At 35.5% G+C, this 57671-nt stretch carries 51 protein-coding genes and 1 pseudogene (2 of these 52 cut by a window edge); 24 read left to right on the top strand and 28 right to left on the bottom strand.

The genetic code is table 11. The annotated features are described in order from the left end of the window. The 8 genes from OZP07_RS00515 to OZP07_RS00480 form a co-directional block, all read right to left on the bottom strand. Nucleotides 1-1031, bottom strand: partial view of a BatD family protein gene (locus OZP07_RS00515; RefSeq protein ID WP_281636893.1) — the 5' portion only. 718 nt of this gene lie to the left of the window's left edge; 1031 of the gene's 1749 nt are visible here — the first part of the coding sequence; its start codon is at nucleotides 1029-1031; its stop codon lies off the left edge, out of view. Nucleotides 1032-1111: 80 nt separating this feature from the next. Continuing rightward, nucleotides 1112-1882 (bottom strand): tetratricopeptide repeat protein, encoded by a 771-nt coding sequence (locus OZP07_RS00510; protein WP_281636892.1) that lies wholly within the window; start codon nucleotides 1880-1882, stop codon nucleotides 1112-1114. Nucleotides 1883-1951: 69 nt separating this feature from the next. Continuing rightward, on the bottom strand, nucleotides 1952-2986 hold the full coding sequence (locus OZP07_RS00505; protein ID WP_281636891.1) for a VWA domain-containing protein: 1035 nt from the start codon (nucleotides 2984-2986) through the stop codon (nucleotides 1952-1954). Between the two features lie 91 nt (nucleotides 2987-3077). Then, a complete protein-coding gene (locus tag OZP07_RS00500) occupies nucleotides 3078-4079 on the bottom strand; it encodes a vWA domain-containing protein (RefSeq protein WP_194641389.1) in 1002 nt (333 codons plus the stop codon). Continuing rightward, nucleotides 4079-5707, bottom strand: coding sequence for a hypothetical protein (locus OZP07_RS00495; RefSeq protein WP_281636890.1), 1629 nt, complete (start codon nucleotides 5705-5707; stop codon nucleotides 4079-4081). The genes OZP07_RS00500 and OZP07_RS00495 overlap by 1 nt, the downstream gene beginning before the upstream one ends. A 95-nt stretch (nucleotides 5708-5802) precedes the next feature. Beyond that, nucleotides 5803-6162 carry a four helix bundle protein gene (locus OZP07_RS00490; protein ID WP_194641391.1) on the bottom strand — a complete coding sequence of 120 codons (360 nt, stop codon included), beginning with the start codon at nucleotides 6160-6162 and terminating at the stop codon, nucleotides 5803-5805. Nucleotides 6163-6268: 106 nt separating this feature from the next. Next, on the bottom strand, nucleotides 6269-7132 hold the full coding sequence (locus OZP07_RS00485) for a DUF58 domain-containing protein (protein ID WP_194641392.1): 864 nt from the start codon (nucleotides 7130-7132) through the stop codon (nucleotides 6269-6271). Nucleotides 7133-7200: 68 nt separating this feature from the next. Then, on the bottom strand, nucleotides 7201-8205 hold the full coding sequence (locus OZP07_RS00480) for an AAA family ATPase (RefSeq protein WP_194641393.1): 1005 nt from the start codon (nucleotides 8203-8205) through the stop codon (nucleotides 7201-7203). A gap of 223 nt (nucleotides 8206-8428) precedes the next feature. On the opposite strand from OZP07_RS00480, the gene OZP07_RS00475 reads away from it, so the two are divergent. From OZP07_RS00475 to OZP07_RS00460, 4 genes are all read left to right on the top strand, one after another. After that, the gene (locus OZP07_RS00475; protein WP_281636889.1) at nucleotides 8429-9301 is read left to right on the top strand and encodes an aldo/keto reductase; all 873 of its coding nucleotides are present in this window, start codon (nucleotides 8429-8431) and stop codon (nucleotides 9299-9301) included. Nucleotides 9302-9396: 95 nt separating this feature from the next. After that, nucleotides 9397-10536, top strand: a complete 1140-nt coding sequence (locus OZP07_RS00470; RefSeq protein ID WP_281636888.1) for an ATP-binding protein — start codon at nucleotides 9397-9399, stop codon at nucleotides 10534-10536. Nucleotides 10537-11001: 465 nt separating this feature from the next. Next, nucleotides 11002-11733, top strand: coding sequence for a metallophosphoesterase (locus OZP07_RS00465; protein ID WP_281636887.1), 732 nt, complete (start codon nucleotides 11002-11004; stop codon nucleotides 11731-11733). Nucleotides 11734-11778: 45 nt separating this feature from the next. Next, nucleotides 11779-12291 carry a DUF6646 family protein gene (locus OZP07_RS00460; RefSeq protein WP_194641398.1) on the top strand — a complete coding sequence of 171 codons (513 nt, stop codon included), beginning with the start codon at nucleotides 11779-11781 and terminating at the stop codon, nucleotides 12289-12291. A 71-nt stretch (nucleotides 12292-12362) separates the two neighbouring features. On the opposite strand, the gene amaB is transcribed toward OZP07_RS00460, so the two are convergent. After that, nucleotides 12363-13916: an L-piperidine-6-carboxylate dehydrogenase gene (gene amaB / locus OZP07_RS00455; protein WP_281636886.1), complete on the bottom strand. Its 1554-nt coding sequence runs from the start codon at nucleotides 13914-13916 to the stop codon at nucleotides 12363-12365. Nucleotides 13917-14177: 261 nt separating this feature from the next. Between amaB and OZP07_RS00450 the strand changes: the two genes are divergently transcribed. Then, on the top strand, nucleotides 14178-15128 hold the full coding sequence (locus OZP07_RS00450; RefSeq protein ID WP_281636885.1) for an MBL fold metallo-hydrolase: 951 nt from the start codon (nucleotides 14178-14180) through the stop codon (nucleotides 15126-15128). 109 nt (nucleotides 15129-15237) lie between these two features. After that, complete coding sequence (locus tag OZP07_RS00445; RefSeq protein ID WP_281636884.1) at nucleotides 15238-15762, top strand: hypothetical protein; 525 nt, start codon at nucleotides 15238-15240, stop codon at nucleotides 15760-15762. A gap of 101 nt (nucleotides 15763-15863) precedes the next feature. On the opposite strand, the gene OZP07_RS00440 is transcribed toward OZP07_RS00445, so the two are convergent. Continuing rightward, on the bottom strand, nucleotides 15864-16973 hold the full coding sequence (locus tag OZP07_RS00440) for an endonuclease/exonuclease/phosphatase family protein (RefSeq protein ID WP_281636883.1): 1110 nt from the start codon (nucleotides 16971-16973) through the stop codon (nucleotides 15864-15866). Nucleotides 16974-17609: 636 nt separating this feature from the next. Between OZP07_RS00440 and OZP07_RS00435 the strand changes: the two genes are divergently transcribed. The 4 genes from OZP07_RS00435 (at nucleotide 17610) to hflX (ending at nucleotide 21410) form a co-directional block, all read left to right on the top strand. Next, entirely contained in the window at nucleotides 17610-18611 is a 1002-nt protein-coding gene (locus OZP07_RS00435; RefSeq protein ID WP_281636882.1) for a S66 peptidase family protein, read from the top strand. Nucleotides 18612-18741: 130 nt separating this feature from the next. Continuing rightward, a complete protein-coding gene (locus tag OZP07_RS00430) occupies nucleotides 18742-19101 on the top strand; it encodes a YraN family protein (RefSeq protein ID WP_281636881.1) in 360 nt (119 codons plus the stop codon). A gap of 122 nt (nucleotides 19102-19223) precedes the next feature. Beyond that, nucleotides 19224-19880 (top strand): aspartate kinase, encoded by a 657-nt coding sequence (locus tag OZP07_RS00425; RefSeq protein WP_194641403.1) that lies wholly within the window; start codon nucleotides 19224-19226, stop codon nucleotides 19878-19880. A gap of 288 nt (nucleotides 19881-20168) precedes the next feature. Beyond that, a complete protein-coding gene (gene hflX / locus OZP07_RS00420; protein WP_194641441.1) occupies nucleotides 20169-21410 on the top strand; it encodes a GTPase HflX in 1242 nt (413 codons plus the stop codon). Between the two features lie 70 nt (nucleotides 21411-21480). On the opposite strand, the gene OZP07_RS00415 is transcribed toward hflX, so the two are convergent. The 5 genes from OZP07_RS00415 to OZP07_RS00395 all read right to left on the bottom strand — a co-directional run bounded on the left by OZP07_RS00415 (nucleotide 21481) and on the right by OZP07_RS00395 (nucleotide 24592). Then, on the bottom strand, nucleotides 21481-21990 hold the full coding sequence (locus OZP07_RS00415; protein ID WP_194641440.1) for a DUF2480 family protein: 510 nt from the start codon (nucleotides 21988-21990) through the stop codon (nucleotides 21481-21483). A gap of 77 nt (nucleotides 21991-22067) precedes the next feature. Beyond that, entirely contained in the window at nucleotides 22068-22391 is a 324-nt protein-coding gene (locus OZP07_RS00410; protein WP_281636880.1) for an SUF system Fe-S cluster assembly protein, read from the bottom strand. A gap of 126 nt (nucleotides 22392-22517) precedes the next feature. Further along, entirely contained in the window at nucleotides 22518-22937 is a 420-nt protein-coding gene (locus OZP07_RS00405) for a SufE family protein (protein WP_281636879.1), read from the bottom strand. Then, nucleotides 22934-23365: a hypothetical protein gene (locus tag OZP07_RS00400; RefSeq protein WP_281636878.1), complete on the bottom strand. Its 432-nt coding sequence runs from the start codon at nucleotides 23363-23365 to the stop codon at nucleotides 22934-22936. The genes OZP07_RS00405 and OZP07_RS00400 overlap by 4 nt, the downstream gene beginning before the upstream one ends. Nucleotides 23366-23377: 12 nt before the next feature. Beyond that, nucleotides 23378-24592 (bottom strand): aminotransferase class V-fold PLP-dependent enzyme, encoded by a 1215-nt coding sequence (locus OZP07_RS00395; RefSeq protein WP_281636877.1) that lies wholly within the window; start codon nucleotides 24590-24592, stop codon nucleotides 23378-23380. Between the two features lie 186 nt (nucleotides 24593-24778). Here OZP07_RS00395 and OZP07_RS00390 point away from each other — a divergent pair, with 186 nt between their 5' ends. Then, nucleotides 24779-26125, top strand: coding sequence for a serine hydrolase domain-containing protein (locus tag OZP07_RS00390; protein WP_281636876.1), 1347 nt, complete (start codon nucleotides 24779-24781; stop codon nucleotides 26123-26125). 2 nt (nucleotides 26126-26127) lie between these two features. Further along, nucleotides 26128-26310 carry a hypothetical protein gene (locus OZP07_RS00385; RefSeq protein WP_281636875.1) on the top strand — a complete coding sequence of 61 codons (183 nt, stop codon included), beginning with the start codon at nucleotides 26128-26130 and terminating at the stop codon, nucleotides 26308-26310. A 93-nt stretch (nucleotides 26311-26403) separates the two neighbouring features. On the opposite strand, the gene OZP07_RS00380 is transcribed toward OZP07_RS00385, so the two are convergent. The 7 genes from OZP07_RS00380 to OZP07_RS00350 form a co-directional block, all read right to left on the bottom strand. After that, nucleotides 26404-27003 carry a Uma2 family endonuclease gene (locus OZP07_RS00380; RefSeq protein WP_281636874.1) on the bottom strand — a complete coding sequence of 200 codons (600 nt, stop codon included), beginning with the start codon at nucleotides 27001-27003 and terminating at the stop codon, nucleotides 26404-26406. 209 nt (nucleotides 27004-27212) lie between these two features. After that, nucleotides 27213-28529, bottom strand: coding sequence for a Fe-S cluster assembly protein SufD (gene sufD / locus OZP07_RS00375; protein ID WP_281636873.1), 1317 nt, complete (start codon nucleotides 28527-28529; stop codon nucleotides 27213-27215). Between the two features lie 70 nt (nucleotides 28530-28599). Beyond that, entirely contained in the window at nucleotides 28600-29352 is a 753-nt protein-coding gene (gene sufC / locus OZP07_RS00370) for a Fe-S cluster assembly ATPase SufC (protein ID WP_194641428.1), read from the bottom strand. 9 nt (nucleotides 29353-29361) lie between these two features. Then, nucleotides 29362-29634, bottom strand: a complete 273-nt coding sequence (locus tag OZP07_RS00365) for a Txe/YoeB family addiction module toxin (RefSeq protein WP_281636872.1) — start codon at nucleotides 29632-29634, stop codon at nucleotides 29362-29364. After that, complete coding sequence (locus tag OZP07_RS00360; RefSeq protein WP_281636871.1) at nucleotides 29625-29831, bottom strand: DUF2683 family protein; 207 nt, start codon at nucleotides 29829-29831, stop codon at nucleotides 29625-29627. The genes OZP07_RS00365 and OZP07_RS00360 overlap by 10 nt, the downstream gene beginning before the upstream one ends. Before the next feature lie 15 nt (nucleotides 29832-29846). Continuing rightward, nucleotides 29847-31295 (bottom strand): Fe-S cluster assembly protein SufB, encoded by a 1449-nt coding sequence (gene sufB, locus OZP07_RS00355; RefSeq protein ID WP_194641426.1) that lies wholly within the window; start codon nucleotides 31293-31295, stop codon nucleotides 29847-29849. 79 nt (nucleotides 31296-31374) lie between these two features. After that, the gene (locus tag OZP07_RS00350) at nucleotides 31375-31704 is read right to left on the bottom strand and encodes a HesB/IscA family protein (RefSeq protein WP_115813073.1); all 330 of its coding nucleotides are present in this window, start codon (nucleotides 31702-31704) and stop codon (nucleotides 31375-31377) included. A 256-nt stretch (nucleotides 31705-31960) separates the two neighbouring features. On the opposite strand from OZP07_RS00350, the gene OZP07_RS00345 reads away from it, so the two are divergent. The 5 genes from OZP07_RS00345 (at nucleotide 31961) to OZP07_RS00325 (ending at nucleotide 39476) form a co-directional block, all read left to right on the top strand. Beyond that, nucleotides 31961-32818, top strand: coding sequence for an MBL fold metallo-hydrolase (locus OZP07_RS00345; protein ID WP_281636870.1), 858 nt, complete (start codon nucleotides 31961-31963; stop codon nucleotides 32816-32818). A 396-nt stretch (nucleotides 32819-33214) separates the two neighbouring features. Then, on the top strand, nucleotides 33215-34795 hold the full coding sequence (locus OZP07_RS00340) for a S8 family peptidase (RefSeq protein ID WP_281636869.1): 1581 nt from the start codon (nucleotides 33215-33217) through the stop codon (nucleotides 34793-34795). Nucleotides 34796-34859: 64 nt separating this feature from the next. Then, complete coding sequence (locus OZP07_RS00335) at nucleotides 34860-36734, top strand: M1 family metallopeptidase (protein WP_281636868.1); 1875 nt, start codon at nucleotides 34860-34862, stop codon at nucleotides 36732-36734. A gap of 181 nt (nucleotides 36735-36915) precedes the next feature. Next, nucleotides 36916-37062: a hypothetical protein gene (locus tag OZP07_RS00330; protein ID WP_281636867.1), complete on the top strand. Its 147-nt coding sequence runs from the start codon at nucleotides 36916-36918 to the stop codon at nucleotides 37060-37062. A 758-nt stretch (nucleotides 37063-37820) separates the two neighbouring features. Further along, complete coding sequence (locus OZP07_RS00325; protein WP_281636866.1) at nucleotides 37821-39476, top strand: SNIPE associated domain-containing protein; 1656 nt, start codon at nucleotides 37821-37823, stop codon at nucleotides 39474-39476. A gap of 215 nt (nucleotides 39477-39691) precedes the next feature. On the opposite strand, the gene OZP07_RS00320 is transcribed toward OZP07_RS00325, so the two are convergent. Both OZP07_RS00320 and OZP07_RS00315 read right to left on the bottom strand, forming a co-directional pair. Beyond that, a complete protein-coding gene (locus tag OZP07_RS00320) occupies nucleotides 39692-42358 on the bottom strand; it encodes an MGH1-like glycoside hydrolase domain-containing protein (RefSeq protein ID WP_281636865.1) in 2667 nt (888 codons plus the stop codon). A gap of 689 nt (nucleotides 42359-43047) precedes the next feature. Beyond that, nucleotides 43048-44007 (bottom strand): L-threonine 3-dehydrogenase, encoded by a 960-nt coding sequence (locus OZP07_RS00315; RefSeq protein WP_281636864.1) that lies wholly within the window; start codon nucleotides 44005-44007, stop codon nucleotides 43048-43050. A 284-nt stretch (nucleotides 44008-44291) separates the two neighbouring features. Between OZP07_RS00315 and OZP07_RS00310 the strand changes: the two genes are divergently transcribed. The 7 genes and pseudogenes from OZP07_RS00310 to OZP07_RS00280 all read left to right on the top strand — a co-directional run bounded on the left by OZP07_RS00310 (nucleotide 44292) and on the right by OZP07_RS00280 (nucleotide 53510). Beyond that, nucleotides 44292-44981 carry a hypothetical protein gene (locus OZP07_RS00310; protein ID WP_281636863.1) on the top strand — a complete coding sequence of 230 codons (690 nt, stop codon included), beginning with the start codon at nucleotides 44292-44294 and terminating at the stop codon, nucleotides 44979-44981. An 89-nt stretch (nucleotides 44982-45070) separates the two neighbouring features. Further along, on the top strand, nucleotides 45071-48349 hold the full coding sequence (gene mfd / locus OZP07_RS00305) for a transcription-repair coupling factor (protein WP_432419570.1): 3279 nt from the start codon (nucleotides 45071-45073) through the stop codon (nucleotides 48347-48349). Nucleotides 48350-48491: 142 nt separating this feature from the next. Then, complete coding sequence (locus OZP07_RS00300; RefSeq protein ID WP_281636861.1) at nucleotides 48492-48755, top strand: hypothetical protein; 264 nt, start codon at nucleotides 48492-48494, stop codon at nucleotides 48753-48755. A gap of 1 nt (nucleotide 48756) precedes the next feature. Further along, nucleotides 48757-49767: a type II toxin-antitoxin system antitoxin SocA domain-containing protein gene (locus OZP07_RS00295; protein WP_281636860.1), complete on the top strand. Its 1011-nt coding sequence runs from the start codon at nucleotides 48757-48759 to the stop codon at nucleotides 49765-49767. Between the two features lie 169 nt (nucleotides 49768-49936). Then, nucleotides 49937-50869, top strand: coding sequence for a helix-turn-helix domain-containing protein (locus OZP07_RS00290; RefSeq protein WP_281636859.1), 933 nt, complete (start codon nucleotides 49937-49939; stop codon nucleotides 50867-50869). A gap of 102 nt (nucleotides 50870-50971) precedes the next feature. Then, on the top strand, nucleotides 50972-51730 hold the full coding sequence (locus OZP07_RS00285) for an SDR family NAD(P)-dependent oxidoreductase (protein ID WP_281636858.1): 759 nt from the start codon (nucleotides 50972-50974) through the stop codon (nucleotides 51728-51730). Between the two features lie 108 nt (nucleotides 51731-51838). Continuing rightward, nucleotides 51839-53510, top strand: a pseudogene (locus OZP07_RS00280) (IS1182 family transposase). 142 nt (nucleotides 53511-53652) lie between these two features. On the opposite strand, the gene OZP07_RS00275 reads toward OZP07_RS00280, so the two are convergent. From OZP07_RS00275 to OZP07_RS00260, 4 genes are all read right to left on the bottom strand, one after another. After that, on the bottom strand, nucleotides 53653-55812 hold the full coding sequence (locus OZP07_RS00275) for a glycoside hydrolase family 97 protein (RefSeq protein WP_281636857.1): 2160 nt from the start codon (nucleotides 55810-55812) through the stop codon (nucleotides 53653-53655). A 242-nt stretch (nucleotides 55813-56054) separates the two neighbouring features. Next, entirely contained in the window at nucleotides 56055-56600 is a 546-nt protein-coding gene (locus tag OZP07_RS00270) for a hypothetical protein (protein ID WP_281636856.1), read from the bottom strand. A gap of 117 nt (nucleotides 56601-56717) precedes the next feature. Further along, nucleotides 56718-57215 (bottom strand): hypothetical protein, encoded by a 498-nt coding sequence (locus OZP07_RS00265; RefSeq protein WP_281636855.1) that lies wholly within the window; start codon nucleotides 57213-57215, stop codon nucleotides 56718-56720. A gap of 94 nt (nucleotides 57216-57309) precedes the next feature. Next, nucleotides 57310-57671, bottom strand: partial view of a heterodisulfide reductase-related iron-sulfur binding cluster gene (locus OZP07_RS00260; RefSeq protein ID WP_281636854.1) — the 3' portion only. The gene runs 355 nt beyond the window's last position; the window shows 362 of its 717 coding nt (coding positions 356-717); its start codon lies beyond the right edge, outside the window; it ends in the stop codon at nucleotides 57310-57312.

Raw genomic sequence — 57671 nt, 5'->3', positions numbered from 1 at the left:
CCAGATAATGGTGTGTTTACTTTTTCATCATGTACTGCATCATACATTTCTAATGCATTTGGCACTTCTGGTTTTGGCAGCGTAAATAATTTAAGGTTTCCTGTCCCTGTTACACTCAAAACAAGATCTAAGCTTTCGCCATTTTTTAAAGTGGTTTTAGAAGGAATAGCTTTGAAATCAAATTTACCTACAGCTCCTGTAAAGTCAATTGGTTTTCCTGTTTCTGGCAAAGGTTTTACGTTAATGGTTTTTGCTCCAGCCGACACCCGTTTATCTACAATATTTTCAATTACACTACCAAACATATCTCTACGATTAGTAGGCAATTTAACCTCTATATTCATTGCCAAAGGTTCAATCACCAGCTTACCTGATTTTTGAGGATATAGAATTACTTTCTTTAATACCACATAACGATACCTCTCCCCTTTGAACATGCCTTCTTCGAGAATCAAATCTTTGATTTCAATATTTTGACTCCAAAAATCATTGTATTTGGGTTTACTAAGTTCATCCCATTTATTAATTCCGATGTTGTAACTGAAATACAATTTATAAACCACCGTAATCGGCTGGTTGATGTAAGGATTGGTATTCGTAATATCAGCAACCAGATAAAGATTGTCGTCTGCCGAAATTTGAGAATCATTTGGATCTCTCGGCTGTTCTGTAGCTGCAGTTACATTTATTTTTATAGGCTGTGTTTTATAAATCTGACCGTTAAATTCGATCACTGCCGGCCTGATCGTCAAAATACCTTTTTGAGCAGGTAATAAAAAATAAGAATAGCTTTTTTCAAAAGATGTTCTTCCATTGATCCAAGACTGGCTCACCTGCTGGCTTGGTCCGGCAATAATTCTAAAACCTTCGAAAGAAGGCTGCACAAAATTATCGCCATCAATATTCATTACAAAATCGATACGAAGCCTCTCGTTGAGCCCCAGCGTCGTTTTGCTTACTCTTGCCTCAAATTGAACCTGAGCCAAAAGTCCTTGAAAACATAATAGGAATAAAATTAAATATCTTTTCATTACTTTTTTAATCGTTTAACTATTTAACGGTTTAATCGTTTAAATGCCCCAATAAACAAATAAACGAATCAACTTAAATTTTACCAGTCTTTCTCTGTTTTTACAGGTGCTCCTTTTACCTTATTGGCATTTACTTTATCCTGAATTTTCTTTTCTTCGTTGTTTACGGCATCCAAAAGATTTTCCATCCGCTGTTTTGGAATCCCGCCAGGTTTTGGTTTTGGCTGCCCTTGGTCATCTTTAGGCTTGCCGTTATCCTTTTTATCTTTATCTCCGTCTTTCTTATCGTCCTTTTTATCCTGATCTTTCTTGTCCTGATCTTTTTTATCGTCCTTCTTATCTTTGTTTTTATCCTTGTCTTTGTCCTTATCTTTATTCTTGTCCTTATCTTTATCTTTATTTTTATCGTCTTTTGGAGGAGGATTATCTTTTAACATTTTCTTGGCCAAGGCATAATTATAACGGGTTTCTTCATCTTCAGGATTATTTCTCAAAGCATTTTTATACGCTTCAACCGCTTGAGTATAATTTTTCTCTTTCATGAAAACATTCCCTATATTATGGAAAGCTTTGTGTTTTTGCGATCTCAATTTTAGATTTTTCAACGCATTCGCATAAGCATATTTGGATTCAGAAAACTGATTCTGCCTATAAATTGCATTTCCTAAATTATAAGATGCTACCGTTCTATTTGGAAATTTAGAGTGTGATATCCTATAATTAGCTTCGGCATCAACAAAATTTTTGGCTGCATATTCCTCATTTGCTTCAGGCAGAACTTTGTCTTTCTCTTGGGCATTGGCCACAAAAGTCAGAAGCATTAGCAGTACATATATAATTCTATTTTTCATTATCATTAAATGTTCCTTACAAAGTATTGAATAACGATTAACGCATTAATTCGTCCTGATTCTAATACTCTATTTATTTTCGTTAAATAAATTCAATTTGTTTACCCAGCTGGTTTTTCTTTCTAATAAGAAAACATCCATAAATAAAAGCACAAAACTAATTCCTAAAAACCATTGGAACTGCGATTGAAAATCGGCCATTTGTGTCGCTTCAAATTCGGTTTTTTGAATTTTATCCAATCTTGCTTTTATGTAATCCAGTACCTCATGAGTATTGTTTCCATTTACATATCCGCCATCGGTAATTTTTGCAATGGTGGCTAAACTGTTTGGATTTAATTTGGTAATGACCACTTCGCCGTTATTATCTCTTTGATAACTTTCTACGACTCCATTTCTTTTTAATGGAATAGTTCCGCCTTTCTCTGTACCAACACCAATAGTTACAATTTTCATTCCTAATTTCTTAGCTTCTTCAGCTGCAGCTTCAGCTCCTTCTGAATGATCTTCTCCATCAGAAATCATGATTAGTAATTTGCTGGTTTTGCTTTTATCATCAAAATAAGTCCCTGCCAATTTTATTGCCTCATCAAGCGATGTTCCTTGTGAAGAAACCATTCCAGGTCCCATACTCTGCAAGAACATTTTGGCAACACTGTAATCAGTAGTTATAGGCAGTACTGGAAAAGCACTTCCTGCGTAAGCAACAATCCCGATTCTATCGCTTCCCAATTGATTGATAATCTGCGACACAATCTGTTTGCTTTTTTCCAAACGGCTTGGTGCTACATCCTCACAAAGCATACTTTTGGAAACGTCCATTGCAAAAACAATATCTATTCCTTCTCTCTTTACTGTTTCTACTTTTGTTCCGATTTTTGGATTAACCAAACCAATAATCAAAGAAGCTAATCCCAAAAGGATTACTCCTAATTTTAAAAATGGTTTGAAAACAGAACGCTCCGGGCTTAGTCTTTTTATTATCTCCAAGTCACCAAATTCACGCTGTTTTTTTCTTTTCCAATACAAATTAATCAGAAAAAGTACCGCTGCAATTGGCAGTATAAAAAGTAAGTATAAATATTTTTGTTCGTCTAATTCCATAATAATTTTTGATTTTGGATTAACTATTTTTGATTGCAGACAGCAATAAATCAGAAATCACAAATCGTTAATCTTCACTCATCAATCTTTTTTATATAAAACTCCTATAAACTGTATTCCGTAAACCTATTTCTATCAATAATAAAAGCCCTGACAGTAAAGCAAAAAGTCTGAATTTTTCATCATAATCATAGAATTTCAGTTCTTCGATTTCAGTAGTTTCAAGTTTATTGATTTCGTTATATATTTCAGCTAACTTATCATTGCTGGTTGCTCTAAAATATTTACCGCCTGTTTTCTTAGCAATATTTTTCATTAACTGCTCATCGATTTCTACTTTCATCATTTGGAAAAGAAGCTGTCCGTTTGGACCGATTGCATAAGGTGATTCAGCCATTCCATTGGTACCAATACCAATAGTATATACTTTTATACCGTACTGCTGTGCAATATCCGAAGCTGTTTCGGGTTCAATAAATCCCGCATTGTTAACTCCGTCTGTCAATAAAATAACCACTTTACTTTTGGCTTTGCTGTCTTTAAGACGATTTACGGCTGTAGCCAATCCCATCCCGATACCTGTACCGTCCTGCAGGACATTATCATATTTAATACTTTGAATTGCCTGCTGAATAACCGCTTTATCACTTGTTACAGGCGATTTTGTATAGGCTTCAGAAGCATAAACTACCAATCCGATTCTGTCATTAGGTCTTTCGTCAACAAAAACCGAAGCAACTCTTTTCAGCGCTTCCATTCTGTTTGGCTTAAAATCTTTGGCAAGCATACTTCCTGATACGTCAACAGCCACCACAATATCAATTCCTTTTGTGGTTTTGGTCCTATTACTAATGTCAACCGTTCTTGGTCTGGCCAGTGCAACGATTAATAATGACAATGCCAATATTCTTAAAATATCCAGCCCTGGTTTTAATTTCGCTAATAAAGATTCTGATCCATTGAATCCTTGAAGCGAACTCATTTTCAAGGTCGCTGTCTGCTGGTTTCTTTTCCAAAATAGCCAGGCAATTGCAACTGGCATTAGAAGAAACAACCAAAAAAATTCTGGATTTAAAAAGGTTATTTTTTCCATTAGTTACCTGCTGATTTAAGTTCAACCGAATTCATTATACGGTCTGTCAATTCCGTTGCATATTTATCTCCTTCTTCATGAAGAATAAGCAGCTGCTGTAATCCTCCTTCTTGTCCAAAAAGCACTATTTCATAATATATTTTGGAACTTGATTGATTTTCGCCGTCGATTCTAGAAAAAGTTCCGTATCCTTTTTTCCCTGTTATTCCTTTATTTGTCTGAAAATCTTCTTCTTTAACAATCATATTTTGTGCTCCTTGAGTTTCCAATACTTTCAATGAACTTTCAATAGCTTTTGACAAATCCAATGCTCCTTCTTTTTTATATTTCATAGTGGATACCATAATATAAAAATTATCTGACAGACTTCCGTATCCAAATGACTGCATTTCTTTAATGAGTGCCATACCGTCTTTTGGCAATGATTTTGTCAAATCTATTCGTTTCAAAACTTTTGGAGTTTCTACAATGACTCCTGGATTTCCATACTCACTTTTAACCCATTCTCCTTCCAGCAGCTCTTTGGTTGGATGTCCAAGAATATTGTCTTTTACATAATCAAATCCCTTGGTGGCAATAAAGTAAGCTGTAGTTGCAAAAAGCAAGAAAACAACCGATCCAATTGATATTGCAATACGCTGGTTTCTCTTTTTTCTAAGCAAAATTTGAATCTGTTTCTGCTTTTGAGCTTCATTCAAAATAGTATCTTCCTCGATTGGTACCTCAACCGGAATCGCTTCATCCAGTGTCAAAATCGCTTTTTGAATTTTATTTCTATCATCCGTAATTTCAAATTCCAAAGGCGTTGACTTAGCAAATTTTACTAAATCGGCTTGTTTTAAAACAGCAAATAAATTTTCTATAGTTTCCTGCGAAAGCTTCATTTTCTTTTTTAAAGAAGCTTTTTTCAATCCTTCAATCAACTCAGAAGTAGTGCTTTCCATTGCCGGAATTTCTATAGCTTCTTCAATATAATTTCTGGCAATATCAGTCAGTTCACTATAGTATTCTTTGACTTCACCATGCTGCCAAAGTTCTTTCTTTTCTAATATATTTAGTAAACTTGTTGCTTTTTCAATCGGCGTTTTATAAACTTTTTCTTCAATTTTCTTCTTCTGGCGGATTTTGGTGTACCAATAAACAAAAGCTCCAATTCCTAAGATTAATATAATTCCCAAAAGATATTTCCACCAGTCACCTATCGAATCTTCGGCTTTTACAATCTCCTTAATGTCATACATTTTTTGTCTTAATGTATCGACCTGCACATTGGCAACCTCAACTTTGAGGGAGTCGCTCAAAAATTCTTTATTATTAATTAAGATTTTAATGCTCGGAATGGTGTAGCGCCCCGAATCAAATTGAGTCAGACCGTATTTTTTAATTAGTTCATAACGGTCGTCTTTTTTGATAGTATCAATTGGATAAGACTGAATTACTTCCAGCGCTCCAATGTTTTTCAGTTTTGGAAAAACAACTTTAGACAAAGTGTCCACAGAAGTTTTTAAAGTCAATTTAAACTCTGCTCCAATTTTATTTTTTGTGGTATCGATACTTGTTTCTACTTTTTTTTGTTGGGCAAAAATAGAAGTTGAAATGAGTAAGAATAATAATAGTTTTTTAAACATTGATTTTGGAAATTTGATTTTTGATTAAAGATTAACGATTCTTGATTTAAGATTTATTCTCTGAACTAAAATTGTTATTCAATCAAAAAAATATATTATTTCAAATTTGTTTTTGCGGTTTTTATACTTGATACGAAAATAGAAATCAATTCATTTACTTCTGTCTTTGCCATCATTAAATTATTTAAATCTGAACTTAACTTTGCTTTTTCAACTATTTTTAAACACACAAACGTTTCTCTTAATTCTTTTAAGCAAATACCCATTTTATGAATAAAATCCTTAGTACTTTCTGCACTTTGGGCTTCACCATAATTTAATGCCGGTGAAGTCCCAGATCTAATTATTTGTCCCCCTAAATGATTTCCTGCGTAACTTGTTTTAAAAGTACTTGCCGAAATTATTATAGCAGCTGCAAAATCTATTAATCTGTTTTCAAGTTCTTGTTTATTCATTACATATATTTAGTTTACCTAATATATCATTTTTCATGATTCAAAAATCTTTATCTCATTTCAGAAAATCAGCAATCAAAAATCGTTAATCTTCAATCTGAAATCCCTACCTCGATTTAAAATAGCCTAATAATTTGGTAACATAGCTTTCATCAACTCTAGTATTTACAACACCCGAACCTGATTTGCTAAAAGTCTCCTTGAAATAATTCACATTATCATGGTAATGTTTCTCATAATTCATCCTCACCGATTTCGAACCTGTATCAATCAGTCTTGTCTCGCCTGTTTCTGCGTCCAGCATAGGAACAATACCTAAATTTGGTATTTTTTCTTCTCGGATGTCATACACTCTAATACCCGTAATATCGTGTTTCTTTGAAGCTATTTTCAAAGTATGTTCATATTCACCCGACATGAAATCGGAAATGACAAACACGATGGCTTTCTTTTTTTGGGTACCCGATAAAAACTTCAAAGCCTGGGCAATATCTGTTTTATAACTTTTTGGCTCAAATTCTATCAGCTCACGAATGATACGCAGCACGTGCGATCTTCCTTTTTTTGGCGGAATGTACAATTCGATCTGATCTGAAAATAAAATCAATCCAATTTTATCATTGTTCTGAGTAGCCGAAAATGCCATTGTAGCAGCAATCTCGGTAACAATTTCTTTTTTAAACTGATTTTTAGAGCCAAAACTTTCAGAACCAGAAATATCAACCATTAACATCATGGTCAATTCTCTTTCTTCTTCAAAAACTTTAACGTGAGCTTCATTATAACGGGCAGTTACATTCCAATCGATAGCACGGATGTCGTCGCCAAACTGATATTGTCGAACTTCACTAAATGTCATTCCCCGGCCCTTAAACGATGTATGGTACTCGCCCGAAAAGATATGATCGCTCAGTCTTCTGGTTTTGATTTCTATTTTACGTACTTTTTTTAAAAGCTCTTTTGTATCCATTTTTTTGGGCATTAGGCATTAGGCATTAGGCATTAGGCGTACAGCTTAACGCTTATAGCTTAATGCTACTAAGGAACTTCAATTTCGTTTATGATTTTATTGATGATGTCAACCGATGTAATATTTTCGGCTTCAGCTTCATAAGTAACTCCAATTCTGTGGCGTAAAATATCATGTACAACAGCACGAACATCTTCAGGAATTACATACCCGCGTCGTTTGATAAAAGCATAACATTTTGCCGCTGTAGCAAGATTAATACTTCCACGAGGCGATGCTCCAAAACTGATTAAAGGTTTTAAATCAGCTAATTTATATTTCTCCGGATAACGAGTAGCAAAAATAATATCCAGAATGTACTTCTCTATTTTTTCGTCCATATAAACCTCACGGACAGCTTCCTGAGCTCTTAAAATCTGTTCAACAGAAACTACAGGATTTACTTTTTCATAACTTCCTTTAAGATTCTGGCGGATTACCAAACGCTCATCTTCCATTTTTGGATAATCAATAACAGTTTTCAGCATAAAACGATCCACCTGCGCTTCAGGCAATTGGTATGTTCCTTCCTGCTCAATAGGGTTTTGAGTTGCCAAAACTAAAAACGGCTTATCTAATTTGAAAGTAGTATCGCCAATAGTAACCTGTTTTTCCTGCATCGCCTCCAGTAAAGCAGACTGTACTTTGGCAGGAGCACGGTTAATCTCATCAGCAAGAACGAAATTTGCAAAAATTGGTCCTTTTTTTATAGAAAACTCATTAGCTTTAATATTGTAAATCATGGTTCCTATAACATCGGCAGGTAATAAATCCGGCGTAAACTGGATTCTGCTGAAAGAACCTTGAATAGCTTGTGAAAGTGTATTTATGGCTAATGTTTTCGCCAATCCAGGAACCCCTTCCAATAAAATATGCCCTTGTCCCAAAAGTCCGATTAACAATCTTTCGACCATATGTTTCTGGCCCACAATAACTTTGTTCATTTCCATTGTGAGAAGGTCTATAAAAGCACTTTCTCTTTCGATTTTTTCATTGATTGCTCTAATGTCTAAAGTCGCTGAATTTTGTTCCATATTATTATATTTAAGCCTCTTGTTTTTGGCATCTTTTATTTGATGGTGCAAATTGAATTTTTTTTTAGAAGTAAGATGTTAAAAAATGGTTAAAACTTCGGCGAATCCCCTAATTTTAAGGACGAATTATGATTGCTTTTATCTATTTTTAAGAACAATAAAAAATAAAACTCAATTTCATAGAACCAGCCCCATAATCATTAGGGGATATTAAAAGTAAGCCATGAGTAAAATTCCATTTTCAAAAATTATTGCCGGTACCATGACATGGGGAATCTGGGGCAGAAACTGCAGCACGGAACAAATGATAGGTCTTATGAACTCATGCCTCGAAAATGGTATTTCGACCTTCGATCATGCTGATATTTATGGAGGATATACAACCGAAAAAGATTTTGGAAAAGCTTTCAGCGAAAGCAGGATAAAGCGTAAAGACATTCAGTTAATTTCGAAGTGCGGTATCCAGATGATTTCTGAAAACAGAAATAACACAATTAAGCATTATTCCTATTCTAAAGACTATATCATCGCCTCGGCAGAGCAGTCTCTTAAAAATCTGCAGACTGATTATTTAGACCTGCTTCTGTTACATAGACCGAGTCCGTTAATGCAGGCTGACGAAATTGCCGAAGCTGTCGAAAAGTTAAAAACAACCGGAAAGATTCTGGATTTCGGCGTATCTAATTTTACGCCAAGCCAATGCAATTTGATTGAAACAAAAACCAAAATAAATTACAATCAGATTGAATTTTCAATCACCAATTTAGAACCAATGCTCGACGGAAGTCTTGATCACATGCAGACCAATCGGATTACTCCCATGTGCTGGTCGCCTTTGGGAACTGTTTTTAGAAAAGACGATGAGCAGTCACAGCGTATTCAAAAAACTGCAGATGAATTAGCTTCGAAATATGAGGTGGCCAATGATATTATTTTATTGTCCTGGATATTGAAACACCCTGCCGGAATTTTGCCTGTCTGTGGTACTTCCGACAAAAACAGGCTAACCAATTTAATGCAGGCCGCCTCTATTGAAATGGAACTGGAAGACTGGTTCTCTCTTTGGAAAGCGAGTACCGGAAAAGATGTAAATTAACGTTTTTAGGTTTAATATTAGGATTACAATTCAAAACACTTTGCCAGTTTACTATATATCAAGCCATTAGCAACTAATCGGTAATTATAAATCAAATGATTAACAAAAGGCTTCTTATCAAAAATCTTCTTGCTCACAATGATGAAAGCAGTTTTTATGATAAAAAGAGACAGTTAAATTTACACACCAGGGAAGGCAAAGCAAAATTCTTGAAACACATCTGTGCTTTATCCAATTCTAATCCTACAAACAATTCTTATATAGTGGTTGGTGTCGAAGATGAAAATAATCAGATTGTAGGAGATGATTTTTTTGACGACAGCCGGATTCAGAATCTAGTAAATGCTTTTCTTGAAAATCCGCCCAGAATTCAATATGAAAATGTGCCTTTCCCTAATTTGCCAAAAGACAAAGTAATTGGTTTGGTTACCATAAAACCCAATAGTAAAACTTCTTTTTTCAAAAAAGGCATACATACAATTACAGCCAACACTGTTTTTATCCGAAAGGGAAGCAATACAATGCCCGTTGAGGGTGAAGTAGAGAAAAACTTCCAGAATACCGAAACCGTTATCGGTATTGAAAACAATTCTAGAAACAGCATCAAATATACACTCGACGGCGTGATTGATTTTATGAATTACCGCCATAAGGACATGGCTCCAAAATACTATGTTTTCAAAGAATTATTCGTTATCTGCTGGGCAGGAATTATCAAAAAATCCAAAAATAAAACGTACTTGTCCCGAGTTGATATCGAGCTGATTAACGAACAGATTAAATTATTTTATTCAGCTCAGGATGTAGTTGAAATTACTTATGATGAGGACAGTTTTACGATTATTGAATACGTTCCTTTGGATTTGAATGACAAGACAAGTTATTATCCTCTCGAAGAGCAGACAATTCATTTTCAGGATAACGGATATTATAAAATTGACCGAAAAATACTTTTTGAACCGCCGCAATATGATAAGAAAATGTTATTCCATGTTTATAATTCGAACATTGCTTTACTAAATAAACTCGAAAAAAACATTAAACTGACAGAGCGGGAAAAAAAGGATTTAAATCATCTGCCTTCCACCTTTATGATCTGCTATCTCAATGATTTTGAAGATGCTAAACAAAAGCTTATAGATTCCAAAGAATTACTGAAACCTTTTACACAAATATATCTTTCGTTTAAAGAGGCTTTACGAATTTTAAGAAAAATGAAGTATGATGTCCAATAACTGTATTACTGCATCATCGGATAGTTTTAATCAGCTGAACAGCTCCGCTGCCCAAGTAACTAAATCAACAATGACTTGGCAGATAAAATTAGTCATCAAAAGCAAGAAAGTGAGAAGTGCATTCATTTTGAAAAATTTTAAGTAAAATTACAATGATTCCTAATACAAAACAATCCCTAAAAATAATGATATTTTGGACTTCAAAAATACTGAAAATTACTATACCTAGTTCATTATCATATTGAAATTCAACGGTTATAAATGACCTTTCGACCGATTTATTCTTAATAAAAACTTAAATTTATTTACTGCTTATTTCTTACATTGTTTTTAAAATCACTTTGTGCCTGAAACTCAAGCTCTTTACATTCTATTTTCATTTTTACTGATAAACTGCTTTATCTCCTTAAAAAAAACCATCGATTCTACTTTTCTGCTATTTTTGTAAAAGAACAAATTGAGAATATGAGAACATTAGTAATAGGAGATATACATGGCGGTTTGAGAGCCCTGCATCAAATTCTGGAAAGAGCAAATGTAAGCACAGAAGACAAACTCATTTTTTTGGGTGATTATGTAGACGGATGGAGCCAGTCACCGCAAGTAATCAATTTTTTGATTGAATTACAAAAAACTCATGATGTTATCTGTATCCGCGGCAATCATGATGAGCTCTTAAGAGAATGGCTTAAGGATAATAAAGACAACGAACAATGGTATCAGCATGGCGGAGAAGCTACCGTTATGGCTTATGAAAATGTAGATGGAGAAACCAAAAAAAAGCATGTCCTTTTTTTAGAATCGCTAAAAGATTATTACTTAGATGAACAAAACCGAATGTTCATACACGCAGGCTTTACGAACATGAATGGTGTAAATTACGAATATTTTCCAAAGCTGTTTTATTGGGACAGAACGCTTTGGGAAACAGCTTTGGCATTAGATCCTAAAATGAAACCCGACCATCCTTATTATCCCAAACGATTTACATTATACAGCGAAATCTACATCGGTCATACACCTGTTTCCCGCATTGGAGAAACAATTCCTGTGCAAAAAGCAAATATCTGGAATATCGATACCAGTGCTGCTTTCAAAGGACCGCTGACAATTCTGGATGTCGATACAAAAGAGTTTTGGCAAAGCGAACTTTTACCTGCTTTATATCCTACAGAAAAAGGGCGAAATAGAATCTAAATCTTATATTTGTAAAAAATAATTATCTAATTATATTTTCAACAAATGAAAAAAATTATTACACTGTTATTCGCAGCATCTTTTGGTTTAGTCAATGCACAACAGGCTTTTAAGGGAAAAGGAGATGCAAAAATTAATATTGGAGCCAATATACAGGATGGCGGCACAGGAATTCAGGGGTCTGCAGATTTTGGTCTTGGCGAAAATTTCTCTTATGGATTTGTGGCTTCTTATTTATTAGGAGTAGATGAGTTCTCCGGTATCAATGGTGAAAACATAAAACCAGAATTTCAAGATCGTTTTGATGCAAAATTCCGATTCAACGCCAATTTAAGCAGCGTAATTGGAACAGAACAATTGGATATTTATCCTGGTCTGAACTTAGGATTACGCAATTTTGGAGGTCACATTGGAGGCCGTTACTTTTTTACTGATGGTTTTGGTGTTTTTACTGAATTTAGTTTTCCTATTGCAAAATACAATGATAATAAAGATGTATTTGATCATTTAAACAATCAGGCTGCCTTTAGTATAGGCGCTTCGTTTAATTTAGATTAATTTTCACATACCAATAAAAAAAGTGGCTTGTTTTTTGATAAACAAGCCACTTTTTTTATTGGTAAAATTAACTACAAATCAAATTTTATTCCCTGTGCCAATGGCAGGCTCGTAGTATAATTGATTGTATTGGTCTGACGGCGCATATAGATTTTCCATGCATCGGAACCAGATTCTCTTCCGCCGCCGGTTTCTTTTTCCCCGCCAAAAGCACCGCCGATTTCAGCTCCCGAAGTTCCTATGTTCACATTGGCTATTCCGCAGTCTGATCCAACAGCCGACAGAAATTGTTCCGCTTCACGCAGATTGTTTGTCATAATCGCCGACGACAATCCTTGAGCAACTCCGTTTTGAATATCGATTGCATTTTCGACAGTTCCCGAATATTTAATCAGATATAAAACAGGTGCAAAAGTTTCGTGCTGTACAATTTCAAATGAATTTTGTGCTTCGGCAATTGCTGGTTTTACATAACAGCCGCTTTCGTAACCTTCGCCCGAAAGTACACCTCCTTCAACCAGAATTTTTCCTCCTTCGGCAACAACTTTAATCAATGCATTATTATACATTTCAACTGCTTGTGTATCAATCAACGGTCCAACATGATTTTTTTCATCCAATGGATTTCCAATGCGAAGCTGTCCGTAAGCAGAAACAACAGCGTCTTTCACTTTTTCATAAATACTTTCATGAATGATTAAACGACGGGTTGAAGTACAGCGCTGTCCAGCCGTTCCCACAGCTCCAAAAACAGCACCGATAACCGTCATTTTGATATCAGCATCCGGTGTAACGATAATAGCATTGTTTCCTCCTAATTCCAATAATGATTTACCAAGACGTCCTGCAACAGTTTGTGCTACAATTTTCCCCATTCGGGTAGAACCTGTCGCCGAAACCAAAGGCACACGTTTATCTGCAGTCAATAATTGTCCTATTGTATAATCTCCATTAATCAAACATGAAATTCCCTCGGGAAGATTATTTTCACGGATTACCTCAGCAATAATATTCTGGCAGGCAATCCCGCACAAAGGTGTTTTTTCGGATGGTTTCCAAACGCAGACATCCCCGCAGATCCACGCCAAAGCCGTATTCCAAGACCAAACAGCAACCGGAAAATTGAAAGCCGAAATGATTCCGACAATTCCCAGCGGATGATACTGCTCATACATTCGGTGTCCAGGACGTTCCGAGTGCATTGTCAATCCGTGCAGCTGGCGCGAAAGTCCAACAGCAAAATCACAAATGTCTATCATTTCCTGAACTTCTCCGTAACCTTCCTGCAAAGATTTACCCATTTCATAGGAAACTAATTTACCGAGAGCTTCTTTATTCTGACGCAGTTTCTCTCCAAACTGACGTACAATTTCTCCGCGCTGCGGTGCTGGCATTAATCGAAATGTTTTGAAAGCTTCGGTAGCAGTCTGCATTACTTTTTCGTAATCGGATGGAGATGTCATTTTTACGGAAGCAATTAATTTTCCATCCACAGGAGAAAAACTTTCTAGAATTTCTCCGCTTGAAAAATGACTATTTCCCGTTGAAGTTCCTTCATTTATGGCTTTAACACCCAATTTCGCTAATGCCTCTTTCATCCCAAACTGATCTGCTATTGTTGTCATTGTAACTTTTTTGGTTAAAATTGTTGTATTTTTATGTAAAGATATTCTTTTACAATGAATTTCAAAACTTCTGAATTATTAAACAATTATTCAAAAAAACTATTCCTATAATTTAGATCTTATACTTGTATTTTAAAAACCTGCTTAGTCATTGTCTAAAAACAAAATTAAGGCATTTTTTAGGGCTCCTTGCCGATTTATCCAAAAAAACACATTCATTAAAAAAGAAGAAACTAATTTTGTTACATAAAACTTTTGACAATGGCTTCAATAAATAAATACAGTATTTTTTTCTTTTTGATAGCGACACAGCTATTTGCCCAAAAATCAGCATTTAACATTGTTCCCTTAGGGGTTAAAGGCGGTCTTGATGAAACCAATCTTTCGGCCTATTTAGTTGCCCCTAAAAACACCAATGCTTTTATCTGCCTCGATGCAGGAACTATAAACGCTGGGATTGAAAAAGCAATTTCAAACAATGCATTCACGGTTTCGGCTGATGAAGTTTTACGAAAATATATCAAAGGTTATTTAATTTCTCATGCACATCTTGACCATGTTTCAGGTTTGATTATCAACTCCCCAGCTGATTCTTCCAAGACAGTTTATGCAGCCAAAAAATGCATGGAAATGATGAAAGACCATTATTTTAATGGAGAAACCTGGGCTAATTTTGGTGATGACGGTGTGGGTTTTCAAATAAAAAAATATCATTTCCAAACGCTTCCTCTTGGAGAAGAAATACAATTAACCAATACTGAAATGACTGTAAAAACGTTTCCTTTGAGTCATGTAAATCCCTTTGAGAGTAATGCTTTTTTAATCAAATATCAAGAAAATTATGTTCTGTATTTAGGCGACACTGGTCCAGATGAAATTGAAAAAAGCAATGATTTACGGATATTATGGCAGGCCGTTGCTCCTTTGATTAAAGAAAAACAGTTAAAAGGAATTTTTGTTGAAGTTTCATTTCCTAATGAACAGCCGGACACGGCATTGTTTGGTCATTTAACTCCCAACCATTTAATGAAAGAACTTAGCAAATTGGAGGAATTTGCCGGAAAAGGAAGTCTGCAGGATTTAAAAATCATCATCACGCATAGAAAACCGCCCACAAAAAATATTCAGAAGATTAAGGAACAATTGAAGAAAGAAAACGCTCTAGGCGTTGATTTGGTTTTTCCGGAACAGGGGAGAAAATTTGATTTATAGATTTTCAATCAAGCAATCTATTTAACCGCAAGGTTCGCAAAGGATTTTTTTTGAGGTAAATTGAGTAACGGAAAAGTTAAAACTGTTGAATTAAAATAAAAACTAAAACATGAAACTAACTCGCATTATTTTTTGTTTACTTGTTTTTTGCACTTTCATTATTTTAAATTCTTGTAATAATTTTATTCCGACTGCATTTTGGAAAAATTATAAGAGTAATTATATTATTGAAAATATAAGTGACCAAGGACCTTACGGAGGACATGCAGCAATGTATTGGAAAACAAAGACAAAAAAAACATTCACATCTGATACTATAATTGCTTTTGCAGTAAAAAATGGATGGACTTTAACGGGAATAGAGAAATTCAATTTAAAAAATATTAAAGAATGGAAAGAAAATGGCAAAGCTATTTTTCCTTTAACTTCTAATGGCTTTACTCCAAAATTAATTGAAGATAATATTTCCGAAGATTTTCCCAGATGGATAAATTCGGATATTACAATTTATAAATTCAAAACAAATTTTGTAATTATTAAGCCAGAAAGTGATGACTCAATCGAGGAAAATGGCTTTGTAATAATAAACAAAGAAGGAAATGAAATGAGTATCTATAATTTATGGGGAGAATAAAAAAACTAACGCTAAAAAGCTTAATGACCGCAAAGCTTTGCGAACCTTGCGATTTTAAAAAAAACAATTTTCCCTTGCGTTCCTTGCGGTTAGAACAAACATTACTTTTTCTCCCGTATCAAATAAATATAAACTGGAAAATGATCACTAAAACCAATTTCGGTGAGGGAATGCCGTAACGGATAACCTTTGTATTTGCCGTTTTTTTGGATTAAAAAAGGTTTATTGTAAATTCCGGCTTTCCAATATTGGAAGGTTTTATAATCTTTTTGAAGCAGCGATTGGGAAACCATCACTTGGTCAAAAATATCCCAGGCATCCCGAAAAGCAATTGTTCCTAATCCTTTGTTCGCCATTTCTTCAAAAGGATTGTAAATACCAAATGGCTGGACTTCCTGTATTTTTCCTTTGGCTCCAAGTCCTTTTTTAACGCTGTTATTAAACGGGCTGTCATTTAAGTCGCCCATGGTTATCACTTTTGCATCGGGATTAATCTGTTGCAGCGAATCTATAATTTTTCGATTCAAAGCTCCAGCCATTTCCCGATAGGGACTTGATTTCTTCTCTCCTCCAGCCCGCGACGGCCAATGATTGACAATAATGTGAATCTCCTCTCCGTTCAGAAAACCAGTTACTAATAATTGATCTCTGGTGTAAATCCGGTGATTCTTGGTGCTGACCTGAATTACATCTTCGGTTTCAGAATCTTCTGGAGTTTCTTCTTTTTGAGCCTCTTTATGTGGCTGTTCATTTTTGTACATATACAGCGGAATATTGACATAACTCGTTGGCTGAAACTGTTTCTTTTGGTAGAGTAAAGCAACGTCTATTCCTCTTTTGTCGGGGGAATCAAAATGGATGATTCCGTAGTCTTTGTCAATGAGTTTGGGCTGTTTGATCAAATCTTCAAGGACGGTTTGATTTTCGATTTCGGCTCCGCCAATGAATGTGGGAGAATTTAGGTTTTCAGAAGTTCCTATTTCGGATAAAACTCTGGCTAAGTTTTCAAGTTTTTGACGGTATTTTTTGGTGTCCCAATGCTGGGTTCCTGCAGGCGTCCAATCCTCGTCATTGATGATTGGATCGTTGATGGTATCATAACAGTTTTCAAAATTATAAAATGCCACGGTATGTATCACAAAAGCTTTGGTTTGTGCGCTGTTTTTTGAAAAAAGAAGAAACAAAATGAGACAAAAAAAGTTTTTTTGCATTGCTATTGATTTTTGTAAATATAGTAATTTGATTACAAATAAAAACAATGGATCTATTTTTACTATTTGTTCTCGAAAGGTCTTTAAGTTAAGCCATATTTCACACACAAATAGACACGAAGACGCAAAGATTAAATCGGATTTCTTTGTATCATTGCGACAAACTCTAGTGAAAAATCCTTAAATGTCTATTCTCTATTGCTTGAGTGGAAAATTTTTGCCACAAATTAGCACAAATTGCTTATTCGTTAAAATTTGAATTCCTGTTTTTATTTTGATGAATTAACAAATTCAACAATGTTTTAAAAAAAGCAGTCCAAACATATCAAACTATAATTTGTGTTAATTTATGAAATTTGTGGCCTAATTTCAGAAATGCCTATATTTGCTTTGGTCAATATTACTTTGGGGCGGATTTTACTTTTTCGGATAATGGCTAAAAAGCACACCCGAGCAATAGCGAACAGGCGAAGCAAATGCTGTCATTTAGCCCCGATTAGAGTGGAAATCCTTGTGTGCCGGGGTTCGGCACGCAAGATTGTAACGGAAAGCGGGAGGATACTTCCTGAAAATGCACAATATTTCTGCTCCAAAAAAAAAATGTCCTTAATTTATAAATTTTTCAAAAAGAACAGTATGTATACAAATCCATTTTCTTTTATTCAAAAACAAAGTGTTTTGTATCTGATGTTATTGCTTATTTTTACTTTACAATCTATGAACAGTCAAGCGCAAACTACTATGATTACACCGCCTTATTTGCAAAAAGGAGATACCGTTGCCATTGTGGCGACTGCCCGAAAAAATGTTGATGATAACCTAAAACCTACGATTGATTTATTGCATTCATGGGGTTTGGAAGTCGTTATTGGAAGTACCATCGGACTGGATTTGAATCAATTGGCGGGTACTGACGAACAGCGTGCGGCCGATTTTCAGCAACAGATGGACAATCCGAATATTAAGGCGATTTGGTGTGCCCGTGGCGGTTACGGTACGGTGCGTATGATTGATTTGTTGGATTTTACCAAGTTTAAACAACACCCAAAATGGATTGTGGGTTTTAGCGATGTGACGGTACTGCACAACCACCTCAACACAATGGGTTACAAATCAATACACGGAACGATGCCCGTGAGTGTAGAAAGAACGGCTCCTGAATCGATAGCGACTTTGAAAACGGCTTTGTTTGGCGAAAAATTATCCTATCAGATCGATCCGTTCCCAATGAACCGTTTTGGGAAAGCCACCGGAGAATTAGTGGGCGGAAATTTGTCTATTTTATATAGTTTATTTGGATCGAAATCGGCTATTGACTGCACTGACAAAATTTTGTTCATAGAAGATCTTGATGAATACCTATATCATATTGACCGAATGATGATGAACCTGAAACGCAACGGCTGTCTGGAAAGCATCAAAGGGATTATCGTGGGCGGCATGACCAAAATGAAAGACAACGATATTCCGTGGGGGAAAAATGCCAACGAAATTGTTCAGGACGTGACACAAAAATACAATATTCCAATACTCTATAATTTTCCGGCAGGGCACGTTCATGACAACAGAGCCTTGATTATGGGAAATATCATTACCATGGATGTGAACGAAAACTGCAATACGGTGGTTTTTGAGTAAAAAGAAGTATAGAGTAAAGAACATAGAATATAGAAAAAAAATGTTTTAGACTCCTTTTTAAATCTATTTTCTATGTTCTATTTTCTATTCTCTCAAATCAGAAATCTGCATTCTAAAATCTAAAATCTCAATGGCTGCACACAACGAACTTGGAAAACTGGGAGAAGACTTGGCGGTAGATTATCTTCGGAAAAATGGATACGCCATTCTTGATACCAACTGGACATTCCAAAAAGCCGAAATTGACATTATTGCTAGAATTGAAAACACGCTGGCCATTGTAGAAGTAAAAACGCGTTCGTCAATCGATTTTGGCCTGCCACAGGATTTTGTGAAACCAAAAAAAATTCAGCTTTTGGTAAAAGCAGTTGATTCCTACGTAAATCAAAAAAACTTAGATATTGATGTCCGTTTTGACATTATTGCCATTCATAAAGAAGGCAAATCCTTTGCTATTGAACATCTTATAGATGCTTTTTTTCATTTTTAAAGAAATTTAACAATGTTATATTTGTAACAAATTGTTTTTTTATATATATTTGCACCGATATTAGAAACTGAACCTTTTCGATATCTGTATAACTACAAAAAAAAAATAACCAACTTGAAATTATGAAAACTGTATCGTCTATTGTAGAAAACTACATTAAAACAAAACCTTTTTTATTGAATGCTTTATCGCTGGGCATTATCAACTTGACTTCTTTGTCAAGAAATATTATGACCGAATTGGAAAGCGAATTTGGTAAAGAAGTAAAACAAGGTGCCGTAGTAATGGCTCTGAAAAGACTGACTGAAGAATTAGACTTTCGATTGAACCATAAAATCAATAAAGTAATAAAAAACATAGGAGAAATCACGGTACGATCTGCTTTGACAGATTATACGTTTGCTGTTTCCGATACGGTTTTGAACAAACAGGCCGACTTAATTACAGACATCAATTCGTTACCAGATATTTTTTATACCTCATCCAAAGGTGTGAACGAAACAAACATCGTTGTAAGCAACAGCGTTAACCATTTGGTAGAAAAGCATTTTTCATCCGAAAAACTGATTCAAAAACTGGAAAATCTGGCTTCGATTACAGTAAAATTACCAAAAGAGAATATTGTAGTTCCAGGGATTTATTATTTCATTTTCCAGCGTTTGGCCTGGGAAGGAATTATTATCAATGAGGTAATTTCTACATCAAATGAATTTACAATCATGGTAAGCGAAAACGAAGTGGATGTAGCTTTCAAAGTGATTAAAGATTTGAAAAACTAGATAAAGGAATCTTTTATATTCAAAAAACGAGGCTGATTGGCTTCGTTTTTTTTTGGAGCAGAAAGATTAGGCATTTTTAGCAGGCATTGGTCCCGCTTTTCGTTACAATCTTATAAGCCGAACCCCGGCTTATAACGATTTCCACTGCAATCGGGGCTGAAGAGAGAGATTTTGCATTTTTGCAATGATATCAAAAAAAGAGAAGCCTTCATCACAAGTTATTATTTTGTAAAGCTATAAAAGGATTGTAGCAGTCAAATCATTAAATTTGCAGTCTTATTTAAAGACATGCTAGAAAAAGAAACAATAAATTTCGAAAAAACAGCCATAGTTGGTATTGTAACCCAAAATCAAAGTGAAGAAAAACTCAACGAATATCTTGATGAATTGGAGTTTTTGACGTTTACCGCTGGAGGAGAAGTAGTCAAACGTTTTACGCAAAAAATGGAGCGTCCCAATCCTAAAACTTTTGTAGGGACAGGAAAATTAGAGGAAATATGTCTTTTTGTAAAAGAGAATGATATTTCGACTTTGATATTTGACGATGAGTTATCACCTTCGCAGCAAAAGAATATTTCCAAAATTATAGATTGCAAAATATTAGACAGAACCAATTTAATCCTCGATATTTTTGCTCAAAGGGCCGAAACCTCTTATGCTAGAACTCAAGTAGAATTGGCACAATGCCAATATTTACTGCCAAGACTTTCCGGTATGTGGACGCACTTGGAACGACAAAAAGGAGGTATCGGAATGCGTGGTCCTGGTGAAACCGAGATCGAGACCGACAGACGTATCGTTCGTGACCGTATAGCATTATTGAGAGAAAAAATTAAAACCATTGATAAGCAGATGGGAGTGCAGCGAAGCAACCGCGGAGCAATGGTGCGTGTTGCTTTAGTAGGTTATACCAACGTTGGAAAATCGACTTTGATGAACGCTATTGGAAAAAGCGATGTATTTGTCGAAAACAAACTTTTTGCAACATTGGATACAACTGTTCGAAAAGTAGTGATTAAGAACCTGCCTTTCCTGCTTTCTGATACAGTTGGGTTCATAAGAAAACTGCCAACCCAATTGGTTGATTCTTTCAAAAGTACCTTGGACGAAGTTCGCGAAGCCGATTTGTTATTGCATATCGTCGATATTTCACACCCCGAATTTGAAGACCATATCGAGTCGGTAAATCAAACTTTGCTGGATATCAAAGCACATGATAAACCAACGATTATGGTTTTCAATAAAATTGATGCCTACAAACATTTGACAATTGACGAAGATGATTTAATGACAGAGAAAACTCCAAGACACTTCACATTGGAAGAGTGGAAACAAACCTGGATGCACCGTTTAGGAGAGCAGAATGCTTTGTTTATTTCGGCAACACAAAAAGAAAATTTTGAAGATTTTAGAGAACGTGTATATGAAGCCGTTCGGCAAATACACATTACCCGCTTTCCATACAACAAATTTTTATATCCGGATTATAAAGATGCAGTGGAGAAAGAAGAGAAAGAAAATGATGAATAAACAAAAAGACCTTTTAGCAAAAAATTGTTAAAAGGTCTTTTCATTTTGTTTAAAGCAGTTTCAAAAAATGTTATTTTTTTGCCGATTTGTACAATGGCACCGCCGAACAGGCTTCTCCATACATAATACTTCTGGCGTAGGGCTGCAGGTATTGCGCTGCCAAAACATAAGCTCTCATAGGAACAGGTTTTCTGGAACAGCCCTTTATAATAACAGGTTTATCTTTATAAACAGAATAATCAATTTTAGAAAGCAATTCATCGTACAAAGCCGAGTCTAAATCTTCTGTATAACCATTCACAATTTTTTTAGCATAAGGAGCCAGATGCATCGTAACTAAAATGATTGCCCATTGCGGAATAATCGCATCCGTTCCACAGGAAACGGCAACATACTGGTCTTGGTATTTTGACCAATCCTGATTATTAAGCTGTTCTCTAAAGTCTTTTTCCTTTAACAAAAAACCATCAATAAGCCATTGTGAAATATCGATCTGCACACGGTTTCCTGCAGGATAATAGTCTTCAAGATCAAAAACTTCCAGTACGCTATTGGCTACTTTATTGATTATTTCTTCCATAATTATTTCGAAAGTCTTAAGTCAAAAGTCGTAAAGTTAAATTTTTAGACTTTAAGACTTTTGACTTTATGACTAATTTAAAGCATTCCCAATTCTAATTTTGCTTCTTCGCTCATCAGATCTTTACTCCAAGGCGGATCAAAAGTGATTTCTACTTCGGCATCTTTTATATGCTCGATTGATTTTATTTTTTCCTCAACTTCTCTTGGCAGACTCTCCGCTACAGGACAGTTTGGGGAAGTAAGCGTCATTAATATTTTTACTTCATAATCGGTATTGACCATAACGTCGTATATCAATCCCAATTCGTAAATATCTACTGGAATCTCCGGATCGTAAATGGTTTTCAGTTTTTTTACGATTGATTCTCCTAAGTCTTCGGTGTTAATTTCTTGTTCCATTTTTGTATTTGTTTTTCACCTTTGAGGTGATATTTAAACAGCAGTTTTTTTATTATTTTACCATTAAGATATTAAGTTCATAAAAATGTAAACTTAATTTTTCTTAATATCTTAATGGTTTAAAGTTTATTTTTTAGCATCAAATGCCAAAGCATACATTTTAATATTTTTTATCATCGAAACCAATCCATTGGCGCGTGTTGGCGAAAGATGTTCTTTCAAACCTATTTCATCAATGAAATCGGTATCGGCGTTTAATATGTCAATTGCTTTTTGATTTGAAAAAGCGCGAATCAAAATTGCGATTATTCCTTTGGTCAAAATAGCATCGCTGTCGGCAGTAAAGACAATTTTGTCCTCTTTTTGCTCACCTTGAAGCCAAACTTTGGATTGACACCCTTTAATCAGATTTTCGTCTGTTTTTAATTCCTCCTTAATTAGCGGAAGATTCTTTCCCAATTCAATGATGTATTCATAGCGCTGCATCCAGTCATCAAACATTGAAAATTCATCTATGATATCGTTTTGTATTTCTTTTATTGTCATTCTTCTTTTTTTGAAAAGGATAGTATTGTATTTACTAAGTTCTTTATTTTTTCGGGAGGAAAACCATTGTCGAAAGTCTGGCTTTCATATGTTTTTCCTTTGTATGTCACCTTTAAATTTGCCATTGCTGCGCCGTCATGAAATCGTTTCTGTGTGGGCGCTTTCAAATTCGGAATTTCTTCCAGATTCACCTTTTGAAATTCATTTATCAAAGTATTCCATTGTGTTTCTGTCAGAGAATTTGAAACTGGTTTTCCGTCTCTTGTTTTCGTCACAGAAACTGTTTTGTTTTCCACAGCAATGTTATTATACAAACCTCTTGAATTGGCCGTGTATTCGACTTTGGCGGAAGCCAAATCTACATTTTTTTGACTCTGGCAGTTGTTACCAAGGATTATCGTCAAAAACAAGAGTGCTATAAATTTCATAATTTTCTAAATTTATGACAGCATCATTTGCGCTTTTTTCACAGCTTCGACTAATGCGTCGATTTCTTCTTTGGTATTGTAAAAAGAAAACGAAGCTCTTATCGTTCCTGGAATACAAAAGAAATTCATAATGGGCTGGGCACAATGGTGGCCGGTTCTTACGGCGATACCCAATTTGTCAATTATCGTTCCAATATCATACGGATGAATACCATCAATATTAAACGAGATTACCGAAGTTTTGTTTTCTGATGTACCATAAATTCTAATACCGTCAATTTCTGATAATCGTTTTGTGGCATATTCCAGCAATTCCAATTCCTGCTTCTGAATGTTTTCAAAACCAATTTCATTCATATAATCAATAGCAGTTCCTAGAACGATTCCGCCTGCAATATGAGGAGTTCCTGCTTCGAACTTATGAGGCAGATCGGCATAGGTTGTTTTTTCGAAAGTCACCTCTTTGATCATTTCACCACCGCCTTGGTAAGGAGGTAATTTATTCAGCCAACCTTCTTTTCCGTATAAAATTCCTGTTCCCGTTGGACCGCACATTTTATGTCCCGAAAAAGCATAGAAATCACAATCTAAAGCCTGAACATCTGGTTTTAAATGCGGAACAGCCTGAGCTCCATCAATCAAAACAGCTGAACCAACTTCATGTGCTTTGTCAATCATATATTTGATAGGATTGATAATTCCCAATGCATTTGAAATATGATTTACGGTAACGATTTTAGTTTTTGGCGAAAGTAATTTATCGTATTCGGCCATTATCAATTCGCCGTTTTCATCCATCGGAATTACTTTGAGCGTTGCTCCGGTTTTTTCACAGAGCATCTGCCAAGGCACAATATTGCTGTGATGTTCCAATGAAGAAACAATCACTTCATCACCCGGTTTTAGAATTGAAGCAAATCCATTAGCGACCAAGTTGATGCCAAAAGTAGTTCCCGAAGTGAAAAGCACTTCGTGGGTATATTTGGCATTAATATGATTTTTCACTTTTCCGCGTGAAACTTCATAAGCATCTGTTGCCAATTGGCTCAATGTATGAACGCCTCTATGAATGTTGGCATTTATTTCCTGATAATACTTTGCAATCGCATCGATAACCACCTGCGGTTTTTGCGAAGTGGCTCCGTTATCGAAATATACTAGTGGTTTTCCATTTACTTTCTGAGAAAGAATAGGAAAGTCGGCTCTTATTTTTTGAATATCTAACATGCGTTTATTTAGATTTTTTCTAAATACAAAAGTAACACAATTGATTTAGTTTTCTAGGAACAATAAGGAATAATTGTGAAATCGCTTTGGAAGAAAATATTGTTATTGATGAAAAATCGAACAGAATGTATCAGTCTTTATTTTTGTGTTCCTTTTTTTATTAAATTAGGATAAATATCTCCAGTTATGAAAAAATATTTGAAAATAATCGTCTCTTTGGTTCTTTTGTTTTTGATTTATTTTGGCATTACAACTTACCGAAGATTGGAATTAATTTCAGGATTTTCGGCCAAAAGCGTTGCAAGCTGTCATTTCATAGCCAATCGGTCATTGGAAAACATCGAGAAAAGTGATAATGATTTTGACGTTATCCGTTGGGCTTCCAATGAAATAAATGAATCAGGAAAATTTGCAACGGCTACCGTTTTTGGATTTAAAAAGCGAAAAGCAATTTTTAGAAATGGCTTGGGTGCAACATTAATCAATGATAATTTTGATATTACCAAGCCATACGAAATTCCAAAAAGAGCGAAATCTAAAAACAATTTTCCTTTTCCGTATGGAGATGCAGAACCCAAAGACAAGATTTTTGCCAATGTGGATTATGCCAAATTGAATCAGGCTGTCGCTAATGCCTTTGATGCCGAGGGAGAAGATGCTAAAAGAACTCGTTCCGTTCTAGTTATTTATAAAGACAGAATAATTGCCGAGAAATATGCAGAAGGCTTGACTAAAAACAGTATTCTTTTGGGCTGGTCCATGACAAAGAGTATTACGGGAACACTTTTTGGAATACTTCAAAAACAGGGTCGGTTTGATATTTACAAACCGGCTCCAATTCCTGAATGGCAAAATGACAATAGAAAGAACATTACAACCAATGATTTACTCCACATGAATTCAGGTTTGGAATGGGAGGAGCATTATGACAGAATTTGTGATGCTACAGAAATGCTTTTTGACGATGAAGATATGTCTCGCTCACAATTGTTGAAACCGGCCGTTTTTAAACCCAACACGCATTGGAATTATTCTTCGGGAACTACGAATCTGCTGTCGGGTATTTTGCGGAAGCAGTTCAAAACGCATCAGGAATATCTGGATTTTTGGTACTCAGCATTGATTGATAAAATCGGAATGCATTCGATGGTGATTGAAACCGATATGACCGGTAATTATGTGGGTTCGTCCTATGCGTGGGCGACGACGCGAGATTGGTCTAAGTTGGGTTTGCTTTATTTGCACAAAGGCAATTGGAACGGCGAACAGCTATTTGATGCCAGTTGGGCAAAGTATGTTTCGACTCCTACAAACACTTCAAATGGTAAATACGGAGCGCACTTTTGGCTCAACGCCGATGGATTTTATCCAGATGCTCCAAGGGATATGTATTCTTGTAATGGTTTTAACGGACAAAAGGTATTTATTATTCCGTCACGCAATTTGGTAATTGTGAGATTGGGGTTGACGGGTGATGCCAAGTTTGATTTTAATGAATTGTTAAAGGGGATTGTGGGGAGTTTAAAAAAGTAAGTATGGATAAAATTTTAAAATCGTTTGTTATCTCTATAGTTGGTATTTTAATCACATTAATTTCAGGTACTTTGCTGATCAGAATTATTCCTTATTTTGGAAAATTCGTTTTGTTTATTGGATTAGGAATGATTTTATTAGGATTCTTTTCTTTCATATTTGCAATATTTGATAGGCGAAAATAAAAACCCTTTTAAAGTTTAAAACTATAAAAGGGTTTGTTTTTGTTTGCAAAATAATATTATTTGAAAATCAAAATGCATTTTAATCTTTAATACTTAATCCCTAAAAATTTCTTCCACATTGAAAGTCAGTTCAGGAAATAGAGGACTGTGAACTAATCCTTCCTCGGCGATAGGTTTTAGTCCAATGTATTTATCGTTTTTAAGGGTGTAGATTAATATTGATTTTTGAAAAGGCTCTACTATCCAATATTCTTTGACTTCATTTTCTTCGTATAAGTCAAATTTGATGTCCATTTCTTTTTTTGAATTTCCAGGCGAAAGAATTTCAATAATTAAATCAGGAGCTCCAATACATCCTCTGTCGTCTAATTTTTCTTTATCGCAAATCACACAAATGTCAGGCTGGACAACAGTTGTAATTTCTTTGTCGGAAGTGCTTTTTTTGAAATTTTTTAAACGGACATCAAAGGGAGCATAATAAATATTACATAATTTGTTTTCGAAATAACGGTCAAATTTTCGGAAAATTTTTGCTGAAATTTCCTGATGTTTTCTGCTTGGTGCAGGACTCATCTTGAAAATTTTACCTTTCAGAATTTCCAGTCTTTCTTGAAAATTCCAAGTAAGATAATCGGCGTAAGTGTATGATTTACTTAGGTCTAAATCATTTATGTCGGTTATGATAGTTGCCATCGTCGATTGAATTTAATATTCAAAGATACTCATTTTTTTAATCGATGTGTGTTTTGCCCCTGATGGAAATGGAAAGCCTTTTGCAGTAATGGTGCAATTTTTCTAAACAAAAAAGAGCGACCAGCGGAAGCTCCTTTTTTGTTTTTAGAAAAATGCAACAGTGCCAAAAAGCTTGTAATGAACAGCAGGATTAGGCACATTATAAATTGTTACAAATCAAATCCAATTTTTACGCCCAATTTATTAGCGATAATTTTGGTGATTCGTTGTTTTAATTCCGGTATTTTGATGTTTTCAATTACTGAGTTTGAGAAAGCATACATCAATAATGCTTTGGCTTCTTTCTTTGGAATTCCGCGTTGTTGCATATAGAACATAGCAGTTTCGTCCAATTGTCCAACAGTACAGCCGTGAGAACATTTTACATCATCAGCAAAAATTTCTAATTGCGGTTTAGCGTTGATAGTAGCTTTGTCGCTCAAAAGGATGTTGTTGCTTTTTTGGAATGCATTTGTTTTTTGAGCTTCTTTTTCAACATATACTTTACCGTTGAAAACTCCAGTGGAACGGTCGGTGAAAATTCCTTTGTAATCCTGAAAGCTTTCGCAATTTGGCGAAGCATGGTTTACCAAGGTGTAATGATCAACGTGCTGTTTATCTCCAATAATTGTGATTCCGTTTAAAGTGCTTGTCAGTCTTTCTCCAAAATGATAGAAATTCAGATTGTTTCTGGTTAGGTTTCCTCCAAAAGAGAAAGTGTGTACCGAAACGTGACTTTCCTGTTTTTGAGAAACATATGTATTGTCAATTAAATTAGCTTCCAGATTATCATTTTGGATTTTGTAATAATCGACAATGGCTCTTTTTTGAGCAAAAATCTCGGTAACCGAATTGGTCAAAACCGGATTGTTGTTCAAACTTTGGTGACGCTCAATGATTTGTACGTGTGAGTTTTCGCCAACAATAACCAAGTTTCTAGGCTGTACCAAAAGAGCAGTTTCGTTTCCTGTAGAGAAATACATTATCTCGATAGGTTTGTCGGCAACTTTGCTTTTTGGGATATTGATATAAGCTCCTTCATTGGCGAAAGCCGTATTCAAGGAAGTCAAACTTTCGTCTTTACTGGCGATTTTATTGAAATAGGTATCAATCACCATTTTGTATTTGGGTTTGTTCAATGCCGATGACATTAGACAAACGTCAATTCCGTCGTGGGTTGTTGAAGATAAATGCGAACTAAAAACACCATCAATAAACACTACTTTGTAGGTGTCTATTTCGTGTAAAAAATATTTTTTTACGTCGCTGTATTGAATGCTGCTTTCTGTTTTTGGGAAAACGCTGAAGTCATTTTTTAGGATGGCGCTTAGCGAAGTGTATTTCCAGCTTTCTTCCTTTTTGGTTGGGAAACCTTTATTTTCGAAGTTTTTTATGGCGATAGTTCGAACATCATGAAGTTCAGAGTGAACATCAACACGTTCTTCAAAAGCCATAAAAGACGATAGTAATTTTTCTTTTAAATCCATAATTTAGTTGATGGTTGATAGTTGGTTGTTTGTTGGTTACCAATAACTGACAACCAACAACAGACAACTCTTATGCCTCTTGTTCTTGTTTGATCCAGTCGTATCCTTTGTCTTCTAATTCGTGTGCAAGCGACGCATCACCAGATTTCACGATTTTTCCGTTGTAAAGAACGTGAACAAAATCTGGAACGATATAATCCAATAATCTTTGGTAGTGCGTAATTACAACTACTGCGTTTTTCTCGCTTTTCAATTTGTTTACACCATTGGCAACGATACGAAGTGCATCAATATCCAATCCAGAATCGGTTTCGTCAAGGATAGCTAATTTGGGTTCCAGCATTGCCATTTGGAAAATCTCGTTACGTTTTTTTTCTCCTCCAGAAAATCCTTCGTTTAAGGAACGGGAAAGAAATTTTCTGTCGATTTCCAATAATTCTGATTTCTCACGAATCAATTTCAGCATTTCATTTGCTGGCATTTCTTCCTGACCTTTAGCTTTACGGGTTTCGTTGATTGCCGATCTCATAAAATTGGTTACCGAAACACCTGGGATTTCTACAGGATATTGGAACGAAAGGAAAACTCCTTTGTGTGCTCTTTCTTCCGGAGCTAATTCGGCAAGATCTTCTCCGTCCAAAATTACTTCTCCATCGGTTACTTCGTAATTTTCGTTTCCGGCAATTACTGCTGATAAAGTACTTTTTCCAGCACCATTAGGTCCCATAATAGCGTGTACTTCTCCCGCTTTTATTTCAAGGTTAATTCCCTTTAAGATTTCTTTGTCACCTATTGAGGCGTGTAAATTTTTTATTGATAACATATCTTTGTTTTATTCGTAATGTCCTTTTAAAGACAGGATATTTAAAATTTCAATTGTTTCTTCTTCAGTAACTCTATAAATTATTCTATGTTCCTGATTTATTCTTCTTGACCATCTTCCTGTCAATTGGTGCTTTAATTGCTCTGGTTTTCCTAATCCTTCAAATGGATGAAGTTGAATATCTTCAATCAAAGAATATATTTTATTAATTATTCTTTTGTTACCTGATTTTATCCAAAACTCTAAATCTTTTTTTGCTTTATCAGAAAAATCTATTTGCATAATTCTTTCAATTCTTCCATTGTCATTCGAATTCCTTTTCCATCTTTTATGCTTTGTTCTGCTTCCAAAATTTCTTTTACAAATTCAGGATTATATGGTTTTTCTTTTTTTTCAACAATTTCAAAACCAAGTGATTTTGCCAATGATTTCAACACTGGAAAATCCTTTTTCTTTACGTTTTTTAAAATTATGTCCATATCTTTTAGTTTTGATTATCCAACAGAACCTTCCAATGAAATTTCCAATAATTTTTGTGCTTCCACAGCAAACTCCATTGGCAATTTGTTCAACACATCTTTACTGAAACCATTTACGATAAGTGCAATTGCTTTTTCAGTTGGGATTCCGCGTTGGTTGCAATAGAAAACCTGATCTTCACCAATTTTACTTGTTGTTGCTTCGTGTTCTATTTTGGCCGATGGATTTTTACTTTCGATGTAAGGAAAAGTATGTGCACCACAATTGTTACCCATTAATAAAGAGTCACATTGTGAAAAGTTTCTGGCGTTTTCTGCTCTTGCACTAATTTGCACTAAACCTCTATAACTGTTTTGAGATTTTCCTGCTGAAATTCCTTTAGAGATAATAGTAGATTTACTGTTTTTACCCAAGTGAATCATTTTGGTTCCGGTATCTGCCTGCTGGAAATTATTGGTAACAGCAATCGAATAAAATTCTCCAATTGAGTTATCTCCTTTTAAAACAACAGATGGATATTTCCAAGTAATTGCAGATCCTGTTTCTACTTGTGTCCAGGAGATTTTTGCATTATTCTCACACAATCCTCTTTTGGTTACAAAATTGAAAACTCCTCCTTTACCTTCTTTATTTCCTGGATACCAGTTTTGTACGGTAGAATATTTTATTTCAGCACCTTCCAAAGCGATTAATTCTACAACTGCAGCATGCAATTGGTTTTCATCACGGGTTGGAGCAGTACATCCTTCTAAGTAAGAGACATAACTTCCTTCGTCAGCAACTAATAAAGTTCTTTCGAATTGTCCGGTTCCTGCTTGATTGATTCTAAAATAAGTAGAGAGTTCCATTGGACAGCGAACGCCTTTTGGAATATAACAGAAAGATCCGTCTGAGAAAACAGCCGAATTCAAGGCCGCATAAAAGTTGTCTTTTTGAGGAACAACAGTACCGAGATGTTTACGGACTAATTCTGGATGTTCTTTGATCGCTTCAGAAATACTCATGAAGATTATTCCTTTCTCGGCCAATGTCGCTTTGAATGTAGTTGCAACCGAAACGGAGTCAACCACAATATCCATAGCGATGTTGTTCATCTTTTTTTGCTCATCGATTGAGATTCCTAACTTTTTGTACATTTCCAAAAGTTCTGGATCTACATCGTCAAGAGTCTTGTTTGGATCCGCTTTTTTAGGAGCTGAATAATAGGAAATTGCCTGAAAATCGGGTTTTATATAATTAACATTTGCCCATTCCGGCTCAATCATTTCCTGCCAGGCGCGAAAAGCTTCTATGCGCCAGTCGGTCATCCATTGCGGCTCGTCTTTCTTTTGGGAGATCGCTCGAACAATATCTTCGTTTAAACCAATAGGAAAAGTTTCAGATTCTAATTCAGTATAAAATCCGTACTCATATTCTTTGGTCTCTAATTCGATTTTTAAATCGTCTTCGGTGTATTTATTCATTTTTAAGTCTTAAAGTTTGAAAGTCTAAAGTTAGAAAGTCATTATATGGTCTTTCGACTTTATGACTTTCGACATTTGACTAAAGTGAGAAAGATTCCCCACAACCGCAGGTCCTATTAGCATTTGGATTATTAAAGACAAATCCTTTGCCATTTAATCCTCCAGAAAATTCTAAAATTGTTCCTGCTAAATAAAGGAACGATTTTTTTTCGACTGCAATTTTTATTTCGTTGTCTTCAAATATTTTATCATCTTCGCCTTTGTTTTTGTCAAATTTCAAATCATATGACAAACCAGAGCAACCACCGCTTTTTACACCTACTCTTACGTAGTCTATAGCAGCATCATAACCATCATCTTTCATCAAATCGATGATTTTCTTTTTGGCAGTATCAGAAACTTGTATCATCTTAGTTTTTTTTTAAATTTTTTTAGAATTAAATAACTTATTGTGAGTTCTGTAGTCAGCACAATTTCTGTAAGCTTCTCTAAATCCTAATCTTTATTTCGTCTAAATTAACTGCAAAGATACTATATAAAATGCTTTTTTTCATAACTGATAACATTTATATAACTAATATCCAGATAGAAATTTGTTATATGAGGAGGATTTAAGCCATAAGATTTTGGTAAATTGCATTGTTTTTTAACTTTAAAATATATTGATGAAACTTTATCCCATAGAAACCGGTAATTTTAAACTTGATGGAGGCGCAATGTTTGGCGTTGTGCCAAAAACTATCTGGAACAAAACCAATCCTGCCGACGAAAATAATCTGATTGATATTGCAGCACGCTGTCTGCTGATTGAAGACGGAAATCGATTGATTTTGATTGATACGGGAATGGGGAATAAACAGTCAGAGAAATTTTTTGGATATTACTCGCTTTGGGGAACGCATTCTATGGACAAATCATTGGCTAAATATGGTTTTCACCGCGACGATATTACCGATATTTTTATGACGCATCTGCATTTTGACCATTGTGGTGGCAGTATCCAATGGAACAAAGACAAAACGGGTTATGAACCCGCTTTTAAAAATGCTAAATTCTGGACTAATGAAAATCATTGGGAATGGGCAACAAAGCCAAATGCCAGAGAAAAAGCATCGTTTTTAGCTGAAAATATTTTACCGATGAAGGAAAGCGGACAGCTCAATTTTATTCTGAAATCCGAAAGTGATTTTGCAGTTTCAGACGAATTGGGATTTGGAATTTTTTATGTTGATGGGCATACCGAGAAAATGATGATTCCGCATATACAATATCAGGACAAAACCATAGTTTTTTGTGCAGACTTGATTCCTACAGCAGGACATTTGCCTTTACCTTATGTAATGGGATATGATACAAGACCTTTGTTAACAATGCCTGAGAAGTCAAAATTCCTGAATGCCGCCACTGATAATAATTACTATCTGTTTTTGGAACACGATGCGCATAACGAAATTATTACTGTTGAGCATACCGAAAAGGGGGTAAGGCTGGCAGGTGTTTTTACATGTGAGGAAGTTTTGTAGCAATTTTTTCAGAATATTTATTAATTCTTTTGAGATAATAAGGCCGTTATTTCTCAAGGATACTATTCCAAAAATAAGTACAGAGCCTGTTTAAGTTTTATTTATTGGCTCTCTTATGATGATTTTTGGTTACAACTTCGTTAAATTTTCATACAATAGCTCTGCTATTTTATAAAAATTTGCCTTGTTTCACTCAAAAATCCTCTAATAATAAATCTCAAAAATAAAATTTAAACAGGCTCTAGTTTTTTTAGTAATAATTTCTCTTTAATATTTTTATAACAAAATCTGCTTTCAAACGCATTTTTTCATAAAAAACCGTTAATGATTGCGTAATTTTTAATTTACTTCTACTATTTTTGGAGTTCATTACTAAAACCGAAAAATTACGTACAGATGAAAAGAATAAACTTAACTTCATTAACATTATTGGCAGCTTTGTCTGTATGCCTTTCTGCAAATGCACAAACAGCTTCACCTTATGTTGGTAAAAAAGGAAAACTAACCGAATCCGAACTGCAGCGATGGTCACATCTGGATTTAGCCAAAGACAGTGTCCCTGGAATGAGTGTTGACAAAGCTTATGCCGAATTATTAAAAGGCAAAAAAGGGGTTAAAGTAATTGTTGGAATTGTAGATTCTGGAGTAGATATTGATCATGAAGATTTGAAATCAGTTGTTTGGACTAATAAAAAAGAAATCGCCGGAAACGGAAAAGATGATGATAAAAACGGTTTTATTGATGATATTCATGGCTGGAACTTTTTGGGAGATGCAGTGCATGAGACTCTTGAAATGACCCGAATCGTAAAAAAAGGTGATGACGGATCAGCAACATACAAAAGCGCTTTGGCAGCTTATGATGAAAAATGTGGCAAAGCTTTGAAAGACAAAAAGCAGGTTGATTTTCTCGTGGGTGCTGATAATGCGGTTCAAAAACATTTAGGTAAAGAAAATTATACTATAGAAGATTTAAACGGAATTGTTACTACAGATCCTGATCTGACTAAATCTAAAGCGGTTATGACTCGTATTTTAACTAATGCGGGACCTGCTTTCAGGGATGAAATTAAAGAGTACAGCGATTATGTTGACGGACAGCTGAAATATAATCTTAACAAAGACTTTGATGGCCGAAAAGCAGTAGGAGACAATGTTGAGGATATTAAAAATACCAAATACGGGAATAATATTGTTTATGGACCAGACAAAGAAGAGGCACTTCACGGAACTCACGTTGCCGGAATTATTGCACAGGTAAGAGGCAATGGCATTGGCGGTGACGGAGTTGCTGATAACGTTGAAATTATGGCCGTAAGAGCAGTTCCAGATGGAGATGAGTATGACAAAGATATTGCTTTGGCTATTCGTTATGCTGTCGATAACGGAGCCAAAGTAATTAACGGAAGTTTCGGAAAAAGTTATTCCCCTCACAAGCAATGGGTTTTTGATGCTATAAAATATGCCGAAAAGAAAGACGTACTTTTTGTTCATGCTGCCGGAAATGACGGAAATAATATCGATCTGCCGGAAAATGCAAATTTCCCTAATGATTCTGCAGACAATACAAAAGAGTTTGCATCCAATGTGCTTACTGTAGGTGCTTTGAACAATCAATATGGAGATAGTGTAATTGCACCGTTTTCAAATTACGGAACTTTTAATGTAGATGTTTTTGCGCCAGGTGACGAAATCTACGCTACGATTCCAAACAATAAATACAAATATTTGCAGGGGACTTCAATGGCTTCGCCAAATGCTGCCGGAGTTGCTGCCTTAATTCGTTCATATTATCCAAAATTATCTGCCAAACAAGTAAAACAAATCTTGATGGATTCCGGTACACCGCTGCCGGCTGATGTTGTTGTGGGTGAAAAGCAAGATGTAAATGTTAAGTCTGATCGAACATCAAAATCGGCCAAAATGGTCAATGCCTATAACGCACTTTTGATGGCAGAAAAAATGTCAAAAAAATAATTCTTAATTACTATTAATTCAATGGAAGGGCTTTTGGTTCTTCCATTTTTTCATTTTAAATACCATGCGCAAACTCTTTTTATTCATCCTGCTTTCTGTGAGTGTAAGTAATCTGTCCGCTCAGAAACAAGGTTATTGGCAACAGCATGCTGATTACAAAATGGATGTCACTATGGATGTCAAAAGTTATCAGTACAAAGGAAAACAAGAACTGGTTTACACCAATAATTCTTCGGATACCTTAAAGAAAGTGTATTACCATTTGTATAATAATGCTTTCCAGCCGGGAAGTGAAATGGATATCAGAATTCAGACAATCAAAGATCCAGATTCCCGAATGGTCTCCAAAATTAAAGTGGATGATAAGGAAATAAAAGAAAGCCGAATCAAAAACCTGAAACCAAATGAAATTGGGTATTTGAAAATTTCCAATTTTAAACAGGACGGCATTGCAGCAACTATTAAGGAAGTAAGCACTATTCTTGAAGTGACTTTGGCGAAACCAATTTTACCCAATTCAAAAACAACTTTTACTCTTGATTTTGATGGTCAGGTGCCAGTGCAGATCCGCCGTTCGGGACGAAATAATTCCGAAGGCATCGAATTGTCAATGGCGCAGTGGTACCCGAAAATTGCCGAATTCGATTTTGAAGGCTGGCATGCCGATCCTTATATTGCCAGAGAATTTCATGGTGTATGGGGAAATTTTGATGTAAATATTACCATTGATAAGGAGTATACATTAGGCGGTTCCGGTTATCTGCAAAACCCGAACGAAATAGGTCATGGTTATCAGGATGCAGGAGTGAATGTGGTTTATCCTAAAAAAGCAAAAACGCTGACCTGGCATTTTGTGGCTCCAATGGTACATGATTTTACTTGGGCAGCCGATAAGAATTACCAGCACGATGTTGTAAAAGGGCCAAATAATGTCGATTTGCATTTCCTTTTCAAAAACACGCCCTCAGTAGTCGAGAACTGGCGAAAAGTAGAGCCATTATTGGTAAAAGTGATGGATTATTATAACAAAGAGGTAGGCAGTTATCCTTACAAGCAGTACTCCTTTATTCAGGGAGGTGATGGCGGTATGGAGTATGCTATGTGTACCCTTATGCTGGGCAACGGAACTCCCGACGGAATTCTAGGTACGGCTGCTCACGAACTCGGACACTCCTGGTTTCAGCATATTTTAGCTTCCAATGAGTCCAAGCACCCTTGGATGGACGAGGGATTTACTACGTATATAGAAGATTTGGCGCTGAATGAGCTAAAAGATAAAAAAGAAGAAAACCCATTCAGAGGGAATTATGGGGCTTATTATAAACTGGTTGAATCCGGCAAGGAGCAGCCACAGACTACTCATGGAGACCGTTATGACGAAAACCGTCCATATAGTATTTCTTCTTATGTAAAAGGAAGCATTTTCCTGTCACAGCTCATTTATGTAATCGGACGGGACAATCTGGACAAAACGGTAAAAAAATATTACCAGGATTTCAAATTCAAGCATCCGTCGCCAAATGATATAAAGAGAACAGCCGAGCGCGTTTCGGGAGCAAACCTTGACTGGTATCTGGTGGATTGGACGGAAACTTTAAACACTATTGATTACGGAATCAAAGACGTTAAGGAAAATGCAGATAAAACGTCAGTAACCCTTGAGAGAATCGGCCGTATGCCAATGCCTATAGATCTTCTGGTAGAATATACAGATGGCAGCAGAGAAACGTTCTACATACCATTGCGCATGATGAGTTTCGAAAAACCAAATCCCACACCCGCTATCACCAGAACTATTCTCAGCGACTGGGCTTGGGCATTTCCAGCATATGAGTTTAGCATTTCAAGACCCAAAAGTGCGATCAAGAAAATCACCATTGACCCAAGCGGTTTAATGGCCGATGTTAAACAAAACAACAACGTTTACGAAAACAGATAAATAGTTTATCAGGGCGTGCCGTCATAAAGAAAAGGGGCTTAATCATCATTATTGTGATTAGGCCCTTTTCCTTTATGCTGTCGGGCTATTCATGCTGCGCTGGCAGCTTATTCCTATCCCTCACGCGTCATGTCCATAAGCCATCTAGACCAGCCTTCTTTCAGGGTGAGTCGAACGGCTTATGGCTGGAGTTCCTGGCGCAGACAGCATTGCAGACCAGTTCAAAAAACGCTTTGCCAGCAGTACTGGCAATAGTGCGACAGCACCAGCAGTACCCATCTGCTATAACCGGATTTCTATTTACAAAATCATCCTTTTAGATTCATAAAGGGCAATTTTTTTTGCAGTTTTTTACGCATTAACAGCAAAAATATGCAGGACGTACCAATAGTATTAGTAGGACAAGCCAATGCTATTACTGTGTCGAACCAATAAACCCTCTAGGTCGTATTAATAGTATTAGTAGCTCGAACCAATACTATTACTGTGTCGAACCAATAAACCATCTAGGTCGTACTAATACTATTACTAGTACAAGCCAATACTATTAGTAGCTCGAACCAATAAACCATCTAGGTCGTACTAATACTATTACTAGTACAAGCCAATATTATTAGTAGCTCGAACCAATAAATGATCTAGCTCGTACTAATAAAATATGTAGGACATACTAATGCTATTACTACGAGCTACCACTTTTGCACCATCAAACACATAAAAAATAATATGACTATCCTTAAACTAATATCAAACAGATTGAGTTAGTTACAGATTAAAAAAAATAGTAAAGAAATCTGTGAGAATCTTTGTAATCAGTGGCAAGAAAAACACATGGTGTTATTTGCGGACATAAAAAATGATACGCAACAGCACTAAAAAGCAGTTTGCCGAGAAAGAGGCAATCATCCTTAAACTGTAAGTGCAGCACGAAATCCTGCGGGAATTTACAATAAAATAAAGCGGACGAAATGTGAGACAAATCATTATATTTGAAGAATAAACTACGCTTTGTAGCGCATATGAAGTAGTTAGCTGTTATAGTACAGCAGAATCGTAGAAAAACAACACTTTAAAACAAAAATATTTATGACATTTATTCTCTTTATTGCTGTTATAATTTTAATCTTCGCATTAATCTCTAACAAAAAGAAATTAAAAAAAACTATTAATGATTTACAAAATATCATAAATAGTTTAAACTCTAAAATAAAAAATCTTGAACAAGAGAGAGAAAATCTTAATCAGAAAATTGAATTTTTAGAAGACAATAATAATTCTTTAAAAAAGTATCAAGGCATTGTTGATACCGAACAAAAAGCAAAAGACATTCTATTCAAAGCAAATCTAGAAGCTACAGAACTATTAGAAAACGCAAAAACAGAATTAGAAAATGCTATTTTAGAATCAAAAGCAGTGAAATCAAAAGCTAATATTGATGCTACAAATTTTAAACAAAATGCTATTAATCTTTTAAATAACGCAACAACAGAAGCTAAATCAATAATTGAAAAAGCTGAAATAAAAGCAACAGAAATTGCAGGCGATGCTTATAAAGCAATGCAGAACTCAAAAGAACTTGAAAAAACTGCTAAAGCGATGAAAAATATAATTGAAGGCTATGGAAATAAATATTTAGTACCAACTTTTAGTTTACTTGATGATTTAGCAGAAGAATTTGGTCATACAGATGCGGGACAAAAACTTAAATTTTCTAGAGAAAAAACTAATTTGATGATTAACAATGGGACATCCGCAAAATGTGATTATGTTGAAGCAAACAGAAAAGAGATAGCAATAAATTTTATTTTAGATGCATTTAATGGAAAAGTAGATAGTGTTTTATCAAAAGTAAAAAAAGACAATTATGGAACTTTAGAACAAAAAATAAAAGATGCATATCAAGTTGTAAATAATAATGGTAAAGCATTTAGAAATGCAATTATTACAGAAGAATATCTAAATTCCAGAATTGACGAATTGAAGTGGGCAGTAATTACGCAAGAATTGAAATGGCAAGAACAAGAAGAACAAAGAAGAATTAAAGAACAAATTCGTGAAGAGGAGAAAGCTAGAAGAGAATTTGAAAAAGCAATTCGTGAAGCTCAAAAAGAAGAAGAAACTCTAAAGAAATTAATCGATAAAGCACAAAAAGAAGTTTCACAAGCTAATAATGAGCAGAAATTTAAATTTGAAGAAAAATTAAGAGAATTAGAAGAAAAATTAAAAATTGCCGAAGATAAAAATCAAAGAGCAATTTCAATGGCACAACAAACTAAATCAGGGAATGTTTATGTTATTTCAAACATTGGCTCGTTCGGAGAAAATGTGTTTAAAATTGGTATGACTAGACGATTAGAACCTTTAGATAGAATTAAAGAATTAGGAGATGCAAGTGTTCCATTTGAGTTTGATGTTCACTCAATGATTTTTAGCAATGACGCACCAAAATTAGAAAGAGAATTGCACAAAAAATTTATGCGCCTACAAATGAATAAAGTAAATCCACGAAAAGAATTTTTTAAAGTTACACTTTCAGATATTAAAGATGAAGTTGAAAAAATGGAAATAAATGCAAAATGGACAATGACAGCAGATGCATTACAGTATAGAGAAAGTTTAGCAATTGAAGAAGAAATCTCAAAAGACAAGCAAAAAGAACTTGAATGGCAAAAATTCCAATTGAAAGCTGAAGAAATTATAGCCGAAACTGAAGAGGAAATTAGAGAAGAAATAGAGGGGTAACAAAAACTACAACAGCTAACAGCTAGAGTTTCGTTGCGTGCGTAGCACGAACAATGAAATCTGTGTTGAACGGATTTGGTCAATTGGCTTAATGGTCAATTGGTCTTGTATTTGGAATGATGTAATAAAAATGCTTTAAATTCATATACATTCATAAACAAAAACCACCACATAAGATACTTACAGCTTATGTGGTGGTTTTTTTTATAAAGTATTTAAAAGCTATTTTCTTCCTCATTCAGATGCCGGATAATTTCGGCAATAAGTCCAGTCCATCCCGTCTGATGATTAGCTCCTAGGCCTTTGCCGGTGTCTCCGTCAAAGTATTCAAAAAACAAATGATTTTTATTGAAAAGCGGATCTTCCTGAAACTTTATGTATTCGCCGTACATTGGAATTTTTGTATTGGCATTGGATACAAACAGTTTTAGTAAACGTTCGGCTACACCTTTGGAGGCTTCCTGTAAATTTACTAATTCACCAGATCCGGCAGGGAATTCAACTTTGAAATCTTTTCCGTAATAGCTGTGGAATTTTTCCAATGAGTCCAAAATCAGATAGTTCATCGGGAACCAAATCGGGCCTCTCCAATTAGAATTACCGCCAAACATATCTCCAGTGGCTTCAGCCGGAGTGTAATCTACCTGAATAATACCGCCGTCATACTTGAATTTGTATGGATGCTCTTTATGGTATTTGGACAAGGAACGAACACCATAATCCGATAAAAATTCTTTTTCGTCAAACATGCGCTTGAGGATCATTTTCATACGATGTCCTCGGAGCGTAGAAAGCAGACGGGTTTCGCCTTTTCCGGGATTGTACCAGCTGGAAACCAGACTGGCCAAGTCGGGGCGGTTTTTTAAAATCCATTCAACACGGCGTTTAAATATAGGGAGTTTTTCAAGCAATTCAGGTGTTAAAACCTCGACAGCAAACAGCGGAATCAATCCAACCATCGAACGGATTTTGAGCAGCTGGGCATCACCGTTTTCTTTGTGAAGCATGTCATAATAAAACTGATCCTCTTCGTCCCAAAGGTTTACTTTATTGTCACCCAAAGCCTGCATCGCCCCCGAAATTTGAAGGAAATGTTCAAAAAATTTGGATGCCATGTCTTGATAAACAGGATTTTTTAGGGCTATTTCACAGGCTATCCGCAGCATGTTCAGGCAGTACATTGCCATCCATCCAGTACCATCGGCTTGTTCCAGATGTCCTCCTGTAGGCAAATCGGCAGAGCGGTCAAACACTCCAATATTATCCATTCCGAGGAATCCGCCTCCAAAAATGTTGTTTCCGTTTTTATCTTTTAAATTGACCCACCAAGTAAAATTGAGCAGCAGTTTATGAAAAATGCGTTCCAGGAAAACAGTATCTCCTGTGCCTCCATTGGCTTCTTTGTCAATTTCATAAACTTTCCAGGTTGCCCACGCGTGTACCGGAGGATTAACATCTGAGAAGGACCATTCATAAGCAGGAATCTGCCCATTAGGATGCATGTAATATTCCCGAAGAATAACCGATAACTGTCTTTTAGCAAAATCCGGATCCAGTCTGGCCAAAGGTAAGGTATGAAAAGCCAGATCCCAGGCTGCAAACCATGGATATTCCCATTTGTCCGGCATCGAGAGAATGTTGGACGTATACATGTGTTTCCATGAACTGTTGCGGCCTTCTTTTCGGTTGGCATCAGGTCTTGGAGTAGAAGGATCGCCTTTTAACCATTCAAAAACATTATAGTAATACCATTGTTTCGTCCAGAGCATACCTGCATAAGCTTGCCGCTGAATGGATTTTAATGTTTCGTCTTTTACTCCTTTTTGCAGCGGTGCATAAAATTCATCTGCTTCTTCGATTCTTTTTCTGAAAACGGCATCAAAATCTTCAAAAGGATCATTTGGAGCTGTATTTGTAAAACGAATGCGGTATTCTTTTTTGCCAAGCGGCGGAATAAAATCATCAAAATGTACTGCCGCTTTAGTTCCAACAGCTTCGGGATTTATACCGGATTTTTCTTGGCTGATAATATAATCGTTAATACCGTCTTTGGCATAGGGTGACTGAGCAGGGGATTTGTATAGTTTTTCAAAATTGGTTTTATTGTCGCAAAACAGAAGTTCTTTTGCATTTTCGGCATACAGATTGAAACTTCCCACAAGGCGGTGCTGTACTTCAATATGTGATTTTCCTACTCCGGTCAATGTAGGTTTGTGCTTGTAATTGTCATATCCCCAGCTCCAGGTATTTCTAAACCAAATGGTAGGTAATACCGAAATAGGAGCTGCCAGCTTAGAACGGTTTTCCACCGTTACTTTAATTAAAATATCCTGTTCTTCGGCTTTGGCATATTCTATTGTGATGTCAAAATATTCGTCTTTGTCAAAAACGCCAGTGTCAAGCAGTTCATATTCGGGTTCCTGACGGCTGCGTTTTTTACTTTCTTCAATTAACTTTTCATAAGGGAAAGCTGCATGCGGATATTTATACAGCATTTTTTGATAGGAATGCGTAGGAGTTGCATCAAGGTAATAATAAATTTCTTTTACGTCTTCACCATGATTAGATTCGGCAGGCGTTAATCCAAATAGACGTTCTTTTAGGATGCGGTCTTTGTGATTCCAAAAGGCAAAAGCAATACAGATATGCTGTTTATTGTCTGAAATTCCTCCAATGCCTTCTTCTCCCCAGCGGTAGGCTTTGGAGCGGGCCATGTCGTGTGTGGTGCTTCCCCAGGCATAACCGCTTTGCGAATAATCTTCTCTAACAGTTCCCCATTGTCTTTCGGATAAATAGGGACCCCATTTTTTCCAGCCTTTGTTGTCGGTTCTTAGGTGCAAACGCGTTCTTTCGGCGTTGTTTTCCGGATCTTTTTCTGGCATACCAATCTAAATTTGTTTCTAAATGCAATTTAGTCAAAACACGTATAAAAACGGGTAAATAATTGGCAAAAATCTTTGGGAATAATTAATGATAAAAAAAATATAAATTGTTTTTTTATTGTATTTACAGAATTGGAATAAACGTAGAAAATGCAGAAGCAAAAAAGTATGGATTATGTTTCTACAACAGATTTAATAGATCAAGCTAATTAAAAAAATTATAACCTCTATCTTGTTTAAGAGATTCGGCAGGGGATTCGCTTTTAAAACTTTTAAATTCAATATACCCAAAGTATAAAAAAACGGCACACAGATGACACGGATTTAACGGATTTTGCACAGACTCCAACTAAATTCTTAACCAATTTATTGGTCTCAAATAGAGTTTAAAACTATGCACTTTCAGTGCATCTCGCTTTAGTTGCTAAAAAAGTTTTTGCCACAGATTCATAGATTTTAAAATCATTTTTTATCTGTGAATCTGTGGCAAAATTTCATCAATTTTCACAATCCAACTTTGCAGATTCAGTCTGCCTAACCCAATCTATGGCATAGTGGTTTAGTAAAAAAATCCGTTCTAATCTGTTTTATTCGTGGCTAATTTAACTGTTTTACAAAAAGGACCAAATCACCAGTATAGTGAGTTTGGTCCCTTTTTTATAGAGATACGCTCAAAATTGTGTGTTTTATTACAAATCAATACTGTATTGCGGAGCAAGGTTTTTCAGCATTTCGGCAGTCATAGTTTCGAGATCAAATTTGTGATTCCAGCCCCAGTCTTCTCTGGCTTGGGAGTCGTCAATGCTTGCAGGCCAGCTGTCGGCAATTTTTTGACGAAAATCGGGTCCATAAGTGACTTCGAGTTCAGGGATGTGTTTTTTGATCTCTGCAGTAATTTCGGCTGGGGTAAAACTGATAGCTGCAAGATTGTAAGAAGAGCGGATTTTGATTTGCTCAGCCGGTGCTTTCATGATGTTAATCGTTGCGGCAATGGCATCGTCCATATACATCATCGGCATTTTGGTTTCGGAACTCAGAAAGCATTCGTATTTTTTTTCAGAAAGAGCTTTGTGGTAAATATCCACAGCATAATCGGTGGTTCCTCCGCCGGGCAGCGTAGTCCAGCTGATTAGCCCTGGATAGCGTATGCTTCGGACATCGACACCAAAAAGAGTATGATAATATTCGCACCATCTTTCGCCAGCCTGTTTGCTGATGCCGTATACCGTAGAAGGTTCCATAATGGTGTATTGTGGCGTATTTTCTTTTGGAGTTGTGGGTCCAAAAACTGCAATGCTCGAAGGCCAGAATATCTTTTTTATTTTTTTGGCTTTCGCCAAATTTAAGACATGAAACAGCGAATTCATGTTTAGATCCCAAGCAAAAGCAGGATTTTTTTCAGCTGTTGCCGATAGCAGGGCAGCCATCAGATAGACATCGGTAATCTGGTGAATTTCGACTAAATGTTCGATTTGGTTAAAATCCAAAGCATTAATTACTTCAAAAGGACCAGAATTGACCACATCATTATTCAGTTTTCGAATATCGGAAGCAATCACATTATCGGTTCCGTAAATTGCCCGGAGCTGATGCGTTAATTCGGTGCCAATCTGTCCGCAGGCACCTATAATTAATATTTTTGGATTCATATCAAAAAGATTTGTTTTGCAAATATAACGATTTCGCAAATTATAAGATGTAAATACTTTATTTTTTGTGAATTTTTTAAAAAAATAATATAAAAACTTTAATATCGTAATTTTGACTCAATTAAGATACAGCCTGTTTACTGCAGATTTTAATATAAATATAATTATTTCCATTGATTTTGGAATTGGTTTTTATTATTGAAATTGTGATTGATTTTTGTCATTGATATTACTATTGTCATTGCCATTGATATTTGTAACTTTGCGGTTCAAAAATTTTGGAGATGAATAATAAATTAGCGCTGTTTTTTTTGGTGATTTTAATGCAGTTTTCGTGTAATAATAATAACGATAAGCGTCTTGCTGATCAATTAAGAGATGCAAAAAAGAAAGAGCTGATTTTTACCAATATAAAGAAAGGCTGGACTTTTTTTGACACTCCAATTAATGAAACTTCAGAAGCTTCAATTCTAACGTGGCCGCAATGGCGTGAGTTTATGGAGGAATTAGCAAAAAAACCAAGAAAAACAATTACTGATTATCAGAAGAAATCCAAAATACTGTCAACTAAAGTGATGGCTTTGAACAGCAGTATTCCTGCGCAGTTTGACACACCGCAGATACGAAGCAGGATTGCAGCTTTGATTACGCAGGTAAGAATGCTGGATTTGTATATAAACCTTACTGATATCTCCGATAAAAAAGTAGTAAAAATTGTTGCAGAAATTAATATTGAACTGGTTTCCCTGCAGCGACAAATGGATAAAATTGTAGAGAAAAGCAAAATCCCGATGGAAGCAGGAGAATCCGAATTGTTACAGATGATTATCGATACGACTCGGGCAATTCCGTCAGGAAATCCGATGATACCTGGAAATCCTGGAAATAACGGAGCACCTGAAAAATATCATACAATGCCTGGTAATCCAGGAGGAACAGCCAGTCCAAAAAATCCAAATCCATCACAGCCTTGAGTAAAGCCACTTTTATATATTCGGTTTATGATTCTTCTCCAAAAACGGCTCAGATTGTAGCCGGTTTACAGGAAAATAATCAGGTAAAAATGCAATTGGACGGTCTGCTGGGATCAGCAGTTTCTTTTGTCATTCAGTCGGTTTTCAAGAAATCGGAACTTCCTTTTTTGGTGGTTTTGAACAATAAGGAGGAAGCTGCTTATTATTTGAATGATTTGGAACAAATGATTGGCGAACAGGATGTGCTGTTTTATCCGGGTTCTTTCCGTCGTCCGTATCAGATTGAGGAAACCGATAATGCGAATGTTTTACTTCGTTCCGAAGTCCTTAACAGAATCAATTCCCGCAAAAAACCTGCAGTAATTGTTACCTATCCTGAGGCACTTTTTGAAAAAGTGGTGACCCGTCAGAATCTGGATAAAAATACTTTGAAAGTTGCGGTTGGTGATAAAATTTCGATTGATTTCCTGAATGAAGTTTTGTTTGAATATGAATTCAAACGAGTTGACTTTATCACGGAACCTGGTGAATTTTCGGTTCGTGGAGGAATTGTCGATGTATTTTCCTTTTCGAATGACAATCCATACCGAATAGAATTTTTTGGTAATGAGGTAGAAAGCATCCGGACTTTTGATGTTGCAAGCCAATTGTCATTGGAACAAAAGAAAAAAATTACCATTATCCCGAATGTTGAGAATAAGGTTTTTCAGGAAAACAGAGAAAGTTTTTTGGATTATATAGCCGAAAGAACGGTATTGTTTTTTCAAAATACGGAGAATCTTTTATACGAACTGGACAAGCAATTTGGAAGAGCCGAAGAAGCTTTTGAGAAATTGTCCAAAGACATAAAACACGCCACGCCGGAACAATTGTTTTTGAATCAAAAAGCATTTGTAAAAAGGGCGCTGGATTTTTCGGTAGTCGAATTTAATTCGAAACCAGTTTTTAAAACGACCAAAAAGTTTGAATTTCACATTCAGCCACAGCCGTCGTTCAACAAACAGTTTGATTTACTGTTGAATAATTTGAGCGACAACCATTTTAACGGTTATCAAAATTATCTGTTTTGTTCCAATGAAGCGCAGACAAAGCGTTTTCATGATATTTTCGAATCTTTGGATGAAGCCAATTCCGAGAATATCCGCAAGCAGTACAAGACAATTGTTTTGCCATTGTACCAAGGTTTCATCGACCAGGAAAATCAGATTTGCTGTTATACCGATCATCAGATTTTTGAGCGTTATCATAAATTCAGCATCAAAAACGGTTATTCTAAAAAGCAGAATCTAACCTTAAAAGAACTGACTACTTTATCCGTTGGCGATTATGTAACGCATATCGACCATGGTATCGGGAAGTTTGGAGGACTGCAAAAAATACAGGTCGAGGGAAAAACGCAGGAAGCGATAAAACTCGTTTATGCCGATAATGACATTGTGTACGTGAGTATTCACTCGCTGCATAAGATTTCGAAATACAACGGAAAAGACGGAACGCCTCCTAAAATTTACAAATTGGGTTCAAGCGCGTGGAAGACTTTAAAACAAAAAACCAAAGCGAGGGTCAAACATATTGCATTCAATTTGATTCAGCTGTATGCGAAACGAAGACTGGAAAAAGGATTCCAATTTGCGCCAGACAGTTATCTTCAAAATGAATTGGAGAGTTCATTTATTTACGAAGATACTCCGGATCAAATTAAATCGACACAGGAAGTCAAAGCTGATATGGAGAGCGAACGCCCTATGGACCGTTTGGTCTGTGGTGACGTAGGTTTTGGTAAAACCGAAGTGGCGATTCGCGCGGCTTTCAAAGCTGTTGATAATTCTAAACAAGTAGCAGTTTTGGTTCCTACGACTATTTTGGCATACCAGCATTATAGAACTTTTAGCGAAAGACTGAAAGACATGCCGGTTTCTATTGGTTACTTGAACCGTTTTAGAACTGCCAAACAAAAAGCGCAAACTTTAAAAGATTTAGCTGAAGGGAAATTGGATATTGTCATTGGAACACACCAATTGGTGAATAAAAATGTAGTTTTCAAAGACCTTGGTTTATTGATTGTCGATGAAGAACAGAAATTTGGCGTTAACGTAAAAGACAAACTCAAAACCATTGCGGCTAATGTCGATACGCTTACTTTGACTGCAACCCCAATTCCGAGAACTTTACAGTTTTCGCTGATGGCAGCGAGAGATTTATCGGTGATTACAACGCCTCCGCCCAATCGTTATCCTATAGAAACGAATGTGGTCGGGTTTAATGAAGAGCTGATCCGGGATGCGGTTTCGTATGAAATTCAGCGTAACGGGCAGGTTTTCTTTATCAATAACCGAATTGAAAATATCAAAGAAATTGCAGGAATGATTCAGCGTCTCGTGCCAAATGCGAGAGTTGGAATTGGCCACGGACAAATGGACGGAGCCAAACTCGAAGAATTAATGCTCGCCTTTATGAACGGCGAATTTGATGTTTTGGTAGCCACGACGATTATCGAAAGCGGATTAGACGTTCCGAATGCGAATACCATATTTATCAATAATGCCAATAATTTTGGTCTGTCCGATCTGCATCAGATGAGAGGGCGTGTGGGGCGAAGCAACAAGAAAGCATTTTGTTATTTTATCTGTCCTCCTTATTCGCACATGACCGAAGATGCAAGAAAGAGAATTCAGGCTTTGGAACAATTCAGCGAATTGGGAAGCGGTTTGAACATTGCGATGAAAGACCTTGAAATTCGCGGAGCTGGAGATTTGTTGGGAGGAGAACAAAGCGGTTTTATCAATGATATTGGTTTTGATACGTACCAAAAAATCATGAATGAGGCTATCGAGGAATTGAAGGAAAACGAATTCAAGGATTTGTACCCTGAAGAGAATAATATTGAGACCAAGGAATATGTAAAAGACCTACAGATAGACACCGATTTTGAGCTGCTTTTTTCAGATGAATATATCAATAATGTCACGGAGCGTCTGAGTTTGTACAATGAGTTGGCTGAGGTGAAAAATGAGGAAGAACTGGTTGTTTTTCAAAATAAACTAATTGATCGTTTTGGTCCAATGCCTCCGAGAGCACTCGCTTTAATGAACAGTATCCGCATCAAATGGATTGCAACGCGTGTGGGAATCGAAAAACTGGTCATGAAAAAAGGCAAGATGATTGGCTATTTTGTCTCCGATCAGCAATCCGATTATTACCATTCGAAACGTTTCCATAAAGTGATTCAGTTTGTGCAGACGAACAGTAACATTTGTGTCATGAAAGAAAAACAAACACCTGCCGGTTTGCGATTATTGCTGACTTTTGATAATGTCAAAACCACGAGAAGATGTTTGGAATTGATGGAAATGTTGGGAGGGGAGTAAAGTATATATGTTTTTTATTCTGTATTAAACAACTATATAGTTTGTTTTTTTGCTGATTAAGCCTTAATTAACAATTATATGGTTGTTTTTATTGTTTTAATTCTTAACTTTGCCAAATCTTCAACGGTGAATTTTTAGCTATATGGATAAAAACACCCAAACATTAGCTGATTTAGAAATAACCGCAAAATTTAGAGACAATGTCTTGTCAAAACTAACAATTGAAGATTATTGTCAAGGATCTTTAACAAATGATCAATTTGGTACTAGCCCAATGTGGGTTTTCGGAGCCACTGTAAAGAAACAAGAGGTTTACATTAAAATTACAATACTGCCAACAAAATCATTTTGTATTTCATTCCATATTTCAGATCATCCCTTAAAATATCCTTTTAAAAACATTTAATATGAAAAGTCCGTTTACAGGTAATGAAATGACTCTAGTAAAAGAGAAGAAAAATTTAATTTTTAGGAAAGAAGAATTTACATATACCCATCATTCCTATTTTTGTGAGGACACTAAAGAAAGTTTTACAGACACACAATTAGATACATTAAATTTAACCCAAGTTTACAATCAGTATCTAGATAAGTATAACTTGCCATTTCCAGAGGAAATCATAAGCATTAGAAAAAAATATAATTTGCCCGCAAACAAAATGGGGCTTTCTTTAGGGTTCGGTGTTAATACCTATAGGAACTATGAAAGTGGTGAAGTTCCTAGCTTGGCAAATGCTAAATTGATACAATTAGCAAAAAATCCAAAATCTTTCAGATTGCTTGTTGAAGAAAGTCAAGGAGTTTTTGGAGATGTGGAGAAAGTAGAATTGTTAAAAAATATTGATGATTTAATTCAAGAAGAAAGAAAAAATCATTTTAAAGTTGGTTTACAAAACTATATTTTAGGAGATAGTAATCCTGATATTTATACAGGTTATAAGTCTCCAAATATAGAAAAGCTAACAGAAATGATTGTGTATTTTACGCAACAATTAAGTCCATTGAAAACAGTGATGAACAAGTTGCTTTTTTATGCTGATTTTTTAAACTTTAAAAAAACTTCATTTTCAATAAGCGGTACAAGATATGTTGCTATTGATTTTGGACCTGTTCCAAACAACTTTCAAACTATTTTTGAAAAACTGCAAAGAGAAAATAACTTTATAATAAACACCATAGACTATGGCAATGGCTATTGTGGTGAAGAGTTTAAACCTATTGAAAACAGAATATTTAACTCAGACTATTTTAGCGAGTCTGAAGTGAATACCTTAGAAGAGATTGTAAAAAGATTTAATGGTATTTCTAGAAATGAAATTGTCAAATTAAGTCATGAGGAAGAAGCATGGATTAGAAATTATGAGGATGGTAAAAAATTAATCGGATACCATTACAGTTTTGAATTAAAACATGTTTAAAAAAATACACTTTGATTTATTCAACTCAAAAAGTAAGTGTAAATAATATTTAGATTATTCTGAGCTTTTTTTTAAATTAGATTTAAAATCAATTCAATTTTTTAATACTTCTATTTGAAAATATTTTCTTTGTAAATCCCTATATTTGATTTTTACAAATACATTCCTAATGAAATCAAGATCAATAGAAAACTTTTACGAAGACATTTCTTCAGAATATTTTATAGAAAAGAACGCATTGCTGCTGCCTAATGGGATTCAAAAAGAAGTTGGACACTTTAATGTTTTTAATATCAAGGAACTTTATGAGAGGCTGAATGGAAAATCCTGCATGCCTTATGACAAGAGAGCCTATTATAAAATAAGTCTGATTCGTGGCAAAAACAGGGTGGAGTATGCCAACAAGGTAATCGAGGTTGACCAGTATGCTCTTTTATTTGCAACTCCAAAAATTCCATATAATTATCTTCCTTTGGACATGCAGCAGTCTGGGCATTTTTGTGTTTTTACCAATCAGTTTTTTACCAAGGATAAAACGGGAATGGATCTGGATAAACTGCCTATTTTTCAAACAGACGGTTATCCGGTTTTTCAGCTGACTGAGGAAGAAGTTGCTGAAATCGATTTGATTTTCAAAAAGATACATCAGGAAATCAATTCTGATTATGTGTACAAATACGATTTGATTCGGAATTATGTGGCGGAGCTGATTCATTTTGGACAAAAACTGCAGCCCGTTACCGCTTTGTATTCCAAACATAATTCTGCAGCGAGAGTTTCTTCTTTATTTGTTGAATTACTCGAAAGACAATTTCCTATTGAATCTTCCCGTCAGCGTCTGGAATTGAAATCAGCCAAAGATTTTGCTGCCCGTTTGTCTATTCATGTCAATCATCTTAATAAAGTTTTAAAGGAAAATACAGGAAAGACTACTACTGAATTAATCAGTGAACGATTGATTCAGGAAGCCAAAACTTTGTTGAAAGAAACAGATTGGAACATTTCGGAAATTGCTTATTCGCTCGGTTTCGAAGAACTGGCACATTTCTCTAATTTTTTCAAAAAGCAGACTGCGCTGTCACCTTTGTCTTTTCGCGTTTAAATGGTTTGATTTGAATTTCGCAAATTCTGGATTGATATTTGCAACTAATGAACTTTACATCTGAATTAATTTTGTCTTAGATAATTTAAAACAAAATTTAAGATGGGAAATAAAATTGCTCTGGTTACTGGCGGGAGCCGCGGATTAGGAAAAAATATGGCTTTGAGTCTTGCCAAAAAAGGACTGGACATTGTGTTGACATATCACAGCAAAAAAACCGAAGCTGAAGAAGTTGTAAGCGAAATCGAAAAATTAGGCCAAAAAGCCGTGGCACTTCAGCTGAATGTCGCTGAGGTAGGCAGTTTTGATTCTTTTTTTCAAAATGCATTATCGGCTTTAAAAAACACTTTTGGTACCGATAAAATTGATTTTTTAATCAATAATGCCGGAGTCGGAACTTATGCAAGTTTTTCCGAAACCACAGAAGCGCAATTTGACGATATGGTTAACATTCATTTTAAAGGGACATTTTTCCTGACTCAAAAAGCTTTGAACATATTGAATGACGGCGGTGGAATTGTAAATATTTCGTCTGGATTGGCACGCTTCTCATATCCTGGATATTCTGCTTATGCGAGCATGAAAGGGGCAATTGAAACATTGACAAGCTATCAGGCGCAGGAATTAGGCGCAAGAAAAATCAGGGTGAATATTGTTGCTCCGGGAGCGATTGAAACCGATTTTGGCGGTGGTGCAGTTCGTGATAATGAACAGCTAAATCAGCAGATTGCGTCTCAAACGGCATTGGGCCGGGTGGGGCTTCCTGATGATATTGGAAGTGTGGTTGCTTTTTTATGTACAGACGATTCAAAATGGGTAAACGGACAGCGAATAGAAGTTGCTGGAGGAATTCATTTGTAAAACTTATTAATTGAAAAAAACAAAGAGGCTGTCCAAAAAGTAAGGACAGCCTTTTTTTTGCTGTTTTTAATCTAAAATAGTATCTTAGAGTTGCACAAAAAACGAGCAATGGCTAAAGTAATATTTAAATCGCAATCGATCAATACACCGGAACTTTTTCCGATAAATATTTTTGATAAAATTTCAGAAAACCACCCTGTCCGCTTAGTGGACAAGGTCGTCAATTCATTGGATATAAGCCATATACTTAAAAAATATAAAGGAGGAGGGACCTCGGCTTATCATCCCAGAATGATGCTTAAAGTTTTGTTTTACAGCTATTTGAGCAACACTTATTCCTGCCGAAAAATAGCAAAAGCACTCACCGAGAACATTCATTTTATGTTTATTTCAGGCAACTCAACCCCTGATTTTAGAACCATCAACGATTTTAGAGGAAAGGTTCTAAAAGAAAACATCAAAGATTTATTTGCAGAAGTAGTCAAAATGCTTGTGGAAATGGGCTATGTCAGTCTGGATATCCAATACATCGATGGAACAAAAATTGAAGCCAAATCCAACAAATACACCTTTGTCTGGCGGGGTTCTATAGAGAAATACAAAGAAAAACTCGAAGTAAAAATCAACAGCATCTTATCCGATATCGAAAACAGTATTTTATCAGATAATCAAGAAGTCAACAAGGAAGAATTACCAAAAAAAATAAACTCGGAAGAGCTGAAAGAAAAATTATCAGAACTCAATAAAAAACTCAAAGAGCCCAACAAGAAGATAACCAAAGAGCTTGAAAAGCTTCAGGAAGAGCACCTGCCAAAGCTTGAAAAATACGAAAAAGATTTAGTGATTTTAGGCAATAGAAACTCCTACAGCAAAACAGATCCTGACGCTACCTTTATGAGAATGAAGGAAGACCATATGAAAAACGGACAGTTAAAACCTGCATACAATCCTCAGATTTCTACTGAAAATCAATTCATTACCAATGTAACCATTCATCAGACACCTAACGACACTACGACTTTAAAATCCCATCTGGAGGAATTTGAAAAAATGTATCAAAAACAAAGCAAAACAGTTGTAGCCGATGCTGGTTATGGAAGCGAAGAAAACTACGAAATGCTTGAAAATAAAGACATAACAGTACTATGTAAAGTATAATTATTTTCACAAAGAACAGAAGAAAAAAATGAAGGACAATCCGTTTCTTGTCCAGAATTTGTTCTACAATATACAGCAGGATTTTTATGTGTGTCCAATGGGACAAAGAATGGAAAACATTGGCAGTGGAAAACGGACATCGGCCAACGGATACGAATCACAAGTATCTTATTATCAAGCAAAAAGATGTGATGGATGTCCACTTAGAAGTTTGTGCCATAAAGCCAAAGGAAACAGAACAATAGAAGTAAACCACCGCCTGAACCAATTAAGGGCTCAGGCCAAAGAGCTGCTCATGAGCGAAAAAGGACTCGAACACCGAAGCAAACGCCCAATAGAAGTTGAAGCAGTATTCGGACAGCTAAAAAACAACAATAAATTCAGCCGGTTTACTTTCACAAGCATCGAAAAAGTGGAAATGGAATTTCTATTGATGGCTATCGGGCATAATTTCAGAAAAATGATAGCAAAGAACAATGATGCGTCGAAAACTCATCTAAAAATCTCCTTCAGAGTTCTAAATAGAGCTATAAAAGTCGAAATTCACTTTTTAAATACTGTAACAGAATATTTTTTCATTAATCAACCAACCCAAAATCGATTCCTGAAATTTGCAGCATAAAAAAAGCTGTCCTTTTCGGACAGCCTCTTTTATTCCCAATGAACGATCCTAACCGAATCCTCAAATCTTGCAGCACTTGGGGGTATGTGGCAAGGATTTATTCATCGGAATTTGTCATTACAATTTAGCGGGACAAATGTTTTTATAATTTTTTCAATCCTTTCATATCGGCATCGTTTGCTTCTTTGATGCTGATGGCAACTCCTCCTCCCGGAGCTAAAAATTGTTTCAATACTGTTTTAGAATTTACAATTGCTTTAGTTACCGTGTATTTTTGAGGATTTTCATTCCAGTTTGCCTCTTTTGCATCGGCATACACTGTAGCAATGAATTTTTTTCCAGCAGGCAAATAGCCGAAAGTAATGTTAGCAGTTCTAGCATTTTCATCGGTAATTCCGCCAACAAACCATTCATTTTTCCCTTTTGCTTTACGGGCAATCGTGATATAATCTCCAGGTTCGGCTTCCAGTACATAACTGTTGTCCCAATCTACAGCAACATCTTTGATGAATTGAAAAGCATCTGGAAAACGCTCATAATTCCCAGGAATATCTGCAGCCATCTGTAACGGACTGTACATTGTTACATAATAAGCTAATTGTTTTACCAGAGTGGTATTGACACGCTGTTTGCTTCCCGTTCCATAATAAGAAAGGTCGGTTTGGAAAATCCCTGGTGTAAAATCCATAGGGCCCCCCATTAATCTTGTAAAAGGCAAAATAGTAGTGTGATCTGGATTTAATCCTCCCATAGATTCAAACTCAGTTCCACGGGCAGATTCCTGTGCAACCCAGTTCGGAAATGTACGGTTTAAACCTGTTGGGCGAACGGCTTCGTGGCTGTCAATCATGATTTTATAATCGGCGGCACGTTTGGCTACATTGATATAATGATTTACCATCCATTGCCCATCATGATGTTCTCCGCGCGGAATAATTTTGCCCACATAACCTGTTTTTACAGCATCGTAACCATTGTCGTTCATGAATTGAAAAGCACGATCCAATCGGCGTTCGTAGTTGGTTGCCGATCCTGAAGTTTCATGGTGCATGATAATCTTTACACCTTTTGCAGCAGCGTATTCATGTACAGCTTTGACATCAAAATCTGGGTAAGGCGTTACATAATCAAAAACTTCTTCTTTCCAATTTCCAATCCAGTCTTCCCAGCCTATATTCCAGCCTTCGATAAGGATAGCATCAAAACCGTTTTTGGCAGCGAAATCAATGTATTCTTTCGCTCTTTCGGTTGTAGCTCCGTGTTTTCCGTTTGGTGTTAATTTCGAAAAATCATCGGTTAATTTTACATTATTTTCTTTTCCGAATGCCCAAGTACTTTTCCCAGCAACAAAATATTCCCACCAGATTCCGATGTATTTTACTGGTTTTATCCAAGAAACATCCTTGTAGCTCGTTGGTTCGTTGAGGTTCAATATTAATTTTGAAGCCAAAATATCAGTCGCTTTATCACTTACAACAATAGTTCTCCAAGGTGATTGTGCATCAGTCTGCATATAACCTTTATTACCAACAGCATCGGGTGCTAAATGGCTGCGCATTTTATAAGTCGCAGCATCAAGTTCCAGATACATTGCAGGATAATTGATTAGAGCCGCTTCGTGAATGTTTATATATAGACCATCAGTGGATTTCATCATTGAAGGTGTTTGTACCGCTAGTTCTTTGATTGTCCACTGGGAATTGATTTCGATAGTGGCTTTTTTCATCAACAAAGGAACTTCAGAAATTTTTGAAGTAGTGTAGGCATATTCATTGGTATCATAATCTCCTGGAATCCAGAAAATTTTATGATCACCGGCCAATTGAAATTCGGTACGTTCTTCTTTAATTACAAAATAATTCAAGTCATTCTGTTTCGGAAATTCATATCGGAACCCTAATCCATCATTAAATAATCTAAAACGGATGCGGATGTATCTGTTGTTATTTTTGGCCTGAGCCAAAGTAACCAGCAGTTCGTTGTAGTTATTACGAATCATTTTTTCCTCTCCCATAACTGGATTCCAGGATTCATCTACCGATTTTTGTTCCGTATTTATAATAGAAAAACCATCCATAAACGAAGGAGCATCTATGATCTCTAATCCCAATGAACTAGGCTTAATTACTGATTTTCCTTTGTATGTAAGCTGGTAGGAGGGAACTCCATTTTCTTTTAATTCAAATTTTAATGCAAGATTCTTATTAGGCGAATTTATTTCCTGTGCCTGTATTAAAAAAGGAGCAAGACAAATCAATAAAAACAATGCATTAAGCTGTATTTTTCTTAGGTTATAAATCATTTTTTATTTTTTTGGAGTAAAAAGAATAATGCAAAGGCACACAAAGACAAATAGTTTCGAAGTATTAAAAATTTAAACAACCATACAATTAATTTAAACAAAAAGTTATATGAATTAAATCTTTGCAGTCTTTGTGGCTTTGTAATAATGTTGTGAATTACAAAGATATAAAACAAGGTTAAATAACCTATTTGTAACCTATTAGTTTATGCGATTTTTAAACTCAATATTTTTAAGTTTTTTTAAAAAACCAATGCTTCCCGTAAAGCTTCAATACTTTTTATATGTATTCCTCTGAAACAATCATCTTGACACCCATCTTCGACATAGCCGCAAGTGGAAATTAATCCATTGTTTTTGGTCTCAAAGTATGTTTTTGCATTATTTCTTTTGGGTAACCATTCCAGTTCGGCTTTTGAATATATTTCATCTAAAGTTAGAGCAACTGCCCCATTATCTTTGTGAATGCCTATTTCATTTCCATTTTCAGTCCATTCTAATGCTTCTTTTGGAATATTATTTCCTAATCCTTGGGTATTAGTATATTTAAACTTTCTTTGAACAACTTTTCCGTTAGATACGCTTATGGTAGTTTCCCAAGCTGGGCCACTCCAAGACGCTTCAACGACTGTATATTTATAGGAATTATGAGTTGTTTTTTTAAAATCTGATAATGCATTACTGCTTGTTTCGAAATCATTATTGAAGTCTGAGTTATCATCTGATTCACAAGAAGAAATCAAACTACTAATCAATACTAATGTAATAAGGTAAATTCTATTTTTCATAATTTCTATATTTTATTAATATAGATGCAATTTTGGCTATTAGGTTGCTTATTAATCTGTTATATTTTAAAAAACCGTTGACTTTATCAACGGTTTCTCTATAAATAATAGCATTTTTTAAGCTTCTGGTTGTTCGTACTGCCAGCCCTCCTCAAGAAAATCCTGAACGATTACACTATATTGTGCTCCTACTTTTTCGGAAAGAATATCAGTCTTAAAAACAATTTTTTCTGATAAATAGTTTTTAAATAAAAACCCCGCAATCAATACAATTACAGCTGGTATTATTCCGTCAGAAAAAGCGTCAGCACTAAATGTAAATAAGAAAGGTAAAATAAGGATAATACCCGCAGCAATAAAAATATATTTTTGAGCTTTTGCGTTAGCTCCTTCATGAATAGATCTACAGCTTTCGCACCTAGGCACGCCAATGGACACTTTGTTGAAATTTACTTTTCTAACAACCAGATAATTAGATCTTTTTTGTTCAAAGAATAAAGTTTCAAAAAAGCAGCTATCAATCAATGTCATATCTTTTTTTCGGCAATAGCTGCATTTTTTTTCAAGAGGTTCAATCCTTTTTAAAGTTTCATTTACAATGTATTTTTCTTCCATAGGTTAATGTTTATTAATGATTAGGTTATATGTAATTAAAAGTTTGAAAACCAAATCTAGTTAATTTATTCGTATGAAAAGAATTATTATTTTCTTATCTGGTTACTTCATCCACCAAATAAAAAATAGATTTAAAATCGATACCGCTCATTTTTTCGAGTCCTATTTCGCAGGTTCTGCTGGTTGAAAAACCGTCTTTACAGCTGGCTGGAATCTGTGCTTTTAAATCTCGTAGTCCGTGTTCGTTTAGTTCAGGAATTAAGAAACCTCTGTCTCCGGCAAAACCGCAGCAATTGCTGTCAATAAGGGTTACGCTGTCTGCACAAAGTTTAGACAAGGCTGTTAATTGTTCTGTCATTCCAATTTTTTTAACGGAACAAACAGGAAAAACGGCCACACTGCCTTTTTTCTTTTTTACTGTCAACTGAGGCATTACATAATCCAGCATAAATTCAA

This window comes from Flavobacterium marginilacus (genome assembly GCF_026870155.1).
Lineage (GTDB): Bacteria > Bacteroidota > Bacteroidia > Flavobacteriales > Flavobacteriaceae > Flavobacterium > Flavobacterium marginilacus.
The sequence above is the reverse complement of the archived record's forward strand: the minus strand, read 5'-3'. Positions and strand labels throughout refer to the sequence as shown.

Excerpts from the sequence above, each read along its gene's own strand:
- OZP07_RS00510 (WP_281636892.1), bottom strand. The coding sequence starts at position 1,882 with ATGAAAAATAGAATTATATATGTACTGCTAATGCTTCTGACTTTTGTG.
- OZP07_RS00505 (WP_281636891.1), bottom strand. The coding sequence starts at position 2,986 with ATGGAATTAGACGAACAAAAATATTTATACTTACTTTTTATACTGCCA.
- OZP07_RS00500 (WP_194641389.1), bottom strand. The coding sequence starts at position 4,079 with ATGGAAAAAATAACCTTTTTAAATCCAGAATTTTTTTGGTTGTTTCTT.
- OZP07_RS00495 (WP_281636890.1), bottom strand. The coding sequence starts at position 5,707 with ATGTTTAAAAAACTATTATTATTCTTACTCATTTCAACTTCTATTTTT.
- OZP07_RS00490 (WP_194641391.1), bottom strand. The coding sequence starts at position 6,162 with ATGAATAAACAAGAACTTGAAAACAGATTAATAGATTTTGCAGCTGCT.
- OZP07_RS00485 (WP_194641392.1), bottom strand. The coding sequence starts at position 7,132 with ATGGATACAAAAGAGCTTTTAAAAAAAGTACGTAAAATAGAAATCAAA.
- OZP07_RS00480 (WP_194641393.1), bottom strand. The coding sequence starts at position 8,205 with ATGGAACAAAATTCAGCGACTTTAGACATTAGAGCAATCAATGAAAAA.
- OZP07_RS00475 (WP_281636889.1), top strand. The coding sequence starts at position 8,429 with ATGAGTAAAATTCCATTTTCAAAAATTATTGCCGGTACCATGACATGG.
- OZP07_RS00470 (WP_281636888.1), top strand. The coding sequence starts at position 9,397 with ATGATTAACAAAAGGCTTCTTATCAAAAATCTTCTTGCTCACAATGAT.
- OZP07_RS00465 (WP_281636887.1), top strand. The coding sequence starts at position 11,002 with ATGAGAACATTAGTAATAGGAGATATACATGGCGGTTTGAGAGCCCTG.
- OZP07_RS00460 (WP_194641398.1), top strand. The coding sequence starts at position 11,779 with ATGAAAAAAATTATTACACTGTTATTCGCAGCATCTTTTGGTTTAGTC.
- amaB (WP_281636886.1), bottom strand. The coding sequence starts at position 13,916 with ATGACAACAATAGCAGATCAGTTTGGGATGAAAGAGGCATTAGCGAAA.
- OZP07_RS00450 (WP_281636885.1), top strand. The coding sequence starts at position 14,178 with ATGGCTTCAATAAATAAATACAGTATTTTTTTCTTTTTGATAGCGACA.
- OZP07_RS00445 (WP_281636884.1), top strand. The coding sequence starts at position 15,238 with ATGAAACTAACTCGCATTATTTTTTGTTTACTTGTTTTTTGCACTTTC.
- OZP07_RS00440 (WP_281636883.1), bottom strand. The coding sequence starts at position 16,973 with ATGCAAAAAAACTTTTTTTGTCTCATTTTGTTTCTTCTTTTTTCAAAA.
- OZP07_RS00435 (WP_281636882.1), top strand. The coding sequence starts at position 17,610 with ATGTATACAAATCCATTTTCTTTTATTCAAAAACAAAGTGTTTTGTAT.
- OZP07_RS00430 (WP_281636881.1), top strand. The coding sequence starts at position 18,742 with ATGGCTGCACACAACGAACTTGGAAAACTGGGAGAAGACTTGGCGGTA.
- OZP07_RS00425 (WP_194641403.1), top strand. The coding sequence starts at position 19,224 with ATGAAAACTGTATCGTCTATTGTAGAAAACTACATTAAAACAAAACCT.
- hflX (WP_194641441.1), top strand. The coding sequence starts at position 20,169 with ATGCTAGAAAAAGAAACAATAAATTTCGAAAAAACAGCCATAGTTGGT.
- OZP07_RS00415 (WP_194641440.1), bottom strand. The coding sequence starts at position 21,990 with ATGGAAGAAATAATCAATAAAGTAGCCAATAGCGTACTGGAAGTTTTT.
- OZP07_RS00410 (WP_281636880.1), bottom strand. The coding sequence starts at position 22,391 with ATGGAACAAGAAATTAACACCGAAGACTTAGGAGAATCAATCGTAAAA.
- OZP07_RS00405 (WP_281636879.1), bottom strand. The coding sequence starts at position 22,937 with ATGACAATAAAAGAAATACAAAACGATATCATAGATGAATTTTCAATG.
- OZP07_RS00400 (WP_281636878.1), bottom strand. The coding sequence starts at position 23,365 with ATGAAATTTATAGCACTCTTGTTTTTGACGATAATCCTTGGTAACAAC.
- OZP07_RS00395 (WP_281636877.1), bottom strand. The coding sequence starts at position 24,592 with ATGTTAGATATTCAAAAAATAAGAGCCGACTTTCCTATTCTTTCTCAG.
- OZP07_RS00390 (WP_281636876.1), top strand. The coding sequence starts at position 24,779 with ATGAAAAAATATTTGAAAATAATCGTCTCTTTGGTTCTTTTGTTTTTG.
- OZP07_RS00385 (WP_281636875.1), top strand. The coding sequence starts at position 26,128 with ATGGATAAAATTTTAAAATCGTTTGTTATCTCTATAGTTGGTATTTTA.
- OZP07_RS00380 (WP_281636874.1), bottom strand. The coding sequence starts at position 27,003 with ATGGCAACTATCATAACCGACATAAATGATTTAGACCTAAGTAAATCA.
- sufD (WP_281636873.1), bottom strand. The coding sequence starts at position 28,529 with ATGGATTTAAAAGAAAAATTACTATCGTCTTTTATGGCTTTTGAAGAA.
- sufC (WP_194641428.1), bottom strand. The coding sequence starts at position 29,352 with ATGTTATCAATAAAAAATTTACACGCCTCAATAGGTGACAAAGAAATC.
- OZP07_RS00365 (WP_281636872.1), bottom strand. The coding sequence starts at position 29,634 with ATGCAAATAGATTTTTCTGATAAAGCAAAAAAAGATTTAGAGTTTTGG.
- OZP07_RS00360 (WP_281636871.1), bottom strand. The coding sequence starts at position 29,831 with ATGGACATAATTTTAAAAAACGTAAAGAAAAAGGATTTTCCAGTGTTG.
- sufB (WP_194641426.1), bottom strand. The coding sequence starts at position 31,295 with ATGAATAAATACACCGAAGACGATTTAAAAATCGAATTAGAGACCAAA.
- OZP07_RS00350 (WP_115813073.1), bottom strand. The coding sequence starts at position 31,704 with ATGATACAAGTTTCTGATACTGCCAAAAAGAAAATCATCGATTTGATG.
- OZP07_RS00345 (WP_281636870.1), top strand. The coding sequence starts at position 31,961 with ATGAAACTTTATCCCATAGAAACCGGTAATTTTAAACTTGATGGAGGC.
- OZP07_RS00340 (WP_281636869.1), top strand. The coding sequence starts at position 33,215 with ATGAAAAGAATAAACTTAACTTCATTAACATTATTGGCAGCTTTGTCT.
- OZP07_RS00335 (WP_281636868.1), top strand. The coding sequence starts at position 34,860 with ATGCGCAAACTCTTTTTATTCATCCTGCTTTCTGTGAGTGTAAGTAAT.
- OZP07_RS00330 (WP_281636867.1), top strand. The coding sequence starts at position 36,916 with ATGGCTGGAGTTCCTGGCGCAGACAGCATTGCAGACCAGTTCAAAAAA.
- OZP07_RS00325 (WP_281636866.1), top strand. The coding sequence starts at position 37,821 with ATGACATTTATTCTCTTTATTGCTGTTATAATTTTAATCTTCGCATTA.
- OZP07_RS00320 (WP_281636865.1), bottom strand. The coding sequence starts at position 42,358 with ATGCCAGAAAAAGATCCGGAAAACAACGCCGAAAGAACGCGTTTGCAC.
- OZP07_RS00315 (WP_281636864.1), bottom strand. The coding sequence starts at position 44,007 with ATGAATCCAAAAATATTAATTATAGGTGCCTGCGGACAGATTGGCACC.
- OZP07_RS00310 (WP_281636863.1), top strand. The coding sequence starts at position 44,292 with ATGAATAATAAATTAGCGCTGTTTTTTTTGGTGATTTTAATGCAGTTT.
- mfd (WP_432419570.1), top strand. The coding sequence starts at position 45,071 with ATGCAATTGGACGGTCTGCTGGGATCAGCAGTTTCTTTTGTCATTCAG.
- OZP07_RS00300 (WP_281636861.1), top strand. The coding sequence starts at position 48,492 with ATGGATAAAAACACCCAAACATTAGCTGATTTAGAAATAACCGCAAAA.
- OZP07_RS00295 (WP_281636860.1), top strand. The coding sequence starts at position 48,757 with ATGAAAAGTCCGTTTACAGGTAATGAAATGACTCTAGTAAAAGAGAAG.
- OZP07_RS00290 (WP_281636859.1), top strand. The coding sequence starts at position 49,937 with ATGAAATCAAGATCAATAGAAAACTTTTACGAAGACATTTCTTCAGAA.
- OZP07_RS00285 (WP_281636858.1), top strand. The coding sequence starts at position 50,972 with ATGGGAAATAAAATTGCTCTGGTTACTGGCGGGAGCCGCGGATTAGGA.
- OZP07_RS00275 (WP_281636857.1), bottom strand. The coding sequence starts at position 55,812 with ATGATTTATAACCTAAGAAAAATACAGCTTAATGCATTGTTTTTATTG.
- OZP07_RS00270 (WP_281636856.1), bottom strand. The coding sequence starts at position 56,600 with ATGAAAAATAGAATTTACCTTATTACATTAGTATTGATTAGTAGTTTG.
- OZP07_RS00265 (WP_281636855.1), bottom strand. The coding sequence starts at position 57,215 with ATGGAAGAAAAATACATTGTAAATGAAACTTTAAAAAGGATTGAACCT.